The following is a 49,755-nucleotide window of genomic DNA, read 5'->3' on the forward strand; positions in this document are numbered from 1 at the left end:
CACCCACCCGCTCGCCCCCGCTACCCACCCGCTCGCCCCCGCTACCACCCGCCCGCTCGCCCCCGCTAACCGCGACCACCCGCCCGCCCGCTCACCGCTCCCGTCGGCCGCCGCCCACCGCCCCACCCGCGATCTGGATAGAAACAAAGCCCGGCCCGTGCGAAGCTGCAGGCGACTGTGGCCATGACGCGAGGCTCGCCCGATCTCCCGGGGCGTAAGGGCGCGATGACGCCGGCCACAGCAGTTTCCCCCACCCCGGGCAAACGCGAAGCGCCCCGGAGGACTTGTCGAGTTCGAGCACATTCGAGTTTCGCCATTTTGGGCAGCGGCATTGCAGGTCAGGGGCCGAAGCCGAAGTGAATCTTGCGTTCGTCCTGGTCAGCGTCATCCCCAACGAGCTCCGCAAGATCACCGCGAGGTCTCATGGCCTTGGACGCCTGCCCAGGGGTGATGCCGGGAGCGGACCGCCGAGGGCGGGTCCACCGGCCGCAGCGGTGGTCAGCGCACACGTTCGCCGATCGTGTGCGCCTGCTTCGCTCTGACGGGGACGAGCGCACACGTTGTGCCGTCCGCGTGCGCCCGTCGTCGTTCCGACGAGGGTGAAATCGCACGTTGCCACATTGTGTGCGCTGGTCGTCGCGCCGGCCGAATGCCGGCGACCGCGTCTGGCCGCCCGCCGGCAACCGGGCCGGGCCGAACACCAGCGACCGGGCCAGGCCGAACACCGGCGACCGCGTCTAGCGGCCGCGCGCTGGCGACCAAGCCGGGCCGAGCACCGCCGACCGCATCCAGCGGAAGACCGACGACCAAGGTTTGCAACCCGCCCGATCCCCGACGGCTGGCCGTCCTACGGCACCCCTCCCCTGGCCATCCCGCGGCACCCCTCCCCTGGCCGTCCGGCGGCCCCCTCGCTGCCGGACGGCCGGGATCGAGTCCTGCGCTGATCAGGCGCTGATCAGGTCGGCGACGGCCTCCGCAGCGGCCGGGAACGCGGTGAGCAACGCGGTCGCCGCTGCCGCTTCGTCGGCGGTTTCGGTGGCGAGGGGCGTCCACTCCCCCGCGCAACCGAGCATCGCCGCCACCGCGTCCGCCGCTGCCGGGCCGGCGGCCAGCAACGCCGCCACCGCGCCGGCAGGCCCGGCCGGGCCTGCCGCCGGACGGGCGCGCGGTGGGGTGTTCCACGGCGCGGTCCACGAGTCCAGGGCGGCCAGCGACCCCGGGAACGTGCGCCCGGCCTCCCGGGTCAGGACCGGCACCAGTTCGGCCGCCTGCTGTTTCAGCGTGGTGATCAGATTGGGCAGCCACGGCAGCAGCACCGGGTCGGGCAGCCGCGCGAACGCCTGGGAGAGCGTCTCCACCACGAACGGCGCCAGCCTCGGCACCGGTTCGAGCGCCTGCACGAACCCGCTCACATACTGCGGGAAGGACGGCACCACCAGCGGGTTGCCGAGCAGCTCGCCGACCCGCTCCCGGAGGTCGGCCAGCGGAAGCGCTCCGAGCTGGTGCAACGCCGCCCAGAGCAGCGCGATCTTGGCCGGGGACTCCGGATGCGACTGCCGGACCGCGATCTCCAGCTGGGTGCGGTCGCAGCCAAGCGACAGGGCCAGGCTCTCCATGCTGAACAGGAAGCCGAGCATCGCCCCGACCTGCCGGACCCCGGTCTCCTCCTCGACGAAGGCGGTCGGCAGCAGGGTGCAGTAATGGGCGTACCCCTCGGTGACGAACCGCCCGCACCATCCGGGCAGCACCGGCGTGGTGGCCCGGTAGTGCCCGAGCAACCGGCGGATCCGCCGCAGCACGTCGGGAGCGTCGTCGACGGTGCGCTCGGCGGCCAGCAGCTCGATCGCACGCGCCCCCAGCTCGTCGGTGAGCCGTGGGCTCTCCAGGAAGAGCAGTGAATTCTCCACCGCCTTGAGCGCGGTGGCGGCGGTCGCCTTCGGGTCCCAGGCGTCCCGGCGCAGTCGCTGCTCCAGCACCTGCTCGACGGTGACGCCCTCGTAGCCGAGCTCGATCACGGCCCGCTGGTTGCGGCCCAGATCGAGGTCCCAGCTCTCCTGGATGTGTCTCTCACCGAGCTTGCGGCTGCCCATGATCGGCCGGACCGCCTGGTCGGGCAGCAGATATCGCAGCATCCAGAGCAGTTGCGAGCAGCCGGCCAACTCGGGCCGGGCGGACAGGTCGAGCAGCGCCCGCTGGATGCTGCGCTGTTCGAGGTCGAGCCCGAGCGGGGCCAGCCGGTCGTAGACGTCCCGCGCCAGCGGCGGCAGCGCCTCGTAGCCGACCTGGCCGATCCGGTCACCGCCGAGCAGGATCTCGCAGAGCCGCCGCACGTCGCGCCGGCCGGGCACGGTGTCCTTCTCGATACAGGTGACCGCGGCGTCCTGGAAGTCGTACGGCGTCGGCCGCACCCGCCCCCGCATCCCGGCCAGCAGCACCGACGTCTCGAACACCGCGATCGCGTCGGCTGTGCTGGCGAGATAGCCGTTGCGGCGGGCGAGCCGGACGATGTCGACGCACCAGCCGCGCAGTTCCTCCTCGTCGAGCCCGTCGAGCGCCGGCGGCCCGGCCAGATAGCCGGTGAGGTGGTCGACGACCGGTCCGCTCGCGGCGACCGGCAGGGGCAGTGCCTTCCTCGTTTTCCGGGCGCCTTTCTGCCCCTCCAGCCGGAACGGGGTGAGCCGTAGTTTCAGCAGCTGTTTCTGCCAGGTGGAGGCGGCGATCGACACCGAGCCGGGCGCCAGCCCGAACTGTGACTCGATCGCCGAATGGCTGGACGGGATCAGCCCGTAGAGCCACGTCGTGCCGGTCCGCGGGCTGATCGCGAAGTCCGCGGTGCCGGGCGCCGAACCCGCCTCCGCGACCCGGCTCGCGGCGTGGAACGCCCCGCAGATGTACAGGCAGTCTGCCGGGTCGGTGCCGGACCGGCCGAGGTGCTCACGGATCCGGGTCCACATGTAGCGTTCCCGGTCCTCGTCGCTGGCATACCGTTTCGTGTCGTGCGGGGCGAGCCGCCGGAACAGGCTGCCGACCAGCACCATGACCTGCCGGTACGTCTCGTGGTCGGCCCCGGCGAGCGGCTGCTCCACATACTGGTCCCACCACTCCGACCAGTGCCGCACCCGGCCGTGGTGCAGCAGGTGCTCCTCCAGCTCGGCGAAGCGGGGCCGCAGGTCGCCGATCTCCACCCCGACCGCGTCGCCGTGCAGATCGTCCTCCGGCTCCGGGGTGTCCGCCGGTGACGACACGTCGGGCTGCCACTGGAAGACGTGGTCGGTGGACCTGTCGACCAGGACCAGCTCGACCCCCGGAGTGTCCAGGGCGTAGGAGATCGCCTGGTACTCGGCGGACGCCTCGGTGATCGGCGCGATCACCGAGAGCGGCGCCGACTCCTTGGGAAAACCGTCCAGCTCGGAGGCGAAGGCCTGTAGCGCCACCGGCAGCCGGCAGTTGCGCAGCTCGGTCAGCAGCGGCTGGAGGTCCTCGCAGAGCTCCAGGTAGATCACCTTCGGCTGTTTCGCCCGCAGCCGCCGGAGCATGGCCAGCGCCGACGCCGGCGAGTGGTGGCAGACCGGGAAGATCTCCAGCGGCTCGCGCAGCGCGTGGTCGACGTCGTCGACGATCCCGGCGAGGATCTCCGGCAGGGCGGCCGGCCCGTCCGCGAGGGACTCGGCGGCGCCCAGCAGCTGGTCGCGCAGTGGATCGAAAGGGCTGGTCACGACAGTGTCGCGATCGCCTGACGGCCGCCCTCGAGGAAGCCCTCCCACTCACCGCTCTGCTCCCGGCTGCGCGGCTCGATCACGCCGTGCCAGTACTTGTTGAGGATCGCCAGGTCCTCCGGGCTGCGCCGGGCCAGCGAGCCGACCAGCGACGAGGCGAGCGTCGCCGAGGTGAGGGCCTGTGCGCCGAAGAAGTTGCTGTGCAGGATCGCGTCCTCCAGGACGCCGATCTGCTCGGCGGTGGACAGCGCCGACTCCAGCCGCTCGTCGTCGCTGCCGGCCGAGGCCGCGGCGGCCCGCAGGTCGGCGAAGCTCTGGAGCAGCACGTCGAGCAGGGTGGGTGGCACCTCCAGCTCGATGTTGTGCCGGCGCAGCAGTTCCTCGGTCCGGAACCGGACGATCTCCGCCTCGCTCTTCTTGTTCGTCACGACCGGGATGCGGACGAAGTTGAACCGCCGCTTGAGTGCCGAGGACAGGTCGTTGACGCCCCGGTCACGGCTGTTGGCGGTGGCGATGATGCTGAAGCCGGGCTTGGCGAAGACAATGTTGTCGTCGTCGAGCTCGGGAATCGACACGTACTTCTCGGAGAGGATCGAGATCAGCGCGTCCTGCACGTCGCTGGTGGACCGGGTCAGCTCCTCGAAGCGGCCGATCACACCGGTCTCCATGGCCGTCATGATCGGTGACGGGATCATCGACGCCCGGGACTGGCCCTTCGCGATGACCATCGAGACGTTCCACGAATACTTGATGTGGTCCTCGGTGGTGCCGGCGGTGCCCTGCACGACGAGGGTGGAGTTGCGGCTGATCGCGGCGGACAGCAACTCGGCCAGCCAGCTCTTGCCGGTGCCCGGGTCGCCGATCAGCAGCAGGCCGCGGTCGGAGGCGAGGGTGACGATGGCCCGCTCGACGAAGCTGCGATCGCCGAACCACTTCTGCGGGATCTCCCGGTCGAGGCCGTCGGCACGCTCGGAGCCGAGAACGAACAGCCGGACCATCTTGGGGCTCAGCCGCCAGGAGAACGGTTTGGGGCCGTCGTCGACGGACTCCAGCCAGTCCAGCTCGTCGGCGTACTTGACCTCGGCGGGGGCGCGCAGCATGTCACTCATGGGAACGGTCTCCTAGGTGAGAGATCAGACGAGGAAGTTCTTGAGCTCGGTGACGAGCTTCTTGATGTGGCCGGACAGGACCGGGGTGCCCTGGTCCTTGAAGCGCTGCCGGAACCACGGGTTGACGCTCTGGTGGCCGCCGCTGCTGACCGAGCCGACCGGGATGAACTTGACCCCGGAACGGTGCACGGCCTGCATGCCGTCCCAGACGGCCTGCTCCTGCCACTCGTAGAAGTCGGAGATCCAGACGACCACGGTGTTGCGCGGATCAGTGATCTTGGGCCGGGCCAGGTCGAGCGCGACCGTGCCGTCGGTGCCTCCACCGAGCTTGGTGTGCAGCAGCACCTCGAACGGGTCGTGCACCCACGGGGTGAGGTCGAGGGCCCGGGTGTCATACGCCACCAGGTGCACGTCGACCTTGGGCAGGCCGGCGAAGATCGAGGCGAGGATGGTGCAGTTGACCATCGCGTCGACCATCGACCCGGACTGGTCCACCACCACGATCAGCCGGGCCGGCTCGATCCGTTTCGCGGTCTGCCGGTAATAGAGCCGGTCGACGTAGAGCCGCTCGTCCTCCGGGCTCCAGTTCGGCAGGTTCTTCCAGATCGTCCGGTCCAGGTCGAGGTTGCGGAAGATCCGTTTCGGCGGGACCGACCTGTCGATCGTGCCCGCGCTGGCCTGGGCGACCTGGGTACGCAGCACCTCGGCCACCTCGTCGACGAACCGGCGGATCAGGGCCTTGGCGTTGGCCAGCGCCACACCGTCGAGGTTGTCCTTGTCGCGCAGCAGCTGCTCGATCAGCGACATGCTCGGGGTGAGCTGCCGGGCGAGCCGGTTGTCGGCGAGCACCTCGCGCAACCGCATCCGGCTGACCAGCTCACCCTCGATCCCGGCCAGGGTGGCGCCGAGACCGGCCCCGGCGCCTGTGCCTGTGCCTGTGCCTGTGCCTGTGCCTGTGCCTGTGCCGGCAGCGGAACCCGCCCGGCCGCGCAGACCGCCGGGCTCGCAGCCCATCGCCCGCTCGAACCAGCCGGCGTCGGCCTGCCACCGCTGCAACTGCTCGGCGGTCACGTTGCCGGAGCCAGTGGCGAAGACGTTGAGCAGCAGTTTCGACACCAGGGCGGCCCGGCGGACCTCGCCCTCACGATCGTCGCCGGGATCGCTCATCAGCCCGTCGAACTCGGCCTCCAGCTGGGGGAACCGCTGCACCACGGTGTCGATCGAGACGGACGGGTCGAGCAGCGTGGCCGGCAGGCCGAGATCGCCGACGATCGCCATGCTGCCCGATTCCAGGGTGGCCTGCTCCTCCGGGTCGAAGAGCCGGGCCAGCAGCCGCCAGTAGAGGACCTGGCGGCGGGTCTCCGCAGCGCTCATTTCCGCAGCAGCCTTCCCGCTCGCTCCCGCAGCACGTCGACGGCGGTGCCGGCGACCGCCTCGGCCTTGGCCGCCTTGGGCTCGGTCGGGCCGAGGGCCCAGTCGGCGGTGTGTGCCACGACAGGCTTCTTACGGACCACCGCCTGCACGGCGAACGGTTGCACCGCCCAGCGGCCGGCATCCCAGCGGAGCAGGCCGAGACAGGCGGTGGAGGCGGCGACCAGGGCCGGGGTGATCGGGCCGGCCTCGGGCAGCCGGTCGGAGTCGACGGCGAGGGTGACCCCGCCCAGCTCGAACGACTCGGCTCCGGCGGTGTAACCCTCCAGCAGGACCGGCTCGGCGATGGCCGCCGGATGCCTGTCGAGCGGGGCCACCGCCGGGGCGCTCGCGCCGCCGAGCCGGACCCGGGCGACCGCGAACGGGTCGGCGGCCTCGCCTGGCACCGCCCGTGCCTCGTCCCAGAGCAGGTCACCGGCCAGGGTGAGCGGCATGCCGGACACCTCGACGGTCCGTTGCCCGGCCAGGGCCTCCCGGAACACCGGGAATCCGCTGAGCATCCGCCACGCGGACGGCCCGCTGATGGTGTCGACCTTGGCCGCGGCCACGCTCACCCGGACCAGCCGCACCTCGCCGCCGGCCGTCTCCAGCAGCCCGTGGGCCTGGGCCCGGAAGACCGTCGGATGCTCATGCAGGTCGACGCCGAGCAGCAGCAGCCGGCCGTCGGCCGGGACGGTGGCCCCGGCGGGTGGGAAAGCGTCCTGGGAGAGCAGGACCGCCCGGGCCCACAGGTCGGCCCAGCGACGCACCGGGATCCGGTCGAGCGTGGCGACCGGCGCGGCACTGCGCAGCTCGGCGGCGAACCCGTCGAGCAGCACCGCCAGCCGACGCCCGGACGGGTCGGCGAGCAGCGCCTGGACCGCCCGGTCACCGCCGCCGGCCAGCTCGTGGTCGACCCCGCGCCACCCGGCCAGAGCCAGCTCACGCAGCCAGGACCGGCCACCGGCGAGCAGCGGCCCGGAACGGCCGCCGGCGAGCAACGCCCCCGAGCCGCCATCAGAAATCGCCCCGGAACGGCCGGCGAACAGCGGCCCCGAGCCGCCGTCAGAAAGCGGCCCGGAACGGCCGCCGGCGAGCAACGGCCCGGAATCGTCATCGGCGGGTGGCGGGCCGGCGCTGGGCGAGGCCGCCGGTGTGGGCCACGCCGGGCGGGAGCGGCCGAGCGCCTCGTCGAGCCGGCCCAGCAGGGCGTCGTGGGCGGCGCCGGTCAGGGCGGCGCGGGCGCCGGCCAGGACGGCCAGGTGCTCGTCGGTGACCGTGCCGGCGACGATCTTGCCGATCGAGTCGGCGACCCGGCCGGCCAGTGGTGAGCCGGTGAAGGCGGCTGCGAACGACTCCAGGGCGGCGGCCCGCTCCTCGTCGAGCCGGGCCAGGCCGTGGACCAGAGTGTCGTCGAGACCGTCGATCAGGGTGAACGCCTCATCGAGACCGGCCGGCGGGGTGCGCAGCGCGTCGGCCAGCATCAGCGCACCGCCCCGGCGGCCGGGAACCAGTGCAGCTCGGGCAGCGGCTCGGCGGTGGCCGGGACCTCCAGGTAGGCCAGGTGGCGCAGGAACCCGCTGAACACCTCGGCGGCCCGGTTGGGCGCGGTCGTCGGGTGCAGCCCGGACCAGAGGTCGTCGTCGCCGTCGGCGAGGGTGACCTTGAGATAGCGGGCGACCCGGTCCACCCCATACTGCGCGACGGCGGCCTCGGCCAGGGCGCGCAGATGATTGCAGGCCCGGGTGCCGCCGGAGAGGCCACCGCACGGGCGGTTGTTGTTGGTGTTGCAGCTCAGGCCGTGGTCGCCGGCGGTGATCGAGGAGACGTAGACACGCTCCACGTCGGACCCGCTGGACACCACGCCCTGCAACCGGCCCTCGGCCAGCTCCACGAACGGCACCTTGGCCAGCTTGCGTGGCCGCACCGGCGCGATGACCGGCGCCGCGCTGCGTCGCTCGTAGGCGACACCCCCGCTTGTCACAACCAGACCTCCTCACGAACAGGTGCGGAAGTTGTATCCCACCGGTACGACAAAACCGCGTCGGCCGAGGTGGGGAGGGAGTTTCCGGCAGACCGGCCGGACCGGTGGCCGATGATGACGGGGATTGCCGAACCCATTACGCTAGTCATGAAGCGCTACTCGGGGGCGGTGAGCGCGGACGGACGAGTGAGGAAGTGCTTCGTGGTCGCTCAGGTGCCTCAGCCCGAGTTCGGTCGCCGCCTGCGCAAACTGCGCGCCGATCTGGGGCTGTCCCAGCGTGACCTGGCCTCCGGGGCGGTCAACCAGTCGTACATCTCGCTGCTCGAGTCCGGCGCCCGGGTGCCGACCCTCGACGTGGTCGCCCACCTGGCCAAGGTCCTCAACGTGCCGTTGCGTGATCTGGCCGGGGACATCGACATCACCACCGGGCCGGAGGACTCCGCGGCCGGCCGGGCCGAGCTGGTCCAGGATCTGCTCGCCAGCAGCGCCATCGACCAGGGCGACCTGGAGCAGGCCGAGGACCGGCTGGCGAAGATCTTCGCCAGCGCCCGCCGGTCCGGTTCCCAGCACGCGATCCTGACGCACGGGCTGGCTCTGGAACGGGTCCTGGACATGCGCGGCGACCGCAACGCGCGTTACGAGTTGCTGCGCGAGCTGCTGCCGGCGGCCGAGGACGCCGGGGTGGCCGAGGCCATGGTCCGGATCCGGGTGTCGCTGGCCGCCGCGGCCCGGGACATCGGCCGCCTGGATGAGGCGTTCACCCACGTGGAGCGGGCCGGCGAGGAGATCGACGGCACCGCGTTCCGGCACGGCAGCGAGCACATCAAGCTGCTGGCCGTGCACATCTCGGTGCTGGCCGACGCCGGTGGCGGCGCCGAGATCGTCCGTCTGGTGAACAGCATGCTGGCGATGGCCGAGGCGCTGGGCAGCCCGTCGATCAGCGGCCGGGCCCAGTGGGCGGCGAGCCTGGCGCTGGCCGCGGCCGGCGAGACGGACCGGTCGCTGGAGCTGCTCGGCGGCGCGCGCCGGATGCTGGCCAATCCGCGCACCTCGCTGCGGGACTGGGCACGGTTCAGCCGGGCGGCGGTCTCGACGCTGCTCGACGTGCGGGCCGATCCGGAGACGATCGAGCAGCACATGGCCGCGGCGCGGGCGGCGACGGCGGCCGAGTCGGGCACCGAGGCGAACCGGCTGGCCGCCCTGGAGGTGCGCTACGCGTTCGCGACGGGCGCGCCGGAGCAGGCCGTCGAGATGGCCGCGTCGGTCGACCGGGACCAGCTGATGGGCCTGGAGGGTGTGCGGTTCCGGCACGCGCTGGGCAGCGCGCTGGCCCGGACCGGCCGGACCGCGGAGGCCGCGGCCACCCTGCGTGAGGCGGCCCAGGCGGCTGAGGACATCTCCGCGTTCCGGCGGGCCGCGCAATTGTGGCGAGAGCTCAACGAGCTCGGAGAATGAAATTGAAGATGGCGGGCTGATTCAGAGTATTCGATGCAGGCGCGCTTTCCGGGGCGATTCCTGGTGTCGTGGTCCTCAGCAGGCGGGAGCAACCCGCCGTCCACTGAGAGGACCCGACAATGAGCGAGAACGACAAGTTCGCCGCCGCCGGTGACATCGCCGCCGAGCTGAGCCAGCAGGAGATCGACCTGGACGCGGCGCAGGAGGCCGGCGGCCTCTGGACGGTGCCCGGCACGAGCACCATCGGCTGGGTGTGCACCGTCTCCTGGGAGTGCTCGGTCCCGAAGCGCCTCTGCGGCACCGGCGACTGATCGAGAAACGGCGACGGCGACCGAAATAGAGAATGCCAACGGGGCCCGTGCCGTCACGGGCCCCGTGGCCGTTTCCGGATGCGAGTGGTGGCATGCGACTGAAAGACGTCCGACCCCTTTTCCCCGAATACACCGATCCCGCGGCGCTGCACGGTTTCTTGAGCCGCATCTCCGAGATGCCGGCGGACAGTGATCCGCCGGAGGACCGCACCGGCGAACTGGCCGCCCTGGCCGCCGTCGCCACCTGGCGGGACATCGACGGGCCGGCCCGGTTCGACTCGTTCGCGCGGGCCTGGGCCGACCGTCACCGGGCCGCCGCCGAGCTGGTGTTCGCCGGTTCGCCGCTGACCGCCCATCGGGCCGGGGCGTTCGCCGACGGACTCGCCGACTGGCTGGCCGGCCGGATTCAGGACGCCTCCGTCCGTACCATCGTGGTCGCTCTTGATCTTTTGCGGCGGTCCGGCGCGCTGCCCGGCGAGACCGCCGAGGAACGTCTCTGGCATTTCTGTGACCTGGCCGGACGGGACGAGTTCCGGGTGACCCTGGGTGAGGTCTTCCCCGAGTTGCGGCGGCAGCTCGGAGTGCTGACGCGCAACACCCTGCGGCACGCGCGACGGATGCTGGAGGCGACGACGGCCGCGGTCGCCGACGGCACGCTGCCGCCTTCGGCGACCGGCGGGGGCCTGGTTCGACTGCACGACATCGGGTACGGCCTGGGCGACACCCACGCCGGCGGGCAGACCGTGTGCCGCCTGACGTTCGGCGGCGACCGGGTGATCGTCTACAAACCGCGGTCGATGGCCGCCGAGCTGGCCTACAACACGCTCGTCACCCGGATCGGCGCGGCGGCCGGCTTCGACCTGCCGGTGCTCCAGGTGTGGTGCGGCGGCGGCGTCGGCTGGCAGGAGCACGCCGACCGGGCGCCGGCGATCGAGGAGGCCGGCTACTTCCGGGCGGCCGGCCGGCTGCTCGGTGTCCTGCACCTGCTGCGGGCCGGGGACATGCACTACGAGAACGTGCTCAATCACCGTGGGCTGCCGGTGGTGGTCGACGCCGAGTCGCTGTTCAGCGTGAACGAGCGGGCCGGTTCGGCGGGGGCCGGATCGGCCGGCGAGACGCTGGCGCACACCGTCTTCTCCACCGGTTTCCTGCCGACCCGGATCTCCGACCCGGCGGACCCGTCCGCGTCGATCGACATCGGCTTCCTCGGTTACGTGCCCGGTCAGCGGGCGGTCACCCCGGTGCCGGCCCTGGAGGATTTCGGGACCGACCAGCCGCGGGTGACGATGGTGACCGGCTCGGTGGACACCCCGGCGGTACGCCCGCTGACCGTGCCCCGGGCCGTGGAGCTGGCCGAGCTGTGCCGTGGTTTCGCCGAGTGCTGGGACTGGGCCGCCGGCGACCGGGAGCTGGTCGAGGCGTGGTTGCGGGAACTCTTCGCCGACCTGCCGACCCGGGCCGTGCTGGAGACCACCGGGAAGTACTACAAGCTGCTGCGGACCGCCGCTCATCCGGCGTTCCAGCAGGACACCGCCGCGAAGCGGATGCTGTTGCACCGGGTCGGGCTGGGCCGGGTGGAGCACTTCACCCCGGCCGTGGTCCGGGCCGAGATCGACGATCTGCTCCAGGGCGACATCCCGTTCTTCACACTGCGCACCGGCTCGACGTGGGTGCACCATCGGGGCCGGCCGATCGCCGACGTGCTCGGCCAGGCCCCGCTCGACCAGGCGGTCGCCGGGCTGCGGGCGATGTCCGCCGCGGACCGGGAGCTGAACCTGCGGGTGATCCGGGCCGCGTACGTGGACCTGACCGGCCCCGAGGCGGATGCTCCGGCGTACCTCCCGGCGATGCGCCACGCGTCCCGGTCCGGGGTGCCCGGCCGGATCCGGCAGGTGGTCGGTGACATCGCCGCCGAGCTGCACGACCGGGCCGGGTTCGCCGGCGGCCGTCCGGGATGGGTCGGCGCGACGATCCGGGACACCACCCAGGAACACCCGTGGCGGGTTGACGAGCTGGGCGACGACCTGTACGCCGGAGTGCCCGGCCTGGCCCTCTTCCTGGCCTCGGCCGGGGTGCTGCTGGACGAGCCCCGGCACCGCGAGCTGGCCCGGGCCGCTCTCGTGCCGCGGGTGCGGGCGCTGCTCGACGACCCGGTCCGGCGGCGCCGCGAGGTGGCCGGCGGACTGTGCGGCGGTTATCCCGGGGTGGCGTTCGCCGCGCTGGAAGCGGGCCGGCTGACCGGTTCGGCCGAGCTGAGCGAGATGGGCGCGGCGCTCTGGGACCTGGTGCCCGCCGACCTCCCGGCGATGACCGACACCGACTTCCTGATGGGCTCGGCCGGGCTGCTGTCGGCGGCGATCACGGCCGGCCGGCCGGCGGTGACCGAGGCCGCGTTCCGGCACCTGACCGGGACTCCGGCCGACGGGAAGTCGCGGTACAGCGGGTTCGCGCACGGCACGAGCGGCACGCTGGCCGCCCTGGCCCGGTACGGCGTCGCCGACCCCGATCTGACCGCGGCCCACGACGCGCTCTGGAACCACGACGAGCAGCACTGGGCGATCAGCGACCGGGCGCCGGAACGGGCCGCGCGGGGCTGGTGCCACGGGACCCCGGGTGTGCTGCTCGGCCACGTCGAGCGGCTGGCCGCCGGTGCGGACGTGCCGGCCGGGCCGGGCGCGGACGTCACCCGGCTGGCCGAGACGGTGGCGGTCGACGGGTTCGGGCTGAACCTGTCGCTCTGCCACGGCGACGTCGGCAACCTGCTGATCCTCGCCCAGGCGGCCCGGTGGGACCCCTCCGGCCGGGCCGCCGAACGGGCCGAGGACCGCCGGGCCCAGCTGGTCACCCGGGTGCTGCCGAGGGCGCTGCGGGCCCGGACCGGCAAGTCGGTGCTGAACGACTCGCTCTACGTGGGCCTGGCCGGCGTCGGCATGGGCCTGCTGCTGAGCACCGGCGAGGTGGACGTCGCCTCACCGCTGACGTTCCGCCGGGGCCGGCCGTGACCAGGCTGCGCGCCGTCGAGCAGCTCGGCCCGACCGAGTGCGGCCTGTGCTGCTGCGCCATGCTGCTGGAGGCGGCCGGGGCCGGGGTGCCGATGCACGACCTGCGCACCCGGTACCGGGTCGGCCGGGACGGGCTGACGGTCGCCGACCTGGCCACGGTGCTGCGGGAGAACGGGGTACGCCCACACGTCTACCGCACCTCCCCGGCCGGTCTGGCCGCGCTCGGCCGCCCGGCGATCTGCCACTGGAAACGGTCGCACTTCGTGGTGGTGACCGGCTTCGACACCGGCGGGGTGACCCTGCTCGACCCGGGTGCGGGCCGCCGCCGGGTCAGCGCCGAGGAGTTCGCCGAGAACTTCTCCGGACTGGCCGTCACCGCCGATCCGCTGTCCCGCCGGGTACGGGCACGACCACCGTCCGGCCTCCGGATGCTGGCCCGGTTCGCCTGGCAGCGCCGTGGCCTGCTCGGCCTGGTGCTGGCCCTGTCACTGGTCAGCTCGATGGTGCCGCTGGGCATCCCGTGGCTGCTGGAGCAGTTGTTCGGCGAGTCCGCCGGCGGGCTGTCGGCCGGGCCGCTGCTGGCTGGGGTGGGCCTGGCGTTCGGGCTGTTGCTGTTCGTCCGCACGGTGGCCGGCATCGTGGCGTCGGCCGCGGTGGGACGGTCGCTGGCGGGCGCCGTGTTCGATCGGTTGCTGCGCTTGCCGTACGCCTTCGTGGAGAACCGTGGCCCCGGCGACCTGATGTTCACCCTGGAGTCGGTGCACCGCCTGCGGGCCCTGCTCTGCAACGACCTGATCGTGTCGCTGGCCGCCGTGGTGGTGACGGTGGTGCTGCTGGGCTGGCTGGCCGCCGTCTCGATGGCGGCGCTGCTGACCACCCTGCTGCTGATGGCGGCGCTGGCGGCAGGAACGCTGGCGGCGGCCCGTACCGTCCGGCGGCTGGCCCACGCGCAGACCCGGGCACAGGCGGAGTTGCAGGCCACCCAGCTGTCCGCGATCTCCGGCCTGGAGCTGATCAAGACGAACGGCATGGAGGCGGTCTACGCGGCCCAGTGGCAGCGGCGCAGTGACGCGGCCCAGCGGCAGTCCGACCGGTTGCAGACCGTGCAGGGTGTCTTCGACGCGGCGCTGGCCGGCGTGATGTTCGTCGGCCCGGTGGTGATCCTCCAGCAGGCGCTGGCCGGCCAGACCGCGCCGGGCGTCTCGCTGGTGGTGTCGGTGCAGGCGCTGACCGGCCTGCTGCTCGGCCAGGTGAACGTGCTGGCCGGTTCGATCACCAGGCTGGCCCAGGCCGGGTCGCTGCTGGCCCGGATCGCCGACGTGCTGCTACGCCCGGCCGACGACCTGTTCCTGGGCGTCACGGCGGCCCGTCCCGCCGGCGACGTCGTGGTCGAGGAGGTCTCGTTCGGGTACGGCACGTTCGGCCGCCGGGTCCTCGACGGCGCCTCGCTGCGGGTCCCGGAGGGCGCCAAGGTCGCGATCGTCGGCCCGTCCGGCTGCGGGAAGTCGACGCTGGCCCGCCTGCTGGTCGGCCTGCACCGGCCGGACGCCGGGCGGATCCTGATCGGCGGCACCGAGCTGGGCGACCACGACCGGGACCGGTTCTACCAGGCGGTCGCCTACGTGCCGCAGAACGTGGTGCTGGAGTACGGGACGGTCCGCGACAACATCGCCTGGGGCGCCGGTGATCCGGACGAGGACCGGGTGCACGAGGCGGCCCGCCGGGTCGGGCTGCACGAGGAGATCCGGGCGCTGCCGCTGGGCTACGACACCCCTGTCGCGTCGCTGGGGCAGAACTTCTCCGGCGGTCAGCGGCAGCGGATCGCACTGGCGAGGGCCGCTTTCAAGGAGGCGTCCATCGTGGTGCTCGACGAGGCCACCAGTTCGCTGGACAACCTCTCCGAGTCGACCGTGACGGCGTTCTTCAACAGCCTGCGGGCGACCCGGATCGTCATCGCGCACCGGCTGACCTCGATCCTCGACGCCGATCTGATCGTGGTGATGGATCACGGCCGGGTGCTCGCGACCGGCACCCACGAGGAGCTCTGCCGGGATGCCGGCCTGTATCGATCGCTGTATGAGGAAGCATTACCGCTGTCATCGTAGTTATGCGCTATGATGACTCTAGTCAATCCGCATGACCAGATATCACGGGGGATGTCATGAACGAGCGGGAACTTCAAGCTTTCGTCTCGGTGGCCCAGCACGGCCGGATGGATCTGGCCGCCCGGTCGCTGGGCTACTCGCAACCGGCGGTCAGCTACCAGATCAAGTGCCTGGAGCAGACGCTCGGCACCCGGCTGTTCGCCCGCAACAGCAACGGCGCGGCGCTGACCCGGGCCGGGCGGCTGATGCTGCCGTCCGCGCAGGCGGTGCTGGTGCTGATGGCCGGCATCAAGACCACCACCGTGAACGTCCCGGTCGCGGCCTGACCGGCACCCGTTTTCCGCTCCCACGACAGGAAGGTTCGATGAGCGCAACGATCGAAGTACGGAACCTGACCAAGAGGTACGGCCGGACCACCGCGGTCGACGGCCTCTCCTTCGAGGTCAAGCCGGGCCGGGTCACCGGTTTCCTCGGCCCGAACGGCGCCGGCAAGTCCACCACCATGCGGGCGATCGTCGGGCTGGACCGGCCGACGTCAGGCGAGGTGCTGGTCGACGGCCGGCGTTACGACCAGCTCAGCCGGCCGTTGCGGCACGTCGGCGCCCTGCTCGATGTCTCCGTCCACAGCGGCCGCACGGTCCGGGCGCACCTGACCGGCCTGGCCCTCAGCAACCGCATCCCGGCCATCCGGGTCGCCGAGGTCCTGGCGATCGTCGGCCTGACCGCGGTGGCCGACAAGCGGGCCAAGGGACTGTCGCTCGGCATGGCGCAGCGCCTCGGCGTGGCCACGGCGCTGCTCGGCGACCCGCAGGTGCTGCTGCTGGACGAGCCGGTCAACGGCCTCGACCCGGAGGGCATCCTGTGGATCCGGGCGCTGATGAAACGGCTGGCCGCCGAGGGCCGGACGGTGTTCGTCTCCAGCCACCTGATGAGCGAGATGGCGCTGACCGCCGACCACCTGATCGTGATCGGCCAGGGCCGCCTGCTCGCCGACAGCTCGGTGACCGAGTTCGTGAGCCGCAACTCGCGCTCGTTCATCCTGATCCGCACCCCCGAGCCGGAGAAGGCCCGGGACGCGCTGGCCGGCGCCGGCATCGAGGTCGCCGACGGCCCGGACGGCACCATCGAGGCGCTGCACACCACGCTCGAGGAGGTCGGCGCGCTGGTCGCCCGGCACCAGATCACGGTGTACGAGATCAGTCCCCAGGTCGCCTCCCTGGAAGAGGCGTTCATGCAGTTGACGGCCGATGCGGTGGACTACCGCGCGAAGCAGGAGGTGTGACGGTGGCGGACTTCGGCACGGCCCTGTCGTTCGAGTGGCACAAGATCCGTACGCTGCGGTCCACGTTCTGGAACCTCAGCGCCTTCCTGGCCGTGAGCCTGGCCCTGGCGGTGCCCTCCGGCTGGTACCTCCACAGGACCTACACCGAGCTGGACGCCGCCGAACGGGCCGCGTTCGATCCGATCGGCTCCGGGCTCAGCTCGGTACGCCTCGGACTGCTCGCCCTGGTGATCTTCGGCGTGCTGACCGTGACCACCGAGTACACCTCCGGCACGATCCGCAGCTCGCTGACCGCGGTGCCGCGCCGGGGCACGTTCTTCGCCTCGAAGGTGGCCGCCGGCAGCCTGGTGGCGCTGGCCGCCTCCACGGTGGTGGTGATCGCCACGTTCACCGCCACCCAGGTCATGCTCGGTGAGCACGCGGTGGGCCTGTCCGACGACGGGGTGCTGCGCGCGATCGTCGGCGGAATCGTCTACACCACGCTGCTCTGCGTCTTCGCCATGGGCCTGGCCGCCGTGCTGCGCAGCTCGGCGCTGACGATCGGTCTGCTGTTCCCGCTGTTCTTCATGATCTCCACGATCCTGACCAGCATCCCCAAGGTCGGAAAAGTGGCACAGTTCCTGCCTGACGTCGCGGGCGGGCAGATCCTTTACCGGGAGCCGCAGGGCGACACGATCCTGAACGGCTGGACCGGCCTCGCGGTGCTGCTCGCCTGGACCGTCGCCGCGCTCGCCGCGGGCTGGCTGGCGGTGCGCCGCCGGGACGCCTGATCACATGCGATCAGGCAATATGGAGGCCGGGCATCCACGGGGGAGAATGCCCGGCCCGAATAGATGAAATCACATGAACCGGCACCCCCGCCACGTGGGATCGCCCCTTCCCGGCGATTCGCTGATTCACCTGCGGGCCGGTGGCATGGAGTATCGTCCCCCGTCGATTACATCGACCACGGGGACCGCCATGCCATTCGATGGATTCATCTCGTACAGTCACGCCGCCGACGGGCGGCTCGCCCCCGCCGTACAGCGTGGTCTGCACCGATTGGCGAAGCCATGGCACCGGCGCCGTGCTCTGTGGATCTTCCGGGACCAGACCGGGCTGTCGGTCACCCCCAAGCTGTGGACGTCCATCCAGGACGCGCTCGACGGCTCCAAGCACTTCGTGCTGCTGGCCTCTCCCGAGGCGGCCGCCTCGCCCTGGGTGAACCGGGAGATCGAGCACTGGCTCGCCACCAAGTCACCCGACCGCATCCTGCCGGTGGTGACCGACGGCGAGTGGGGCTGGGACCCGGCCACCCGCGACTTCACCGCCGAGTCCACGGCGGTGCCGCACGCGCTGCGCGGTGTCTTCGCCGAGGAGCCGCTCTACCTGGACCTGCGCTGGGCTCGCGACGACCTGCACCTGAGCCTCCAGCACGTCCGGTTCCGGGACGCCATCGCGCAGCTGGCGGCCCCGATGCACGGGGTGAGCAAGGACGAGCTGGAGGGTGAGGACGTCCGGCAGCACCGGCGGGCCCGGCGGCTGTCCGTGGTGGCGGTGACCGCGCTGGTGGTGCTGACCCTGGTCACGTCACTGACCGGGTTCGTCGCGGTCCGCAACGCCGAACGGGCCACCCTGGCCGCGAACGAGGCCCGCCTCCAGGAGGAGCTCGCCTCGCAGCAGCGCGGCACCGCGGAACGCGCCACCGCCGAGTCGCAGCGGCAGCAGGCGAACGCGCTGGCCCAGGAGGAGAACGCGCGGGAGCAGCTGGAGAACGCCCGCGAGCAGGAGGCCCGGGCGCAGGCGGCGCGGGCCGAGACCAAGCGGCAGGAGGAGCTGGCCCGGCAGCAGCAGGCGCTGGCCGAGGAGGCGTCCGCGGAGGCCCGGCGGGAACAGGCCAACGCCGAGCGGTTCAAGGCGAGCGCGGCCACCCAGCAGGCCAACGCGCAACGACAGAAGGCGAACGCCGAACAGCAGCAGAAGCTGGCCGGCGAGGCCGCCGCGGAAGCCGCCCGGCAGAAGACCAACGCCGAGCGGGAGCAGGCCAACGCGAAGCACCAGCAGGAGCTGGCCGACCAGGCCACGGCCCGGGCCAAAGAGCAGGAGAAGATCGCCGAGCACCACCGCGAGCTGGCCCGGCTGGCCGAGGAGGAACGCAAGCGGCAGGAGCAGCTGGCCCGGGAGGCGTCCGAGGAGGCTCGCCGCCAGCGCGAGGCCGCGGAGCTGCAGCAGCGCACGGTGATCAACCAGCGGCTGCTGGCCCGGGCCCGGGGGATGATCACCGACGACCCGCGGAAGGCCCTCCGGCTGGCCGTGGCCGCACAGAACCTGCTCGACGACACAGCGACCCGCGAACAGGTCAGCCACCTCACCATGGCGTCGACCTACTCCGGCTATCTCAGTGACGTGATCGACGTCGAGGCACTGACCGGTCAGGCGGCCGCCACCACCGGCGCCGGCGGGACGGTGTCGCTGTGGGACACCACGGCCCCGGCCAAGCCGGTCCGGGTCGCCTCGCTGCCGGCCGGCGGGACCGCGGACAAGTCACTGGCGGTCAGCCGTGACGGGCGGACCCTCGTCGTCTTCGACGGCAGCGCCGAGGCGACCCGGTGGGACGTGACGAAACCCGCTGATCCGGTACGGCTGACGCCGCTCACCGACGACGCCGGCATCACCGCGGTGAACTTCAGCCCGGACGGAAAGACCGTCGCCGCCAGCAACCGGGACAAGAACACCGTCCTGTGGGACGTCACCGGCACCGCGCCGGCCCGCCTGTCCACACTCGCCGGCGTGTACCCGCTGAAGTTCGGCCCGGACGGGCGGACCGGCGTCACCAGCGGCGCCGACGTCGTCGCCTGGGACCTGAGCGATCTGACCGCCCCGGTCCGGCACGCGATCCTCGACCCGGGCTGGGGCACCAAGGTCCCGGACGCCGCCATCGAGTACAACCCGACACTGCCGATCGTCGCCATGCAGGGGCCGAGCGACTACGTCTACCTCTTCGGCATGGCCGACCTGGACGACCCGCAGCCCTGGGACTCGCGGTCGGCCGGCCCCGGCGACACCAACTTCTCCACCATGGTGTTCACCCCGACCGGGGACATGCTGGCCATCGGATGCAGCGACGGGACCTCGGTCGTGGTGAGCATCGACTACAACGACAACTGGCCGTCGATGAACACCGAGATCACCTCGCTGACCGCCCGCGGCACCCCGGTCCGGTCGATGGCCTACAGCCAGGACGGCATGACGCTGCTGACCGCGGGCGACCGCAACATCGCGACGCTGTGGAGCCCCAAGGGCCGCTACGCCCGCGGGCCGGCCACCACGATCCGCGGCCCGTTCCCCGCCCAGCTCGCCGGGCTCGCCTACCGGCCGGACGGCTCGCTGACCGCCGCCCGCCGCGACAGCGTCGCCCTCACGTACGACCTGACGGTCCCGTCCGCGCCGGTCGCCGGCCCCACCGTGCCGTTGCAGAGCGGCAACCTGGTGGGGATGATGGCCACCGCCGACGGGAAGACCATGTACGTCATCGGCACCGACAACGTCACCACGCTGCTCGACGTGAGCCGCACCGACCAGGCCGCAGTCGTATCGAGGATCTCGGAGGCGGGCACCGCCGTCTGGGTGGCGACGATCAGCCCGGACGGGCGGACTCTCGTCGTCGGCCGGTCGGACGGCAGGACGGCGGTCTACGACGTGTCCGACCGGACGAAACCCGCCAAGCTCGCCGGCCTCACCTTCGGCAACCGGACCCTGAGTTCCATGACGTTCAGCCCGGACTCGCGCACCTTGGCGGTCGCCGACGGCTACAACATCTCGATGTGGGACATGACCGACCGGTCCGCCCCGGCCCGGGTCGCCTCGATCCCGGTCTCCGACTACAGCAGCACCATGGCGACCTCGATCGAGTTCAGCCCGAACGGGCGGATCCTGGCGGCCGGCACCAACGACAACGGCACCACCATCCTGTACGACGTGGCCGACCCGGCCCAGCCGCACCGGGTCGGCACCCTGCCCGCCAACAGCAGCTTCATCCTCTGGGCGTCGTTCGCACCGGACGGGCGCACCCTGGCCACCGCCGCCCTGGACAACTCGATCATGCTCTGGGACGTCACCGACCCGGGCACCCCGATCCGGTACGCCGTACTCAAGAACTCCGACCTGCAGAACGTCTACATGGTCTTCAGCCCGGACGGGCGGAGCCTGGCCGCCGGTGGCTCGCTGGGCATCGTCCCCAGCCGGACCATCACGTTCTGGGACATCGCGGTGTCGGCCGAGGTCGCCGCCGATCCGGTCGCGCACGCGTGCACGATCACCGGCCGCGGGCTCACCGCCGACGAATGGGCCCTGTACATCCCGGAGCTCCCGTACCGATCGACCTGCTGACGATCACGTGCCCCCCGCCCGGGGCCGGGAGGCCGTATCGTCAGGTTGCTTCGTACGGAGGTCAATGTGCGGTTCGGTGTCACCGGTCACCGGGTCCTTCCACCGGGCATCGCCGAACGGGCGATGGACCACTGGCGCCGGGTGCTGCCCACCGGCGCCGGCCTGCTCGGGGTGTCGAGTCTCGCCGACGGCGCCGACCAGCTGTTCGCCGCCCATGTGCTGGCGTCCGGCGGCACGCTCGAGGCGGTCCTGCCGTGGGCCGACTACGGCGGTTCGCTCACCGACGGCAGCCGGGCCCGGTTCGAGGATCTCGTCCGGGCCGCCGCCACGGTGATCACCGTCCCCGGCGGCGAGCCGTCCGACGAGAGTTTCATGGCCGCCGGCCAGGCCCTGGTGGACCGCTGCGACCACCTGTTCGCCATCTGGGACGGGCTGCCCGCCCGCGGGCTGGGCGGCACCGCGGACGTGGTCGCCTACGCCCGCGCCCGCGGCTGCCCGGTCACCGTGCTCTGGATCGACGGCGTGCACCGGGCCTGATCACCACCGGTTCAGCGTCCGGTCGCGGCCACCTCCGCCGCCGGGACCTCCAGCTCGGCGAAGAGGCGTCCGGCCCGGTCCGCGTGCGTCCCGGCCGGATCGGTCTCCCCGAGATCCCGCGACGCCGCCGCCAGGCCGTCGTGGGCGCGCGCCTGCTCGTACCGGTCCCCTATCTCCTCGGCCAGCGCCAGCGCCTGACCGTGCTGGACCCGCGCGTCGGCCGCGTCCCCGGCCGCGCACAGCACCTGGCCCAGATCGTTGAGCGCCTCGGCCTCGCTGGCCCGGTCACCGATCCGGCGCAGCAGCACCAGAGCGCGACGCAGGTGACCGGAGGCCTCGGCGAGGCGGCTCTGGCGGGCGTGGATGGCGGCGAGATCGGTCAGCACGTACGCCTCCGCGGTGCGGTCACCGGTGCGGCGAACCGCGGCGAGGCTCTGGTCGAGATGCGCCTCGGCCTGCTCCAGCGGAACCGGGCCGTGCGGCAGCCGGGCCAGCAGCGACAACACATACGCCTCGCTGAACCGGTCGCCGAGTGTGGCGTACAGATCGAGGGCCGATCCGAACCCACCGGCCGCCCGGTCGTGATCGCCCAGCCGGGCGTCGATCAGCCCGAGCCGGACCAGCGCGTCGGCCCGCCCGTCGTCGTCGCCCAGATCCCGGCACAGCGCCTCGGCCCGCCGGTAGTGGTCGGCGGCCGGCCGGTAGTCGCCGCGCCGCCAGTCGACACTGCCCAGGTTGCGCAGCACCAGCGCCTCGGCCGCGGGCTCGCCGAGGTCGGTGTAGAGCAGCAGCGCCTGCCGGTAGGTCTCGGCGGACTCGTGCAGCCGGCCCTGCCGCCGGTGCAGCCGGCCCAGGTTGGACAGTGCCCGCGCCTGTGCGCCCGGATCGCCGACGGCCCGCGCCGCCGACACCGCCGATGCGGTCACGGTGACCGCCTCGGCCACCGGCCCGCCCGCGTCGAGATAGCGGAACATGGTCCCGGCCAGCTCGATGGTGTGCCGGTACCAGCCGTGCGCCGCGCCGTTCGTGCAGACCGCGGCGAGGTTGGGCCGTTCCGCCTCGATCCAGGCGCGGGCCGCGTCCGGGTCGCCGGCCGGCGTGCCGCCGTCCGGGTACAGGGTGGCCATCGCCGTGCCGGCCCCGGCGAGGTAGTGGTCGAACAGACGGGTCAGGGCGGCCCGCCGGTCGGTCTCGGCGTCGTGTCCGGTGGCGAGCTCCGCGGCGTACGCGCGCAGCAGGTCGTGCATGCCGTACCGGCCGCCCCGGCCGGGCTGGACCAGGCTGGCCCGGCTCAGCACGTCCAGCTGGCGCCTGGCCTCGCCGGGCCGGTCCCCGATCAGCGCGGCCACCGCGTCGACGTGCGCGGTCTCCCCCGGATGCAGGCCGAGCAGCCGGAACGCCCGGGCCGCGCCGTCCGGCAGGTTCTGGTACGACCAGGAGAACACCGCCCGGACCTCGGCCCGGGGGTCGCCGCCGGCGTCGAGCAGGTCCAGCCGGACCTGGTGGTCGCCCAGCTCGGTGACCAGCTCGGGCAACGGCACATCGGAGCGTTCCGCGGCCAGCTCGGCGGCGATCCGCAGGGCCAGCGGCAGCCTGGCGCACGCGGAGGCCATCGCCTCGGCGGCTTCCGGGTCACGGTCCACCCGCCGGCCGATCAGTTTGCGCAGCAGCCCGATCGCGTCGTCCGGCGGCAGCAGATCGAGATTGACCCGTTCGGCGCCGTGGACCGCCACCATGCCGCGCAGCGAGTCACGGCTGGTGATCAGCACCAGGCACGACCCGGTGCCCGGCAGCAGCGGCCGGACCTGCTCCACCGACGACGCGTTGTCCAGCAGGATCAGCATCCGCCGGCCGGTGAGCTCGGACCGGTACCGGGCGGCGCGTTCGTCGGTGCCCGCCGGGATCTCCGGCGCGCGGATGCCGAGCGCGGTGAGGAACCCAGCCAGCGCGTCGGCCACCGCCACCGGCTGCTCGGCGTCGTAGCCACGCAGATTGACGTAGAGCTGCCCGTCCGGATAGGCCTCGCGGACCCGGTGCGCCCAGCGGACGGCCAGCGCCGACTTGCCGACCCCGGCGGTGCCGCACAGCAACGCGACGGTGAGCGGTGGCTCGTCGCCGTCCGGCGGCTCCAGCAGGCGATCCAGGGCGGCCAGCTCTCCGGTACGGCCGGTGAAGGCCCGCACGTCGGCGGGCAACTGCGCGGGCACCGTGACCGGGGCGGCGGGCGCCGGTCCGGCCGGCACCCGGGAGTCGCCGCCCGGCACGGACAGCACCGGATCGGCGGCGAGCACCTGCTCGTGCAGTCTGCGCAGCTCAGCGCCCGGGTCGCTGCCCATCTCGTCGGCCAGGCGGCGGCGGATCCGCCGGTACTGCTCGTCGGCGTCGGCCTGGCGCCCGCACCGGTACAGCGCGAGCATCGCCTGACCGGCCAGCCGCTCGTCCAGCGGATGCTCGGCGACCGCGGCCAGCAGCGCCGGCAGCAACTCGCCGTGGCGGCCCAGCCGGAGCAGCATGTCGTTGCCGTCCAGTTCGGCGGCGAACCGCTCGCCGAGCAGGGTGCGCCGGGTCGCGGCCAGCCACGGGGTGTCCAGGCCGGCGAACGGGTCGCCCCGCCACAGCCCCAGCGCCTGCTCGATCAGGGTGGCCGCGGACCGGTCCGACTCGGCCGCCCGGGCCGTGGTGATCAGCCGCCGGAACCGGTGCAGATCCACCGCCTGCGGATTGACCGTCAGCAGGTAGCCGCCGGGCTCGCGCCGGATCTCCGCACCGTCCGCGCCGGCGACGGCACGCCGCAGCCGGGACAGGTAGCTGTAGAGGGCGCCGGCGGCCCGCTGTGGCGCGTGCTCGCCCCACACCCGGTCGATCAGCTGGTCCGGAGTGACCGGCCGGCCGGCCTCCACGAGCAGCACACCCAGCACACATCGCTGCCGGGCATGCCCCAGATCGGCGGCCCGGCCGTCGATCCACGCCTCCACCACACCGAGAACACCGAACTCCGCCGCCAACTGACCTCCGCACACCCATGGTTTGACCAGGGGATTGCCCCTGCTCCTGACCTGGGGATTCAAGAAATCCACAAGGTCCGCTACAAGTCTCCCATGTTTCGTACAAGGTGCGGCGACGAGCATTGACGTCGTTGAAGGGAACGGATCGCCCTCGCCCGGTTACGCAAGCGTACGGGGGAATCGGGACGCCACATGGAAGCCCGATGGCGACAGGTGGTCCGACCTGCGACAAAGCGCGGCCCCCACGGCCGCACGAGGGAACAGAGAGATGCCCGCCGGCAAGTAACGGGGGACGGCGGGCATCTCCACACCTCGGCCGATCGTTTCAGACCGGGACCGGGTGCTCGGCGCGCAGGCCGAGCCGGCCGCGGGTCGCGACGATCAGGATGAGAGCGGCCGCCACCGAGGCGATGAGCTGGCCGTGCAGCGGATCCCGGGCGATGTCGAGGGTCGGGTAGACCTCACCCCACACCAGCGAATAGGTGCTGTTGATGCCGGCGTGCAGCAGCATGATCAGCGGCACGCTCTGCCCGCTGCGGTTGAACACCCAGGTCATGACCAGGCTCAGCGGGACACAGATGATGATGAACTCGACCGGGTCCAGCCAGGTCGGGTTCGGGCCGCCCCACTCGGTCAGGTAGAGCGGCAGGTGCCAGGCGCCCCACAACAGGCCCAGCAGCGAGGTGCCCAGGACCGGGCCGAACCGGTCCTGCATCCGGGGCAGTGCGAAGTCACGCCACCCGGGCTCCTCGGCCGCGGCGGTGGTGACCAGCTGCATGAGCAGCATCGGGAGGTACGCGAGCAAGATCACCGCACTCGGCGCCGTGATGTGGCCCCACGTCTTCGGCAGCGCGAGCGGCGCGAGCAGGATGGCCGCCGGCACGATCAGCAGCACGGCGAAGAACCAGCGCCAGCCGACCCGCCAGTGCTTGAGCCGGTGCGCCCACGCCCGCAGCCCCGGACGCCCCTCGGTGATCGCGGTGACCAGGAACGCGGCGCCCAGCGGCCCGAGATAGGCGCCGGGCAGCACGCCGACGAGCTGCCCGGTCCCGAGAACCTCGGGGATGTGGATGTCCGGCTCGAGACCAAGACCATGATCCGACAGGATGTACGGCGTCCAGAAGAACCAGCTGACTCCGAAGGCAAGCGTGAAGAAGGCCGACACCGGATAGCGCCGGACCAGCGAAAACAGGGTGTCCACGAGATCTCCGATCAGGACTGTCGGTCAGGTGCGGACAGTCCATCAGCGGAGCGCCTCAAGGTCATTGCAGTACGCGAGACCTTCCGGGTACAGCAGGCTGCACTCTTGTCAGGCGGGGAGGACGCCTGAGCGAAGGACCTGCAAGGCGGTGGTGACGGTCTCGGCCATGGCGGTCCGGGCAGAGGCCAGGTAACGGCGAGGGTCGACCAGGTCGGGGTGGGTGCCGAGAGCGGCGCGGACCGTACCGGTGAAGGCGGTGTTCAAGGCCGTTCCGATGTTGATCTTCGCCATTCCGCCGTGGACCGCCCGGGTCAGTTCGTCGTCCGGGACGCCTGAGGAACCGTGCAGCACCAGCGGGACCGGCACGGCTGCGGCGAGGCGTGCGATCAGGTCGTGGTCCAGGCGGGCGCTGCGGGTGACCATCGCATGGGACGAGCCGACGGCTACGGCGAGGGCGTCCACCCCGGTGGCCGTCACGAAGGCGGCCGCCTCGGCCGGGTCGGTCCGGGCGCCCTTCGCGTGGGCGCCGCCCTTGCCGCCGATCTCGCCCAGTTCGCTCTCCACCCAGAGACCCTGCGCATGGCAGCGTTTCACCGCGGATGCCGTGGCGCCCACGTTGGCCGCATAGGGCAGGCGCGACGCGTCGTACATCACCGAGCCGAAGCCGTTGATCACGGCCTCGGCCAGCAGTTCGTCCGATTCGACGTGATCCAGGTGCAGGGCGACCGGGACGGACGCGGAGGCGGCGATCGCCCGGGCGGCGGCGGCGATCGGAGCCAGGCGGCCGTGGTGGAAGCGGACCGCGTTCTCGCTGATCTGCAGGATCACCGGCAGCCGGGCGGACTCGGCGCCGGCCACGATGGCTTCGGCGTGCTCGATGGTGATGACGTTGAACGCGCCTACCGCTCCGCCGCTCGCCCGCGCGGCGGCGACCAGGTCACCGGTGGAGGCGAGCACGGGAACCTCCAGAGACTCCAACCGGCTTCGCGGCGGCCCGGGTCCGCCGATAGACATCGGCGTCGAAGGCGCCGGCCACCGGGTTCGCGACGGCGGCTGCGGACAAGGCGACGGCATCGGCGAGAAGATCAGGCCATGGGGTACGGTCCCGCAGCCCCCGGGCCAGCGCGGCCGCACAGGCGTCCCCGGCACCGGTCGGGTTGCCGCCGAGCGCGACCGGCGGCACGCACTCCCACACCTCGTCACCCACCACCGCGATCAGCCCGGCCGCCCCACGCGAGACCACGACGGCCCCGTCGGCGACCGCTCGCACGGCTTCGACGATCTCCGCGTGGCCGGCCGGCGGTGGCGACCCGGGCCGGAGGGCGGCCAGTTCGGCGTCGTTGGGCTTGGCCAGGGCCGGGCCGGCTCGCAGGCCCTCGTGTAACGCCGGCCCGCTAGTGTCGAGCAGGGCGGGGACGCCCGCCTCCCGGGCGTGGACGATCAGTGCGGCGTACACCGAAGGCGGCGGACCGGCCGGCGGGGAACCGCTGAGAACGACCACCGTCGCGCCGGGGAGCAACTGCCGGAAGTGGTCCGTGAACCGGGACCACTCGGCCTCGGTGACCGCCGGGCCCGGTTCCCAGAAGCCGGTGGCGGCGGAGCCGTCGACCACCGCCACCGTCCGCCGCGTCTCGCCGCCGATCTCCACGAACGACGCCGGAACCCCGTCCGCGGCCAGCAGGGCGCTGACGCGGCGGCCGGTCGGACCACCCAGCAGGCCGGTGGCCAGCACCGGCTCGCCCAGCGTGTGCAGCACGCGGGCGACGTTGAGGCCCTTGCCGCCGGGACGTTCGGCAACCGTCGTGACCCGGTGGGTGCCGTGCGGGACCAGGGCGTCGACGGTGTAGGTGAGGTCGAGCGCCGGATTCAGCGTGACGGTGACGATCATGGCAAGGCTCCGGTGCGGATCTGCCCCGCCTCGGGCCGGAAGTGCCGCCCTGGCGAACCTCGGCGCCGGACTGGTTACCGGCTGGGCTCGATCACGTCATAGTCGATTCAACTGATCGAACGCACAGATGTCAATGACGGATCATGCGCGTATCCTGCTCCCTGAGTGTTCATATGGACAACAGGAGGCGGCGCGTGGCCCAGTTCGACGTTCTGGTGATCGGTGACGCCAACCCCGATCTGCTGCTGCGTGGTGACGTGCGGCCCCGGTTCGGGCAGGCCGAGCAGTTGCTGACCGCCGCCGACCTGGTGCTCGGCGGTTCAGCGGCGATCACCGCGAGCGGCTGCGCGCGCCTCGGGCTGCGGACGGCGCTGTTCGCGGCGGTCGGTGACGACACCTTCGGGGCGCTGGTGCGCGCCCAGCTGGCCGAGCTCGGCGTGACCCTGCTGGCGGCGGACGGGCGTGGCGCGCCGACCGGGCTCACGGTCGTGCTGTCCGAGCCGGACGATCGCGGCATGCTCACCCTGCCGGGCACGATCTCCGCCCTGCGGCCCGGTGACATCACCGACGAGCTGCTGCACCGGGCCGGTCACGTGCATGTCGCCTCGCTGTACCTGCAGCCGGCACTGGCGGCCGGGCTAGCCGGGGTCTTCCGGCGGGCCCGAGCGGCCGGGATCACCACGTCACTCGACACCAACTGGGATCCGTCCGAGAAGTGGGAGTCGCTCGCCGAGATCCTGGAGCACACCGACGTCTTCCTGCCCAACGCGGCCGAGCTGCGGGCGATCACCCGGATCGACGATCCGGACGAGGCGGCCGCCGCCCTGGTCGCAGCGGGGACGACCGTGGTGATGAAGGACGGTGCACGCGGTGCGAGGGCCTGGTGGCCCGGTGGCGGCTGCGCCGCTCCGGGGCGCGATGTCGACGTGGTCGACACCACCGGCGCCGGCGACAGCTTCAACGCGGGCTTTCTCGCGGCGCGACTCTCCGGTGCGGAGATGACCGAAGCGGTCGCGTGGGCCGCCGCGGCCGGGTCGCTGAGCACGCGGGCCGCCGGTGGCACCGCCGCGCAGGCCCACCGGGCGGAGCTCACCCCTTGATGCCGGTGAAGGTCATCGTTGCGATGAACCTTCGCTGAGCGAACAGGAAGGCGAGCACCAGAGGCATGGTCGCCAGGACGTTGCCGGCCATCAACTGCGACCATTCGGTACGCCGCATGCCCTGGAAGTTGGCGAGCCCGACCTGAAGCGTGAACGTGTGGTCGTCGGAGATCGCCACCAGCGGCCAGAGCAGATCGTTCCAGCTCCACAGCAGAGTGATGATCGCCAGGGTGGTCAGCGCCGGTCTCGCCAGCGGGAGCACGATGCTGCGGAACGTGCGCCACCGTCCGCAGCCGTCGATCAGCGCGGCCTCCTCCAACTCGACCGGCAGCCCGAGGAAGAACTGCCGCATCAGGAAGATGCCGAAGGCCGAGGCCAGCCACGGCACGTACGCGGCGGCGAGGGTGTCGACGATGCCGAGCCGGGCGAACATCAGATAGGTCGGGATCATCAGCAGCTGGATCGGGATCATCACGGTGGCCAGGATCAGCACGAACGCGAGCCCTCGCCCGGCGAACTTGAGCCGCGCGAACCCGTAACCGGCCATCGAACAGAGCGCCAGGTGGGCCACGACCGCGATGCCGGAGACGATGACCGTGTTGGCGAACCAGCGCAGCGCGGGCGTCTCGCCGACCAGGTGCCGGTAGCCCTCGAGATGCAGGCTGGTCGGGATCAGTCTGGGCGGAAACTGGTTGATCTCGGCGCTGCTCATGAACGAGGTGAGCAGCATCTGCGCCAGTGGCAGCACGAAGATCAGCGCGAGCGGCATGAGCAGCAGATGCCAGGGGCTGAACGGAAGCTTCAGGTGACGGCGCATCAGAACACCTCCGAGCCGCGCCGGCGCGAGTACCAGATGACGAGCAGGGTCAGCAGCATCGTCACGATGAAGAGCAGATAGGCGGCGGCCGCCCCGTACCCCAGTCTCTGGGTTTGAAAGGCGAGTTCGTAGATGTAATAGACGATCGTCTGGGTGCTGTTGAGCGGCCCGCCGCGGGTGGTCGTGTAGATCAGATCGAACAACTGCATCGCCGTGATCGTCTGCCAGACCGCCGCGAACACCGTGACCGGCCGCAGTTCCGGCAGCGTGACGTGCACGAAGATCCGCCACGGGCTCGCGCCGTCCATCCGGGCCGCCTCGACCAGGTCACGCGGGATGTCCTGGAGCGCGGCCAGGTAGACGACAGTGGTGAAACCGACCTCACCCCAGAGCGCGATCAGGCAGATGATGTAGATGGCCTGGTTCGGGTTCTCCAGGAACTGCTGCTGCGGCAGCCCGAGGTGCCGCAGCACGTCGTTGGCCGCGCCGAACTGCGGGTTGAAGACGAACCCGGCCAGGATGCCGGTGGCCGCCGCCGACGCCACATAGGGCACGAAGATGCAGGTGCGGTAGAAACCGATCAGCCGGATCTTCTGGTTCAGTGCGATCGCTATCAGAATTCCGAGAACGATCGATCCGGGTACGAACAGCGCGGTGAGCAGCAAGGTGTGCCGGGCCGCCGCGATCATGTCCGGGTCCTGCACGAGCAGTTCGTAGTTACGCCAGCCGACGTCGGTCGCCGGGGCGATGCCGTTCCACTTGGCCCGGGAGATGAAGAACGCCCAGACCGCCGGGAAGATCGACAGCCCGACGACGATCACGGTGGCCGGTCCGGCGAAGGCCCAGCCGGTGAGGTGCCGCTGTAGCGCGCGGGTCCGTGGGGCGCGCTGGGCGGCAGCCGGTGTGCGCGGGATCGCGAAGGTGAGCGCCATCAGTTCGTGATCGCGTCGACGGACTTCTTGGCGGCCTCGTCCAGGGCTTCCTTCGGCTGAGCCTGACCCTGCAGAACCTTGGCGATGGCGTCGCCGACGTTGCGGGACAGCACCTCGTAACCGGGCAGCGTCGGCCGGGCCTGTTCGGCGTTGGCGAGGTTGGCGAAGAACTTGTCACCGCCGGGGTACTCCTTGACGTACGCCGCGTACTCGGCGGAATCCTTCTCCGAGGTGCGCAGCGGCAGGTTACCGACCGCGAGGTTCCACTTCGGGTCGATCTCCTTGCTGGTCAGCCATTTGATGAAGGCGCGGGAGGCACCGGCCCGGTTCACGTCGGCGTGGTCGAACAGCACCCACAGGTCGGGGCCGGAGACGGTCTGGTGGTCGCCGTTGAAACCGGGGAGGTCGGTCACCCCGTACGCCAGCTTCGCCTCTTTCAATTCCAGCAGCGCCCACGGGCCGGACAGCATCATGGCGACGTGCCCGCTGTTGAACAGGGGCGCGTACTTCTCGTCGGTCTGGTCGAGGTACATCGACTTGTCGTCGACGGCCATCTGCCGCAGCGTCTCCAGCGCGGCCACCCCGGCGTCGGAGTTGAAGGCCGGTTTGTCACCCTCGAGGATCTTGCCGCCGTGCTGCCAGAGCAGCGGCCAGAGGTGCCAGGTGGTGTCCTCGCTGCCGGATACCGAGTACGCCGTGCCGTACGTGTTCGTCGAAGGGTCCGTCAGGGTCTTGGCCGCGGCCCGGAAATCGTCCCAGGACCAGTCGTCGGTGGGGTAGGCGACACCGGCGCGGTCGAACAGGCTCTTGTTGTAGATCAGCGCCAGGTTGTCGACGAGTGCCGGGATGCCGATGACCCGGCCGTTCGAGGTGGCCACCTCGCGGGCCGCCGCCGGGAAGTCGTCCCAGCCGAACGACGGATCCTGAACGTACGACGTGAGGTCCTGGGCCTTGCCGCTCGCGCCCAGGTCACCGGCCCAGTTGCCGTAGGCGTAGGAGATGTCCGGGTAACTGTCGCTGGCGAACCCGGCGGAAAGCTTGGTGAGCAGGTCGTCGGTGGTCGGGGCGCCGGGCGAGACCTTGATCGTGACGTTCGGGTTCGCGGCGTGATATTCGGCGGCCAGTTGCTCAGCGACCTTCTCCTGCTCCTCCGGCTGGCCGGTCCACCAGGTGATCTCGACGGCCGCCTTCGGGTCGTAGCCGGCGGCGGCGTCCTTGCCGGTGCCCGTCGTTCCGCCCATGCAGGCGGACATCGTCATCGCGGCGCCGAGGCCGCCTGCCAGCAGCCGGAATGCCCGGCCGCGCCGAAGGTTGGACATCTCACACACCTCATCAAGGGGTCAGCACGACGGATCGGGTGAGTAGCCGGGGGCGATCGGGGTCGAGGCCGCGGTGGACGGCCATGGCGAGTGCGAAACGCTGCGCGAGAACCAGTTGGGCAAGCGGGTCCAGTCCGTCGCGGTACGCGGTGGCGCCCGCGTCCCGGGCGACGTCGTCCAGTTCGGCCGGGGTGTCCCCGAACGACCAGACCAGCGAGGCCGGGCCGGCCACCGCGACCGGGCCGTGCCGGAAATCCTTGGCCGGGTACGACTCCGAATAGGCCTGGGCTGCCTCGCGGACCTTGAGCGCCGCTTCGTGGGCCAGCCCGACGGTCCAGCCGGTGCCGAGGAAGACCAGGTGTTCGATGGGCGCCGGATCGGCCGGCAGGTCGGTGGCCAGTGCGGTCCGGCCGTCGGCGACGACAGGTGCGAGATCCTCGCCGAACACGTGCCGGGCCAGTGCCAGCACGGTGGTGGGGAAACGGGTCTGCACCACGCTGCGCTCGTCGGCGAAGTCGAGCACGACCTGACCGTCGGTCAGCGAGTCGACGGGTTCGCCGCGGACCGCGGTGATCGCGACCGTACGCGCTCCCGCCCCGGCCTTGCGCAACGCGTCCAGCACCTCGGTCGAGGTGCCGGACCGGGTCACCGCCACGATCCGGTCGTAGCGGCGGCGGGGCACGAACTCGGAGGCGCAGACCGCGTCGGTCTCCCCGAAACCGGCCCGCTCACGCAACTCGGCAAGGCTCTGCGCGACGAACCAGGAGGTGCCGCAGCCGAGCACCAGCATCCGCTCGCCCGGGGCGAGCAACTCGTCACGGGCCCGGTCGGCGTGGGCCAGGGCACGCACCCACACGTCCGGCTGACTGGCGATCTCGGCTGCCGTGTCGCTCATGCTCGAGAATTATGCTCGTTTGCGCTCGCTTAACAAGATGTGAGCATCAAACGAGCATTCTCAGATGAGCGCTTCCGGCATCAGGGCGCCGTGCGCGGCGGTCAACTCGTCGCACAGGTCCCAGATCTGCTCGACCGTGAGCGTCGCGGCCGTGTTCGGATCGGCCATCGCGGCCTGCCGGACCATCCGCTTGTCGCCGGTGAGCGCGGCCCGCACCGTCAACTCGCCGACGCTGACGAAACCCCGGTTCAGGGCGGCGCACTGCACGGGCAGGTCACCGACCTGCTCGGGGCGGATCCCCAGGCGGTCGACCACGCACGGGACCTCTACGGCGTACCCCTGCGGGAGATTGCCGATCAGGCCGTGATTCGGGACGTTGGCGTGGATGCGGCGCATCGCTCCGGTGACCATGCTGTGGATGACCTGCGGGGCGTACTCGGTGGCCTCCCGGGTCAGGTCGAGGCGCTCGTTTCTCAGCAGGGCGGCGCGGGTGGCGTGGTACTCGGCCACGTTGCCGGCGCTGATCCGCAGGTAGTCGCCGACCGGGATGCGCAGGCGGGCGATCTCCTCGTCGTGGTGCAGGTACCACGGGACGTACTCGGCGGAGTGTTCGCTGGTCTCGGTGGGGAAATAGCCGATCCGCCGGTACATGTCCATCCGTACCCGTCGCCGCAGTTCCGGATCCCGTTCCAGCAGCGCGTCCAGCCTCGGATAGAGCGACTCGCCGCGGTGTTCGAACCGCAGCAGCCAGGACTGATGGTTGATGCCGGCGCCCAGGTAGTCGATCTCGTCGAGGGGCACTTCCAGCAGCTCAGCCAGATCGTGGACGGTCCAGAAGACCGAGTGGCAGAGGCCGGCGGCCTTGACCTTCGGTGCTTTCGCCGCGAGGTAGGCGATGTTCATGGCCATCGGGTTCGTGTAGTTGAGCAACCACGCGTCCGGGCAGACCTCTTCGATGTCGCGTGCTATCCGGTCCAGGATCGGAAAGGTGCGAAGAGCCCGGAAGATGCCGCCGACGCCCAGTGTGTCGGCGATCGTCTGCCGCAGCCCGTACTTCGCGGGGATCTCGAAGTCGCGCACGGTCGCCTCGTGCATGCCCACCTGGATCGAGTTGATCACGAAGTCGGCATTGTCCAGAGCGGTCCGCCGATCCAGCGACGTGGTGATGACCGGATGACATCCGAGCTGGTCAGCCGTGCGCCGGGCGATCATCTCGGCGGTCTCCAGGCGCTCCGCATCGATGTCGTGCAGGGCCAGGGTCACGTCGCGCAGCTCATCGAAGGACAGGATGTCGGCCAGCAACTCGCGGGTGAAGACCACGCTGCCGGCGCCCAGAAAGGCGATCACAGTCATGGGCGGATTGTTGGCGCTAACGCCAAGACCGCACAAGATGAACTGGCTGATCGCTTGAAAACGAACTAGATTGACTGTTCGTTTGATCAGTATCGAGTGAGGGATTCATGAGTTCGCTGCGCCGGGCAGACCGGGTTTCGGCCATCCTCGAGCGCGTCGCCGGCCACGGCTCGGTCGACGCCGGCCAACTCGCCGAGGAATTCGACGTCTCGCCCGCGACGATCCGCCGGGACCTGCAAGTTCTTGAAGATCAAAGACTTCTTTCGCGTACGCACGGAGGCGCCGTCGCCATCGACGTGGCCTACGAGTTGCCGGTCCGCTATCGGGTCGGGCAGCACCGCGAGGAGAAGGCCCTGGTCGCCAAGACCGTCGCCGGCCTGCTGCCGAAAGGCCCGCTCACCCTCGGGCTGACCGGCGGCACCACCACCCACCTGCTGGCCCGCCTGCTCGCCGAGCGGGTCGACCTGACCGTCGTCACCAACGCGCTCAACATCGCCGCCGAGCTGGCCCTGCGCCCCCGCCTGAAACTGATCATGACGGGCGGTGTGTCGCGCACCCAGTCGTACGAACTCGTCGGCCCCATCGCCGACCAGGCCCTCAAAGGGCTCAACATGGCGGTCGCGGTCGTCGGCGTCGACGGCATCAGCGCCCGGGGTGGCCTGACCACCCACGACGAGATCGAGGCGAACACCAACGCCACCATGATCCGCCGGGCCGACCAGGTGATCGTGGTGGCCGACGGCTCCAAGATCGGCAAGATCTGCCTGGCCGGCATCTGCCCGGTCACCGACGTGTCCATGCTGGTCACCGACGCCACCGCGGATCCGGCCGGAGTGGAGGCCATCCGCCGCGCCGGCACCGAGGTGACCGTCGTCGGCGGATGATCCGGTCCACGGCCTACTTGATGGTCACCTTCCTGGTCTTCGAGGTGCCCGCGTTGACGCCGGCCTCGGCGGAACCGGCGATGCGGGCCCGCAGCGTCCAGGTCGACTTCGACTTGGCCTTGACCGTCGCGGCCCACTTGTTGTTCTTGCCGGTCACGCCCTTCCAGGAGGTGTTGGCCCAGGCGCCCTTCACCAGACGCTGCACGGTGACGGCCTGCTTGCTGCCGGCCGGGTTTCCCCTGACGGTCAGGGTGAGCTTGCCCGCGCGACTGGAAGCAGCGGTGAACACCGGCACCTGAGTGATCCGAACGGTCTTGACCTCGGACTCCATCCCGGCCGACTTCACCTGGAATCTGGTGCCCACCCCGATCCACCGCTTGAAGCTGTAGATGCCGGCCGCGTCGGCAGCGCCGGTAGCCACCCTCTCGAGGTCGCCGCCGGCCAGCGGAGCACTCCACAGCTCGATGCCCGCGCTGTCGCCGGCCGAACCGCTGACCACGACGGCCGTCGCACCCCTGACCGTCGACGGGACGGCAATCGTCGGCTTCGCGTGAGCATCATCGTCCGACTGGATGGTGACTTCACCGGTGTGGTCCCCGAGCGTGGCACCGGCCGGACCCGGCATGCCTATCTTGACCAGGAATTTCTCGTCCGGCTCGAAGAACTCGTCGTCGATGATCGGCACCTTGATGGTCGACGTCATGACGCCGGCCGGGATCGTGAGAGTGCCGGAGACCGCGGTGTAGTCCCCCGGCTCGACCGCCAGGCCGTTGAGGGTGTGGTACGACAACGTGTAGGGCTGGCTGGAGGAGACGGTCTCGCCGGTGAAGACCAGCGACACGGGCACGTCGACCGATCCCGCACCTTCGGGCACCGTCGCATTGCCGATCGACGCTGTCGGCGGCAGATCGGCCGGATCATCGACGATCCGGTAGACACCGGTGGTCGTGGCGATGCCGACCAGTGGCGCCGGCGAAGTCTCGGTTGCGATCACACCGAAGGTCTCAGTCGCCTCGTCGATGTCATCGGGAGAGAGGTGAACGTCGGCGATCGTCGTCTCGGTGGCAACCCCGTCCAGGACGAGCGGCCCCTGAGCGCCGCGGGCCACGGTGGCCGTGACCGGGGCGAACCGGTTGACCTGATAGTCGATCGTGGGGGTCGCCGGGTTCGTGCCGACCGGGGCGACCGAGAAGCTGAGCCTGTACGGGGCCTGGGAGAGGCCGGCTGTGGTTCCCTTGATCCTGATCGTCGAGCCCTCGGTGGAACTGGTCTGGTTGAAGCTCACCGTCGGCGCGGCGTCATCGTTCTTGACCGTCACCCAGGCCAAGGGCATCACTCCGGTGGTGCCGGTCGCAGCGACGAGGCCACTCGGAGGCGGGATGAAGCGCACCGTGAACGCCTCGTCGCGTTCGTAGATCACATCACCGTTGACCGGAATGTCGAGGTACCCGGTCGTACTGCCGGCCGCGATGAGCACAGCAGCCTTGGCCGGCAGATCGTAGTCGTTGTCGCCGACCGTCGCTCCGGCGCTGACACCGGTCTCGGTGGTGCTGTCTGTCCCGGCGACGTCGGCGATGTCGGCGACTTCGGCGGTGAAGGCGACATCCGCGCTGGCCGGGCCGCTCAACGTGATCGGCACCCGCGCTGTCGTCGGTCCGCTGTTCCCCTCGGCCACAGACACGTCGCCGGTGCTCCAGGTCGGCAGGACGTCACCGGTGTCGGAGATGACGAATGTCATCGGGGTACTGAGGGACTTCGGGTTGACCGTGCCGTTCGGGCTGCTCAACGCCACACTGAAGGTCTCGTCGCGATCGACGATCCGATCACCGATGATCGTGACCGGGATCTGCAAGGTGGTCTCCCCCGCGCCGACCGGGACGGTGAAGGCGCCGGCCGCTCCGCGGTAGTCGACGCCGGGTGTGGCAGTGCCTTTGACGAAGCTGTACGCGAGCTGAACCGGGACCTGACTCGTCGTGGCGGCGACGGACAGGTTGATGAACGTGGACCGTTCCTCCGCGTCACCCTCGACGAAGGTATTGACGAGGTCACCCGGGACGTAGGCCGCGCCGTTCATGGCGGCGTTCGGCGCGAGGTAGGTCACGATCGGCTTGGTCGTGTCGTCGAGAATGGTGCCGGTCGCAGTCTGCTGTGTGCTGAGCGCCGCATTGACCGGATTGCTGAGGGTCGCTGTATACGTCTCGGTGCCTTCGACATCGTTGTCGGCGGTGGTGGACACGGTCAATTCGGCTGTCCGGCTCAGCGCCGGAAACTTCACGCTGGCGGCTGGAGCGGTGAAATCCAAACCCTTGGTGGCGCCATATGATCCGCTGGTGTCGGCACCGCTCACGGTCGTGACAGTGACCGTCACCGCCGCATCGGAAAGCGACGAGAGAGTGATGGGGAAGACCGACTTCGCCCCCTCCAGAACGGCGGGAGCGTCACCGATGCTCACGGTCGGCATGGACTCGTTGTCAGTGAGGCCGATTTCCACTGCGCCGGGTCCGGTAACGCCGACAAGCGTCCCGGTGATCACCTTGAGATTCTGAGTAGGGCCCTCATAGACGCTGTCGTCCCAAAGGCTGATGTCGATGGAACCGCTCGCCCGGCCGGCCGGAATCTTGATCTTTGTGCCGGCGGGCAACTCCGTATAGTCACGATGCACTCCCCCGGTCGAGGTCGCCACCGGCGCCGCTCCAGGTCCCGTGGTGATCGGAATGGTGATGTCGTGTGGCTGGGCCTGGCTCAGGGTGGCCGTGACGGTAACGGACGGCTGCCCTTCCGGCACAGTGGCCGGTGCCGAGTAGGTGAAGCTCGGGATCACGCTCGGAAGTGCCCAGATCGTGCCGGTCGCCGTGACCTCCGAGCCGCCGGCGAGGGCGGCGTGCAGGGTGAAACTCTCGTCGGCTGTGTCGGCATCGTCACCAGTCACGACGTTCACCGTCGCCGTGCTGGGCGAACCGGCGCTCGACGCGGGGAACACGATGGTTCGAGTGCTGGGATTGAAGGACGAGGAAATCAGGCCGGTGCCGTTGACGAAATCGGCGCCGGCCACCGGGAACCCGGCTGCGGTTGATGCGCCTGCCACAGCGGTGCCCTCGTCTGGTGCTCCGAAAGCCGTTACGTCGACCGTTGCTGCCGTTGACCCGGAGTAGGTAAGGGTGAAAGTGACGTAATGGCCCTCGTAGCCGCCGGCATCCGGGATGGTGAGGACGTCGTTGAGCGCTGCTGGGGCGGGCGCGGCGGCCACGACGGCCGACATGAGGCCGAGCGTCGCCGCCACGACGACCGACATGGCAGTCCGCAGCGGCTTGCGCATACGGCGTCGCCGGGGCGTGCGGTCCTGGGCCGCGTGGGCTGGCGAAATGCGCATGTTCCTGCTGCCTCCTTCGGGGGTTGGGCGACCTCAGCCGGAGGAGGCCCTGGCTTTGTGTCCCGACCCGAGATGGGGTTTTGCCTGTTCGTACCGCATTTGAGGGCAGCGCACCGGCAAACGGAATGAGCAGGTCAGCATGGCGCTGCCGGGCCTGCGCGACACCGCGGTGCCCAGCCCGAAGCGTTCGGCACCGGCAGACGGGGCTCGGCGACGGCTCTAATACTGGCTTCAGGTTGACCGGGGAGAATGAGCGGCAAAGCATCGACTTGAAGAGGCGGGCCGACGTGCGGATCCTGATCGCCGATGATGACGCCGCCATCCGTGAGTCGCTGGAGCGGGTGCTCCAGGTCGAGGGTTACGACACCAGCACCGTCGCCAACGGTCTCGCCGTGCTCGACGGGGTCGCCGGGGCCGGCGGTGACACGCTGGATCTGCTGATCCTCGACGTGATGATGCCGCGCCTCGGCGGGCTGGAGACCTGCCGGCGGTTGCGGGCCGCGGGCCGGGATCTGCCGGTGCTGATGCTGACCGCCCGTGACCAGGTCTCCGACCGGGTCACCGGGCTGGACGCGGGCGCCGACGACTACCTGCCCAAGCCGTTCGCCACCGAGGAGTTGCTGGCCCGGGTGCGGGCGCTGCTGCGCCGTCGCTCACCGGCCGACGGGGAGTCGCAGATCCTGTCGTTCGCCGACGTCCGGCTCGATCCCGATCGGTTCGATGCATGGCGGGGCGAGCGGCCGCTGCGACTGACCCGGACCGAGTTCGCCCTTCTGCAGGTTCTCCTGCGCAACGCGACCCGGGTCTTGACGCGCGACGCGCTGTTCGAGGCCATCTGGGGCTTCGACATGAGCGCCACGGCCAACAACCTCCAGGTGTACGTGAGCTACCTGCGCCGCAAGATGGAGGCCGAGGGTGAGCCGCGATTGATCTACACCCTGCGCGGCCTGGGTTACACGCTGCGGGAGACTCCTCCGTGAGCAGGCTGAGCCGATGGTGGCGGCGGCGGTCCCTGCGGACCCGGATGACGGTGATCGCGGCGACGGCCATCGCGGTCAGCGTGTTCGTGGCCTTCCAGGTGGCCAGTGAGCTCCTGGACTGGGAGCTGCAGGACACCGCCGAGAATCAGCTGCGTGCCGACTCCCGCGTCCTGGCGGCGACCGCGGAGCACGCCGGTCTGGCCCAGGTTCAGCTGCCGCCGTATCCCGGATCCGGCCGGCTGGTGCGGGTCATCCTGCCCGACGGCTCGACCCGGACTCCGGCCGGTCAACCCGCGCTGCCCCCGGTCAGCGAGCACGCCGGCCGGGTGGCGCGGGGCGAGTCAGCCGACCTGATGGAGTCGATGGACAGCGACGACGACGGCTTTCGCATCTACACACTGCGGGCGGGCGACGGCGCGGTACAGGTGGCCCACGTCGCCGACGACAGCCCGATCAACCGGTTCGGGCTGGGCATGCTGCTGATCGGGCTGCTCTGCGTGGTCGGGGGCGCCCTCGTCGGGCGGACCGTGGCCCGGACCGGACTGGCGCCGATCGACCGGCTGACCGCCGCCGCGGTACGTGTCGCGAGCACCCGGGACCTCGACGCCGGCATCCCGGATGAGGGCGGTGGCGAGATTCGGCGGCTGATCCAGGCGATCAACGACATGCTCGCCGCGCTCCGGGAATCCCGGCAGGCCCAGCGGCTGCTGGCCGAGGACGCCGCCCACGAACTCAAGACCCCGCTCACCAGCCTGCGCCTCAACATCGAACTGCTGGTCCGGCTCGACCGGCGCGGCACCCTCGACACCGCCCTCCCGGCGGAGAGCCGGACTCGGCTGCTCAACGATCTCGGCGCTCAGGTGGCCGAGTTGAGCACCCTGGCCGCCGAACTGACCGACCTGGCACGCGGTGACGTCAGCGACGAGAGCACCGGGCTGCTCGACCTCGCCGACGTGGTGGTGGCCGCCGCGACCCAGGCGCGTTCCCGCATGCCCGAGCTCGAGGTCGCGCTCGACGTGAGCTCCGTGTGGGTGAGCGGGCGTCCCGCCGCACTCCGGCGGGCGGTGCTCAACCTCATCGACAACGCCGGCAAGTGGTCCCCCGCGGACCAGCCGGTCCAGGTCCGGCTCCGTGCCGAGGGCGCGTCGGCGGTGCTCGAGGTCGACGACGCCGGGCCGGGCATCGACGACGCCGACGTGCCACGAGTGTTCGACAGGTTCTACCGCGCCGACAGCGCCCGGGCGTTGCCCGGATCCGGTCTCGGGCTGTCGATCGTGCAGCGGGTCGTCGACGCCCACGGCGGCCGGGCCGCCGTCGCCCGCTCGGCACGCGGTGGCGCGCTGCTCCGGGTCTCCCTTCCGGCCGCGGCCCCGACCGCACCGACCGCGCGGCTCACCGCCGGTGATGACACGGCGGTGCGCTGACCCGCACTGCCAGGCCGATGACGAGATCCGGGACGGGGAGGGTCCCCGTCCCGGATCTCGTCCGTGCCGCCGCGCTCACCGTTGCAACGCGAACTCCTCGTCGTCGATGAGCGGCCGTGCCCCGTTCGGCGGCTCGGCCGCCGGCTGGGAAAGCCGGCTCGGCCACCAGATCCGCCGGCCGATCAGCAGGGTGAGAGAGGGCACCAGGATCGACCGCACCAGCAGGGCGTCGAGCAGCACGCCGAAGGCGACCAGGAACCCGACCTCGATCAGCATCACCAGCGGAAGTGTGGTTAGCACCGCGAACGTGGCCGCCAGGACCAGGCCTGCCGAGGTGATGACGCCACCGGTGGCGGAGAGGGCTTTGAGCATGCCCTCTGCGGTGCCGAGACGCACGGTCTCCTCCCGGGCCCGGCTGGCCAGGAAGATGTTGTAGTCGACGCCGAGCGCCACCAGGAACAGGAATGCCAGCAGCGGCACCGAGTAGTCGACACCCTGGAACCCCAGGACCGTCTCGAAGACGAACACGCTGCCGCCGAAGGCCGCGGCGAACGACACGACCACGGTCGCCATCAGGACCAGCGGGGCCACGATCGCCCGGAGCAGCAGCCCGAGAACGATCAGGACGACGACGAGCACCAGCGGGATCACCAGTTTCTCGTCACGGGTGGTGGTCGCCTCGGTGTCGAGGTTCTCCGCGCTCGGCCCGCCGACGATCGCCTGCGCCCCGTTCACCGCGTGCACGGCGGCGCGTACCCGCTTGATCGTTTCGTACTCCGCGGCGGTGTCCGGCGCGTCGGCCGGAAACACGGAGATGTCGGCCCAGCCGCCGCTGATCTGGCCCGGGACGGCCACCGCCACGCCGGGAACGCTCCTGACGACGTCGACCACCCGATCCTGGTACGCCGGCTGGGTGAAGATCGTCATCGGCTGGCCGCCCAGCTCCGGGAAGTGCTGGCGCAGAACGGTGAAGCCGGTGACCGATTCCGGGGCGGACAGGAACTGGTCCTGTTCCCGCAGAGCGCCGGTGTTGCCGGTCAGCCCGATGGCGAGCACGCCGAGGACTCCGAACGAGCCGAGCGTCGCCAGCCATCGGCGGCGGCTGATGGCGGTGCCGAGCCGTCCCCACAGCCCCGGCTTCTCCTGCACAGCCGCGCTGAACCGCGGGATGGCCGGCCAGAAGATCCGCCGGCCGAGCACCACGAGCACCGCCGGGAACAGCGTCAACATGGCCACCAGCGCGCACAGGATGCCGGCTGCGCCGATCGGGCCCAGCCCGCTGGTGCTGTTCAGGTCGGCGGCGAGCAGGCAGAGCAGGCCGGCGACCACGGTGGCCGCGGACGCGACGATGGCCGGCGCCGCGCCGCGAAGCGCGTGGGCCATCGCGACCCGGACGTTCTCGTGGTGGTGCAGCGCCTCCCGGTATCGGGCGATGAGCAGGAGCGCGTAGTCCGTGCCGACGCCGAACACCAGGATCGTCAGCAACGCCGAGTTCTGGTCGTTGACCACGATGCCGAAACCCTTGACGAGCAGGTAGACGGTCGCCATCGAGGTCAGCGCGGCCGCGCCCACGACCACCAGCGGGACGAGCCACAGCACCGGGCTGCGGTAGGTGAGGATCAGCAGGACCGTGACGACGATGACGGTGGTGAGGAAGACCTGCAGGTCGATGCCGTCGAAGACGGCGTCCATGTCCCCGTCGATCGCGGCCGGCCCGGTCACCTCGAGCTCCAGGCCGGCGGGGCGGTCCTTCGCGGCCTCACGCAGCGGGCCGACGATGGCCTCCGGTGCGCCGTAGGTCGTGCTCACGTCGAGGGTGAACATCATCGCCTCGCCGTCGGCGGAGAGTCGCGTCGGCGGGCCCTCGTCGTCCGCACCGGCCGCTGCCTTCGCCGGGTACCGCTTGGCCAGGGCGTCGTGGTGGCGTTCGACAGTCGTGCGGTCGGCGTAGGTCATGCCGCCGGCGCGGTGATACACGAAGACGAACGTGTTGTCCTCACCGCCGGGGAGGCTGTCCTCCAGCACCGCCACCCTGGTCGACTCGGCGCCGGCCGGCAGGGTGTCCACGGCCTTGTCGGTGGTGACCGAACTCAACTTTCCGCTCAACGGCACCATGACCGCCGCCAGCGCCACCCACAAGCCGATCACCAGCCACGGCACCCACCGGCCGGGCGGCGCTTTCCTGGACGGTACGGCGTTGACTGTCATCAAAGGCCTCCTGCACACGCGTTGGATCGCTTGTCTGAGGCCGAATTCGTACCGAGCGAATCTGAGACGACCGTTAAAGACGGCGCTGTTGACCGGCTGCCCGCACCGGCACGGGCTTCCACGTGGTCCTCACCGGTGAAGGCTGGGTCGCAGCGCGCGGCCGGTGCAGGTGCGGCCCGGTGATGTCGTGCTCGGTGCGGACGACCGGGCCGGGTACGAGGAACGCCTGGCCCGGCTCACCCAGCCCGACCTGCTGGAATGGCTTCGCCGCTGAACCTCGGCCCAGCCCGCGCCCAGAATCACGAAGGTCTGTTCACCTGCTGGCGGCCCAGACCAGGACGCTCATCAGGTCCACGACCGAGCCGGGGCGGGGTGCTTCGATTCTCGGAGGTATGGCGCCGAAGTCGCTGAGGTCGGCCTCGGTGGTGAACATGTTGAGCCGGACCGGGTAGGGCTCGCCGGTCGCGGCGACGATGAGGGAGTCGGAACTCTTCTCGATGCCGAAGGTGAAGGCGGGTTGGCCGGCGAACTCGGTCGGTCCACCTTTGACGATCGTGTCGATGCCGTCCAGGTCGGCGATGACCGCCGCCGGGCGGAACACGGCGCCGTAGGAGGGAACCCTGGCCGTGTCGACCCACCGGCCGCCCACGTGCTTGACGATCGCGGCGGCCCCGGCCTTGTCCACGGTCTTGCCGAAGGCCTCGTCCCACCAGGCCGCGTTCGGTCGGATGTAGTACCGGCCGCCGACCGACAGGAGTTCGGCCCGGCCCTTCGCCGAGCTGTCCTCGTGTGGCTTCAGGGTGCCGACGAAGTCGGCGCCGGCGCTGCGGTATTCGGCGCAGGACCAGGGCCCGTCGATGCGACGGCCGCGGCAGCCGTCGAAACGGAACGAGGTCGCCTCCCGCAGCAGGGTCTGGGCCTGCTTCAACGTCTGGTCCGGAGCGGCGGTGTCGACGCCGTTGGTGGACGGCGCCACCGACACCGGCGGCGCCACGGACGTCTGCGGGGAAACGGGCCCGGCCGGATCCGGCGCCTGACAGGCCGCCAGGAGCAGACCAGCCGTCAGCGCGGCCGCGCCCGTACCCCATGGTCGATTCTTCATCTTCGGTCCCCCATGATCGATGCCGGGGACTATAGATGCGGCCGATGACAGGAGTCGATCCGAATCTCGGAGACGTCACCCAGGGACCAGAGAAGCGCTGGTTCTACTGTCTCGTCGCTCCCTCGGCGGCGAGGTATTCGCCCCGGCCCAGAAGGCCATCGGTCGGCCTCCCCTCATGATCCTTCGATCCGGCCGAGATCACGTCAGGGGCCGCGGGCGAATGTGCGGGGTCAGGATCGGGCGGTTCGGTGCGGTCGCGTTTACGCAGCTGGTCGCCGTGGCCGTTCATTTCGGCGACCGCTTTGGTCAACCCGCGTTTGAGGATCGGCACGAGAGGCCTCTCCACGCATCGATGGATCAGCCAGGCGAGCAGCATCATCACCAGTGTCGTACCGATCAGCAGCGGCATGGGCGCGATCGTCGGTGAGAGTTCCCGGATGATCGTCACGCCGACGACGTGGTGGATGAGATAGATCGGGTACGTCATGGCGCCCAGCGTGATGATCCATCGGCCGCGGACCCAGCTGAACCAGCCGAGTGCCAGCGCGATGATGATCAGGAAGCAACCGGTGACGATGACCTGAGCCGGCCACCAGGCCAGGTCCTTGCGCCCCATCACTCCCATGTTCTCCGTCACCCGGTGCTGAACGGCGAACATCGACAGCGCCCAGCAGCAGATGACGATGCCCCACGTCAGCATGGTGGGTCCGAAGCGGTGCATCAGGTAGATGGCGATGCCGGCGATGAAGTACTGGGCGTAGTCCGGCTGGAAGATGACCTTGAGTGTCTTGTCGTCGCCGCTGTTGGCGACGAACGAGCCGACCAGCCACAGCAGGCAGAAGATCGTCACCCGGCGATAGGTCAGGCCGCGCCAGACCACCAGGCTGAAGAGCAGGTAGAACCGCATCTCCTGCCAGAGCGTCCACAACACCACGGTCATGCCGGGGGCCATCGCGGGCGTGTTGAACATGCTCAGGTTGACCAGAATCGTGCCGACGCCGGGCGGCACCGTTCCCGGCTTGGGGAAGTAGATCTGGGTGACGGCGATCAACAGGATCGCTGCCCAGTACACCGGGTAGAGACGAACGATCCGGGAGACGAAGAAGTCCCCGACCGACCGCCCCCAGCAGCTCATGCAGATCACGAAGCCGCTGATCAGGAAGAAGAACTCGACCCCGAAGATCCCATAGACGGACCAGTAGTGGATCTCGGGAAACGTCGCCTTGCTGCTGAGCTGCCAAGCCTTGTGGTTCAGGCCGACGAAGTGGGCGGCGATGACAGCGAGAGCGGCGATGAACCGCATGCCGTCCAGCGCCACGAGCCGCTGTCCGCGCTGCGGTCGCTCAGCTGGTGTGGACACCGGCCCAACTGGGGCCGACCTGGTCATGGGTGGTGCCGACATCTCGACTTTGACTCTCCCCGTGCGATCGCTCCCGCCGGCCCACCGCGACAACGGGATCCCGATCGCTGGTAGCTGGCATTCAGCAGCGACCGGGCGACAGATCAAAACATCCCCGATGACATCTTGCAAGATCATGAATGCGCCGAGGGGCGATCGGGGGTCCTTCGAGGCCGCCCCGGACACAACGGGCCGGCGGCGCGAGCCTGCTGCCGTCAATCACACGTCGACCGGCAGTGGACATCGGGGTTCGACGCTGGAGATCCACGCAATTGGAAGGGTAACCATGCGAAAGTCGTTCAAGCGGCTCTTGGCCGGGGCGGCCAGTGCCGTCGCGTTGGCCGGCGCCTTCACCGTGGCCGTCCCGGCGTCACCTGCCCTGGCCGGCGTCAACGGTCAGCATGTCGAGTTGTGCGTCCGTAACCAGCACTGGGACATCGCGTATTTCCAGATCGAAGGTACGAACCAGGACAACAACTGGGTCAAGACACCGGTGTACCCCCTGACGACGTACGACACGACCTGGGGTCGCTGTAACACGGTCTGGGAGTACTGGTTCAAGGGGTATGTCAACTTCAACTTCTTCAACTCCAGCTACCAGTTCCTCGGCCAGCGGAAAAGCCCGTATGAGGTGCCTGTCCTGCACGGGGCCGTCTCCTACACCGTGACCATCTTCTGAGTTCTACGGAGGGCCCGTGGCGAGCCGCCGCCCCCCGAGACTTACGGGGCGTGCGAGAGTTGCGGTTTGAGGGGGATCACTTGCCGACGTTGACGGATTCTGCGCGAGTTCTCGTCACCATCGACTACCGGCGGGTGGGAATCCTCGATGTGACCTGCGATGACGACCCCAAGCCACCGTTCGAGGGCAGGAGCGGTCCGTGGCTGGCGACTACGCCCGGCAATGTGTACCTCCACAACGTCGACGACGAGGTGGTGTTCGACGGCCACCTGAGGCTGGAGACCTGGGACGGTCCGGCCGACTTCGATCCGACTGGCTGGCAGCGCTCCGAGGTCATCGAAATGGATCTCCCGTCCGGCGTGCTCGGGATCGACCAGATCACCATGGGCAGACGATCCGACGTCTATCGCCTACCAGCGGGCCGATGGCGAACCCGCCTGGCCTGGCGCACCGATCCTCCCGCCGCGCCGGACGACCTGAACACGGCGTCGATCCTGGTGCAGTTCTGGCCCCCCGAAAATCCTCAGTGAGCGAGCCCCGCCAGCCGTAACGGCCGGGAAGCGTGTCCGTGGTTACCAGGGGAGCAAAAAGGCTCCCACCAACAGGTGGGAGCCGATGAGCAGGGTCAGCGATCAAACCGCCGACCCACCAAACGCGTGGGCGATACTGGGATCGAACCAGTGACCTCTCCGGTGTGAACGGAGCGCTCTCCCGCTGAGCTAATCGCCCTCAACGAGATGGAACTCTACTAGACGCCACCACCGGTTTGCGAACCAGGGGGTCAGCGGGTCCGCAACCAGTCCAGACTTACCTGGATCAGGTCGACGTCCATGCTCACCTTCACGCTTGCCCAGACCACCGCGCTGATGAAGAGCATGCCGACCACGCCGATCAGGGCGCGGATCGGCAGGGACTGGCGGGCTATCCAGTGGGTCCAGCTCTGGACGTGACGTTTGGTGAAGGCGAGCACGCCCCGGGCCCAGTGGAACTCGACGGCCAGAATCGCGAGGCCGAGGATCACGATCGCCCAGCCGGGGCCGGGGAACGGGATCAGGATGATGCCGATGGCGACCACCAGGCCGCCGACGATGCCGACGCCGATCTTGAGGGCCAGGCGGCCGGTGGAGTTGGACCGAATACGGTCAAGCACACGCACGTCTGAGAACCCCGTCGTCCGGTTTTAGGTTCATTTCATCCCCCAGTGTCCGGGAGCCCCGTCACTACCCGGGAGGAATGGACGTTACCGGAGTAAGTCAACTGCTGGACCACTGATGCCTGGCGGAACCGAGTACTTGGGCAGAACAGGACAAGATATCGCTTTACGTCCTGCGCGGAAGGGTTTTCGGAACCGCCTTCCCACTACTGGGTGAGATCAGCGTATGGCGGAGCGTAACTACAAGGATCACCTGAGTATGGGAACCGCGGGGTTCACCAGCCTCGCAGCGGTGCCGGGGGGAGTTCGTCCATGAGTACCATTCGTCCAACGACCGTCGAGGTCGAAACCTCGCTGCGGCTCGTAGCGCCTGACGCGACGGCACTGCCGGTACGCGCCAGTCTGCGGTACGACCCAGCCGACCCGTATGCGGTTCATGTGTTGTTCCACGCAGAATCAGCCGGTGGGGAAGCCGTGAGCTGGTCCTTCGCGCGGGAGCTCCTCGTGACCGGGCTCGACGAGCCGGCCGGGATCGGCGACGTCCGGGTGTGGCCGTGGGCCACTCCGCGGGGCGATTTCGTCGCGCTGGCCCTCTCGTCGCCGGACGGGAACGCGCTGTTCGAGGTGCCGCGCAGCGTCCTGGTCCGCTTCCTGCGGCGCACCTACGTGGTGGTGCCCCGCGGTCGCGAGTCCGACCACCTGGACGTCGACGCGGCAGTCAACAGGTTGCTGGCGGGGCGCTAGCCGTCGGCGACATCAGCGAGTCAGGGCGACCCGCACGGACACTGCCGGTCCGTGCGGGTCGCCCTTTATACCCGAAAAAATAATCGATCTCCGAAAAGGGATCGGAATCGGACGTATAGCGAATACCGAGCTTGAAATCGGACATTTACCTCAGTCGGTGCGCTAGTGGATGCGCAAGCACCCATCGACGACTACCGTCAGGCGCGATGTCAGCACTCATTCAACACACCGAGCCGGCGCCCACCCGTCTCCCACCGGACTGGTCGGGGATCGGCGGCTGCGCCCTGCCGGTGGCGCCAGGCGCCGCCACCGGCCTGTTGGACAGTCATGCTCTCGTCCTCACCGTCACCGGACCGCTGCTCGCCGAGGTGGATTTCACCGAACACCTCTGCGGGCCGGGCACGATGCTCTGGATCCGTCCGGGGCAGGCGGTGCGGTTCGGCGAGCCACCCGGAGAAGGCCGCCCACCCGGAGAAGGCCGCCCACCCGGGGAAGGCCAGCCATCCCGAGAAGGCCGGTCACCCGGAGAAGGGGAGACGGCGACGATCCTCTTCCGGCGTGGCCTGTTCGGGCCGGAGGAGTTACCGGAGCTGGTGCCGGACGATCCGTCCGGTCCGGCCGCACGGCCGCTGTCCCTGCCCGGTCCGGACGCGCTCCGGGCCGCCTTCACCCATCTGAGCGCGGACGCCGACGGCGACACCGGGCCGGTCGCCGCCGCCATGCTGCGACATCAGCTGGCCGCGGTGCTCCTGCGCCTGCGGGTCCTGGAGCCGTTGCTCGATCCGGCCGGTCACGTCGAGGGCCGGACCTTCGAGCGGTTCCAGCGCCGGCTGGAGGAGGGTTATCCGCACACCCGGCGGGTCGAGGACTATGCGGCTGAGCTGGGCTGTTCGGTGCGTACCCTCACCCGGGCCAGTCTGGCGCTGACCGGCCGTACCGCCAAGCAGGTGGTCGACGACCGGGTCGCGCTGCAGGCCCGCCGCCTGCTCGCCGCGACGCCGCTGTCGGTCGCCGAGGTGGGCCGGATCCTGGGTTTCGGGGAGCCGACGAACTTCGGCCGCTTCTTCCACCGGGAGACCGGGCTCAGCCCGGGACAGTTCCGGGGGCGGTATGCGACCGGGCCGGACGGAGGCATTCCCGGTCAGCGACAGGCCGTCGACTGAACCCGAATTCCCATAACTCCCTGGGGTATGTGCATCCGGGATGCGCGGGCGGGGCATGATAGTCAGGTGCAGATCTCCGCGCGCGGTGACTACGCGGTCCGGGCCGCCCTCAGTTTGGCGCAGGCCTACCCCGCACTGATGTCCGCCCAGGCCATTGCCCAAGACCAGAACATGCCTCGGAAGTTCCTCGAGGCAGTGCTCGCCGATCTGCGCCGTGCCGGCGTGGTCCGGGCGCAACGCGGTGCCGAGGGCGGATACACGCTGTCGCACCCACCGAGGGACGTGACGATCGGCCAGATCATCCGGGCCGTCGACGGCCCGCTGGCCGGTGTGCGTGGCCTCCGTCCGGAGGAGACTCAGTACACGGGCGCGGCGGAGAACCTGCCGAACCTCTGGGTGGCGGTGCGTGCGGCGGTCCGTGAGGTGCTCGACGAGGTGAGTCTCGCCGAGCTGATCAGCGGGCGGATGCCGGCGCATGTGCGCAAGCTGACCACCCGCCCGGACGCCTGGCAGCCACGCTGACGTTTGTGGATCGTCCCCATCGGGAATCGTCGGGTCCATCAGAAACTAGATGGGAGAGGTTCCGATGGGCATCGTCTACCGCAGCCGGAAGAAGATCGGTCCGCTGGTGCTGAACTTCACCGAGAACGGCTACTCGTCGTGGAGCCTGAAGATCGGCCGCTGGTCGTGGAACTCCAAGACCCGGGCGCACCGCGTCGACCTGCCCGGCCCGCTGTCGTGGAAGCAGGACAAGAGCCGTTCCCGCTAGGCCGTGTTTCACATTGCTCGGAGCCACTGGTCGATGATGGCAATGATGACGGTGGCTTCGAACCGGACGGCGAGCTTGTCGTAACGGGTGG

General features: G+C 70.4%; 38 protein-coding genes and 1 tRNA gene. 19 read left to right on the plus strand and 20 right to left on the minus strand.

Annotation, left to right across the window (positions count from 1 at the left end):
• Window positions 1-944: 944 nt before the first annotated feature.
• From AB0E94_RS45910 to AB0E94_RS45930, 5 genes are read right to left on the minus strand one after another with little or no spacing between them, the layout of a single operon-like run.
• Window positions 945-3,716, minus strand: a complete 2,772-nt coding sequence (locus AB0E94_RS45910; RefSeq protein ID WP_360340714.1) for a DUF5682 family protein — start codon at window positions 3,714-3,716, stop codon at window positions 945-947.
• Entirely contained in the window at window positions 3,713-4,825 is a 1,113-nt protein-coding gene (locus AB0E94_RS45915) for an AAA family ATPase (RefSeq protein WP_360340717.1), read from the minus strand. The genes AB0E94_RS45910 and AB0E94_RS45915 overlap by 4 nt, the downstream gene beginning before the upstream one ends.
• 24 nt (window positions 4,826-4,849) lie before the next feature.
• Entirely contained in the window at window positions 4,850-6,199 is a 1,350-nt protein-coding gene (locus AB0E94_RS45920; RefSeq protein WP_360340720.1) for a VWA domain-containing protein, read from the minus strand.
• Window positions 6,196-7,719: a hypothetical protein gene (locus AB0E94_RS45925; RefSeq protein WP_360340723.1), complete on the minus strand. Its 1,524-nt coding sequence runs from the start codon at window positions 7,717-7,719 to the stop codon at window positions 6,196-6,198. Before AB0E94_RS45925 ends, AB0E94_RS45920 begins: the two co-directional genes overlap by 4 nt.
• Window positions 7,719-8,219 carry a hypothetical protein gene (locus AB0E94_RS45930; protein ID WP_360340726.1) on the minus strand — a complete coding sequence of 167 codons (501 nt, stop codon included), beginning with the start codon at window positions 8,217-8,219 and terminating at the stop codon, window positions 7,719-7,721. The genes AB0E94_RS45925 and AB0E94_RS45930 overlap by 1 nt, the downstream gene beginning before the upstream one ends.
• A 201-nt stretch (window positions 8,220-8,420) precedes the next feature.
• On the opposite strand from AB0E94_RS45930, the gene AB0E94_RS45935 reads away from it, so the two are divergent.
• The 9 genes from AB0E94_RS45935 (at window position 8,421) to AB0E94_RS45975 (ending at window position 21,279) form a co-directional block, all read left to right on the plus strand.
• Window positions 8,421-9,674 (plus strand): helix-turn-helix domain-containing protein, encoded by a 1,254-nt coding sequence (locus AB0E94_RS45935; RefSeq protein ID WP_360340729.1) that lies wholly within the window; start codon window positions 8,421-8,423, stop codon window positions 9,672-9,674.
• Window positions 9,675-9,793: 119 nt separating this feature from the next.
• Window positions 9,794-9,985, plus strand: coding sequence for a hypothetical protein (locus AB0E94_RS45940; RefSeq protein ID WP_360340732.1), 192 nt, complete (start codon window positions 9,794-9,796; stop codon window positions 9,983-9,985).
• A gap of 92 nt (window positions 9,986-10,077) precedes the next feature.
• Window positions 10,078-12,987: a type 2 lanthipeptide synthetase LanM family protein gene (locus AB0E94_RS45945; RefSeq protein WP_360340735.1), complete on the plus strand. Its 2,910-nt coding sequence runs from the start codon at window positions 10,078-10,080 to the stop codon at window positions 12,985-12,987.
• Window positions 12,984-15,092: a peptidase domain-containing ABC transporter gene (locus AB0E94_RS45950; RefSeq protein WP_360340738.1), complete on the plus strand. Its 2,109-nt coding sequence runs from the start codon at window positions 12,984-12,986 to the stop codon at window positions 15,090-15,092. Before AB0E94_RS45945 ends, AB0E94_RS45950 begins: the two co-directional genes overlap by 4 nt.
• Before the next feature lie 56 nt (window positions 15,093-15,148).
• Window positions 15,149-15,418 carry a LysR family transcriptional regulator gene (locus tag AB0E94_RS45955; RefSeq protein WP_317790981.1) on the plus strand — a complete coding sequence of 90 codons (270 nt, stop codon included), beginning with the start codon at window positions 15,149-15,151 and terminating at the stop codon, window positions 15,416-15,418.
• Window positions 15,419-15,456: 38 nt separating this feature from the next.
• Entirely contained in the window at window positions 15,457-16,374 is a 918-nt protein-coding gene (locus AB0E94_RS45960; RefSeq protein ID WP_360340742.1) for an ATP-binding cassette domain-containing protein, read from the plus strand.
• Window positions 16,371-17,144 (plus strand): ABC transporter permease subunit, encoded by a 774-nt coding sequence (locus AB0E94_RS45965; RefSeq protein ID WP_360340745.1) that lies wholly within the window; start codon window positions 16,371-16,373, stop codon window positions 17,142-17,144. Before AB0E94_RS45960 ends, AB0E94_RS45965 begins: the two co-directional genes overlap by 4 nt.
• A 190-nt stretch (window positions 17,145-17,334) precedes the next feature.
• Window positions 17,335-20,742, plus strand: coding sequence for a TIR domain-containing protein (locus AB0E94_RS45970; RefSeq protein WP_360340748.1), 3,408 nt, complete (start codon window positions 17,335-17,337; stop codon window positions 20,740-20,742).
• 66 nt (window positions 20,743-20,808) lie between these two features.
• Complete coding sequence (locus AB0E94_RS45975) at window positions 20,809-21,279, plus strand: hypothetical protein (RefSeq protein WP_360340751.1); 471 nt, start codon at window positions 20,809-20,811, stop codon at window positions 21,277-21,279.
• Between the two features lie 11 nt (window positions 21,280-21,290).
• On the opposite strand, the gene AB0E94_RS45980 is transcribed toward AB0E94_RS45975, so the two are convergent.
• The 4 genes from AB0E94_RS45980 to AB0E94_RS45995 form a co-directional block, all read right to left on the minus strand.
• Window positions 21,291-24,284 (minus strand): BTAD domain-containing putative transcriptional regulator, encoded by a 2,994-nt coding sequence (locus tag AB0E94_RS45980; RefSeq protein ID WP_360340754.1) that lies wholly within the window; start codon window positions 24,282-24,284, stop codon window positions 21,291-21,293.
• 325 nt (window positions 24,285-24,609) lie between these two features.
• On the minus strand, window positions 24,610-25,485 hold the full coding sequence (locus AB0E94_RS45985) for a CPBP family intramembrane glutamic endopeptidase (protein WP_360340757.1): 876 nt from the start codon (window positions 25,483-25,485) through the stop codon (window positions 24,610-24,612).
• A gap of 108 nt (window positions 25,486-25,593) precedes the next feature.
• Window positions 25,594-26,442 carry a class II fructose-bisphosphate aldolase gene (locus AB0E94_RS45990; RefSeq protein ID WP_360340759.1) on the minus strand — a complete coding sequence of 283 codons (849 nt, stop codon included), beginning with the start codon at window positions 26,440-26,442 and terminating at the stop codon, window positions 25,594-25,596.
• Window positions 26,423-27,373, minus strand: a complete 951-nt coding sequence (locus AB0E94_RS45995; protein WP_360340762.1) for a hexose kinase — start codon at window positions 27,371-27,373, stop codon at window positions 26,423-26,425. Before AB0E94_RS45995 ends, AB0E94_RS45990 begins: the two co-directional genes overlap by 20 nt.
• A gap of 194 nt (window positions 27,374-27,567) precedes the next feature.
• Between AB0E94_RS45995 and AB0E94_RS46000 the strand changes: the two genes are divergently transcribed.
• Complete coding sequence (locus AB0E94_RS46000; RefSeq protein ID WP_360340765.1) at window positions 27,568-28,473, plus strand: sugar kinase; 906 nt, start codon at window positions 27,568-27,570, stop codon at window positions 28,471-28,473.
• Here the strand turns inward: AB0E94_RS46000 and AB0E94_RS46005 are convergent.
• The 5 genes from AB0E94_RS46005 to AB0E94_RS46025 are packed head-to-tail and all read right to left on the minus strand — an operon-like array spanning window position 28,463 to window position 33,789.
• On the minus strand, window positions 28,463-29,290 hold the full coding sequence (locus AB0E94_RS46005) for a carbohydrate ABC transporter permease (protein WP_360340768.1): 828 nt from the start codon (window positions 29,288-29,290) through the stop codon (window positions 28,463-28,465). The genes AB0E94_RS46000 and AB0E94_RS46005 overlap by 11 nt on opposite strands.
• Window positions 29,290-30,222 (minus strand): sugar ABC transporter permease, encoded by a 933-nt coding sequence (locus AB0E94_RS46010; RefSeq protein ID WP_360340771.1) that lies wholly within the window; start codon window positions 30,220-30,222, stop codon window positions 29,290-29,292. The genes AB0E94_RS46005 and AB0E94_RS46010 overlap by 1 nt, the downstream gene beginning before the upstream one ends.
• Window positions 30,222-31,541, minus strand: coding sequence for an ABC transporter substrate-binding protein (locus AB0E94_RS46015; protein ID WP_360340774.1), 1,320 nt, complete (start codon window positions 31,539-31,541; stop codon window positions 30,222-30,224). The genes AB0E94_RS46010 and AB0E94_RS46015 overlap by 1 nt, the downstream gene beginning before the upstream one ends.
• Before the next feature lie 13 nt (window positions 31,542-31,554).
• Window positions 31,555-32,436, minus strand: coding sequence for an SIS domain-containing protein (locus AB0E94_RS46020; protein WP_360340777.1), 882 nt, complete (start codon window positions 32,434-32,436; stop codon window positions 31,555-31,557).
• Between the two features lie 60 nt (window positions 32,437-32,496).
• Window positions 32,497-33,789 (minus strand): alpha-glucosidase/alpha-galactosidase, encoded by a 1,293-nt coding sequence (locus AB0E94_RS46025; RefSeq protein ID WP_360340780.1) that lies wholly within the window; start codon window positions 33,787-33,789, stop codon window positions 32,497-32,499.
• Window positions 33,790-33,896: 107 nt separating this feature from the next.
• Between AB0E94_RS46025 and AB0E94_RS46030 the strand changes: the two genes are divergently transcribed.
• Complete coding sequence (locus AB0E94_RS46030; RefSeq protein WP_360340783.1) at window positions 33,897-34,673, plus strand: DeoR/GlpR family DNA-binding transcription regulator; 777 nt, start codon at window positions 33,897-33,899, stop codon at window positions 34,671-34,673.
• Window positions 34,674-34,686: 13 nt separating this feature from the next.
• On the opposite strand, the gene AB0E94_RS46035 is transcribed toward AB0E94_RS46030, so the two are convergent.
• Entirely contained in the window at window positions 34,687-38,043 is a 3,357-nt protein-coding gene (locus AB0E94_RS46035) for a Calx-beta domain-containing protein (RefSeq protein WP_360340786.1), read from the minus strand.
• Between the two features lie 287 nt (window positions 38,044-38,330).
• Between AB0E94_RS46035 and AB0E94_RS46040 the strand changes: the two genes are divergently transcribed.
• Both AB0E94_RS46040 and AB0E94_RS46045 read left to right on the plus strand, forming a co-directional pair.
• Window positions 38,331-39,023: a response regulator transcription factor gene (locus AB0E94_RS46040; protein ID WP_360340813.1), complete on the plus strand. Its 693-nt coding sequence runs from the start codon at window positions 38,331-38,333 to the stop codon at window positions 39,021-39,023.
• Entirely contained in the window at window positions 39,020-40,447 is a 1,428-nt protein-coding gene (locus tag AB0E94_RS46045; RefSeq protein ID WP_360340789.1) for a HAMP domain-containing sensor histidine kinase, read from the plus strand. Before AB0E94_RS46040 ends, AB0E94_RS46045 begins: the two co-directional genes overlap by 4 nt.
• Window positions 40,448-40,522: 75 nt before the next feature.
• Here the strand turns inward: AB0E94_RS46045 and AB0E94_RS46050 are convergent, their stop codons facing one another.
• From AB0E94_RS46050 to AB0E94_RS46060, 3 genes are all read right to left on the minus strand, one after another.
• Window positions 40,523-42,655, minus strand: a complete 2,133-nt coding sequence (locus AB0E94_RS46050) for an MMPL family transporter (protein WP_360340792.1) — start codon at window positions 42,653-42,655, stop codon at window positions 40,523-40,525.
• A 313-nt stretch (window positions 42,656-42,968) separates the two neighbouring features.
• A complete protein-coding gene (locus AB0E94_RS46055) occupies window positions 42,969-43,757 on the minus strand; it encodes a hypothetical protein (protein WP_360340795.1) in 789 nt (262 codons plus the stop codon).
• Window positions 43,758-43,860: 103 nt separating this feature from the next.
• Entirely contained in the window at window positions 43,861-45,117 is a 1,257-nt protein-coding gene (locus tag AB0E94_RS46060) for an acyltransferase (RefSeq protein ID WP_360340798.1), read from the minus strand.
• Window positions 45,118-45,442: 325 nt separating this feature from the next.
• Between AB0E94_RS46060 and AB0E94_RS46065 the strand changes: the two genes are divergently transcribed.
• Window positions 45,443-45,835 carry a hypothetical protein gene (locus AB0E94_RS46065; RefSeq protein ID WP_360340801.1) on the plus strand — a complete coding sequence of 131 codons (393 nt, stop codon included), beginning with the start codon at window positions 45,443-45,445 and terminating at the stop codon, window positions 45,833-45,835.
• A 50-nt stretch (window positions 45,836-45,885) separates the two neighbouring features.
• Entirely contained in the window at window positions 45,886-46,365 is a 480-nt protein-coding gene (locus AB0E94_RS46070) for a hypothetical protein (RefSeq protein WP_360340803.1), read from the plus strand.
• A 127-nt stretch (window positions 46,366-46,492) separates the two neighbouring features.
• Here AB0E94_RS46070 and AB0E94_RS46075 read toward each other — a convergent pair.
• Window positions 46,493-46,564: transfer RNA gene (locus AB0E94_RS46075), tRNA-Val, on the minus strand.
• Between the two features lie 52 nt (window positions 46,565-46,616).
• Complete coding sequence (locus AB0E94_RS46080; RefSeq protein WP_360340806.1) at window positions 46,617-46,991, minus strand: TIGR02611 family protein; 375 nt, start codon at window positions 46,989-46,991, stop codon at window positions 46,617-46,619.
• 309 nt (window positions 46,992-47,300) lie between these two features.
• On the opposite strand from AB0E94_RS46080, the gene AB0E94_RS46085 reads away from it, so the two are divergent.
• The 4 genes from AB0E94_RS46085 (at window position 47,301) to AB0E94_RS46100 (ending at window position 49,664) form a co-directional block, all read left to right on the plus strand.
• Window positions 47,301-47,732 (plus strand): SsgA family sporulation/cell division regulator, encoded by a 432-nt coding sequence (locus AB0E94_RS46085; RefSeq protein ID WP_014446635.1) that lies wholly within the window; start codon window positions 47,301-47,303, stop codon window positions 47,730-47,732.
• A 206-nt stretch (window positions 47,733-47,938) separates the two neighbouring features.
• Window positions 47,939-48,895, plus strand: a complete 957-nt coding sequence (locus AB0E94_RS46090; protein ID WP_360340809.1) for an AraC family transcriptional regulator — start codon at window positions 47,939-47,941, stop codon at window positions 48,893-48,895.
• A 66-nt stretch (window positions 48,896-48,961) separates the two neighbouring features.
• Window positions 48,962-49,417, plus strand: a complete 456-nt coding sequence (locus AB0E94_RS46095; protein WP_317790966.1) for an Rrf2 family transcriptional regulator — start codon at window positions 48,962-48,964, stop codon at window positions 49,415-49,417.
• Window positions 49,418-49,481: 64 nt separating this feature from the next.
• Entirely contained in the window at window positions 49,482-49,664 is a 183-nt protein-coding gene (locus tag AB0E94_RS46100; RefSeq protein WP_043522949.1) for a DUF4236 domain-containing protein, read from the plus strand.
• Window positions 49,665-49,755: the final 91 nt, after the last annotated feature.

This window comes from Actinoplanes sp. NPDC026670, assembly GCF_040638175.1.
Classification (GTDB): domain Bacteria; phylum Actinomycetota; class Actinomycetes; order Mycobacteriales; family Micromonosporaceae; genus Actinoplanes.

What these genes read in the sequence shown, in the direction of transcription:
- AB0E94_RS45915 (WP_360340717.1), bottom strand. Translation starts at nt 4,825, where the DNA reads ATGAGTGACATGCTGCGCGCCCCCGCCGAGGTCAAGTACGCCGACGAG.
- AB0E94_RS45920 (WP_360340720.1), bottom strand. Translation starts at nt 6,199, where the DNA reads ATGAGCGCTGCGGAGACCCGCCGCCAGGTCCTCTACTGGCGGCTGCTG.
- AB0E94_RS45925 (WP_360340723.1), bottom strand. Translation starts at nt 7,719, where the DNA reads ATGCTGGCCGACGCGCTGCGCACCCCGCCGGCCGGTCTCGATGAGGCG.
- AB0E94_RS45940 (WP_360340732.1), top strand. Translation starts at nt 9,794, where the DNA reads ATGAGCGAGAACGACAAGTTCGCCGCCGCCGGTGACATCGCCGCCGAG.
- AB0E94_RS45945 (WP_360340735.1), top strand. Translation starts at nt 10,078, where the DNA reads ATGCGACTGAAAGACGTCCGACCCCTTTTCCCCGAATACACCGATCCC.
- AB0E94_RS45955 (WP_317790981.1), top strand. Translation starts at nt 15,149, where the DNA reads ATGAACGAGCGGGAACTTCAAGCTTTCGTCTCGGTGGCCCAGCACGGC.
- AB0E94_RS45960 (WP_360340742.1), top strand. Translation starts at nt 15,457, where the DNA reads ATGAGCGCAACGATCGAAGTACGGAACCTGACCAAGAGGTACGGCCGG.
- AB0E94_RS45970 (WP_360340748.1), top strand. Translation starts at nt 17,335, where the DNA reads ATGCCATTCGATGGATTCATCTCGTACAGTCACGCCGCCGACGGGCGG.
- AB0E94_RS45995 (WP_360340762.1), bottom strand. Translation starts at nt 27,373, where the DNA reads ATGATCGTCACCGTCACGCTGAATCCGGCGCTCGACCTCACCTACACC.
- AB0E94_RS46005 (WP_360340768.1), bottom strand. Translation starts at nt 29,290, where the DNA reads ATGCGCCGTCACCTGAAGCTTCCGTTCAGCCCCTGGCATCTGCTGCTC.
- AB0E94_RS46010 (WP_360340771.1), bottom strand. Translation starts at nt 30,222, where the DNA reads ATGGCGCTCACCTTCGCGATCCCGCGCACACCGGCTGCCGCCCAGCGC.
- AB0E94_RS46015 (WP_360340774.1), bottom strand. Translation starts at nt 31,541, where the DNA reads ATGTCCAACCTTCGGCGCGGCCGGGCATTCCGGCTGCTGGCAGGCGGC.
- AB0E94_RS46020 (WP_360340777.1), bottom strand. Translation starts at nt 32,436, where the DNA reads ATGAGCGACACGGCAGCCGAGATCGCCAGTCAGCCGGACGTGTGGGTG.
- AB0E94_RS46025 (WP_360340780.1), bottom strand. Translation starts at nt 33,789, where the DNA reads ATGACTGTGATCGCCTTTCTGGGCGCCGGCAGCGTGGTCTTCACCCGC.
- AB0E94_RS46030 (WP_360340783.1), top strand. Translation starts at nt 33,897, where the DNA reads ATGAGTTCGCTGCGCCGGGCAGACCGGGTTTCGGCCATCCTCGAGCGC.
- AB0E94_RS46035 (WP_360340786.1), bottom strand. Translation starts at nt 38,043, where the DNA reads ATGCGCATTTCGCCAGCCCACGCGGCCCAGGACCGCACGCCCCGGCGA.
- AB0E94_RS46050 (WP_360340792.1), bottom strand. Translation starts at nt 42,655, where the DNA reads ATGACAGTCAACGCCGTACCGTCCAGGAAAGCGCCGCCCGGCCGGTGG.
- AB0E94_RS46055 (WP_360340795.1), bottom strand. Translation starts at nt 43,757, where the DNA reads ATGAAGAATCGACCATGGGGTACGGGCGCGGCCGCGCTGACGGCTGGT.
- AB0E94_RS46065 (WP_360340801.1), top strand. Translation starts at nt 45,443, where the DNA reads ATGCGAAAGTCGTTCAAGCGGCTCTTGGCCGGGGCGGCCAGTGCCGTC.
- AB0E94_RS46085 (WP_014446635.1), top strand. Translation starts at nt 47,301, where the DNA reads ATGAGTACCATTCGTCCAACGACCGTCGAGGTCGAAACCTCGCTGCGG.
- AB0E94_RS46090 (WP_360340809.1), top strand. Translation starts at nt 47,939, where the DNA reads ATGTCAGCACTCATTCAACACACCGAGCCGGCGCCCACCCGTCTCCCA.
- AB0E94_RS46100 (WP_043522949.1), top strand. Translation starts at nt 49,482, where the DNA reads ATGGGCATCGTCTACCGCAGCCGGAAGAAGATCGGTCCGCTGGTGCTG.